This is a genomic window from Psychrobacter sp. Ps7, from assembly GCF_022129225.1.
In the GTDB taxonomy this organism is placed as follows: domain Bacteria; phylum Pseudomonadota; class Gammaproteobacteria; order Pseudomonadales; family Moraxellaceae; genus Psychrobacter; species Psychrobacter immobilis_A.
Window position 1 is genome coordinate 1 of sequence record NZ_JADQAH010000020.1, and the last position, 52,755, is coordinate 52,755.

At 38.3% G+C, this 52,755-nt stretch carries 39 protein-coding genes; 16 read left to right on the top strand and 23 right to left on the bottom strand.

Translation table 11 applies throughout. The features are described from left to right. Positions 1-459: 459 nt before the first annotated feature. The 3 genes from I3257_RS08250 to I3257_RS08260 form a co-directional block, all read right to left on the bottom strand. Positions 460-981, bottom strand: coding sequence for an endonuclease V (locus I3257_RS08250; RefSeq protein WP_238049381.1), 522 nt, complete (start codon positions 979-981; stop codon positions 460-462). A gap of 16 nt (positions 982-997) precedes the next feature. Continuing rightward, positions 998-1,933 (bottom strand): hypothetical protein, encoded by a 936-nt coding sequence (locus I3257_RS08255; protein ID WP_238049382.1) that lies wholly within the window; start codon positions 1,931-1,933, stop codon positions 998-1,000. Positions 1,934-2,305: 372 nt separating this feature from the next. Then, complete coding sequence (locus tag I3257_RS08260) at positions 2,306-2,944, bottom strand: hypothetical protein (protein WP_238049383.1); 639 nt, start codon at positions 2,942-2,944, stop codon at positions 2,306-2,308. A gap of 826 nt (positions 2,945-3,770) precedes the next feature. Here I3257_RS08260 and I3257_RS08265 point away from each other — a divergent pair. Then, positions 3,771-4,637: a leucine-rich repeat domain-containing protein gene (locus I3257_RS08265; RefSeq protein WP_238049384.1), complete on the top strand. Its 867-nt coding sequence runs from the start codon at positions 3,771-3,773 to the stop codon at positions 4,635-4,637. Positions 4,638-4,725: 88 nt separating this feature from the next. Here the strand turns inward: I3257_RS08265 and I3257_RS08270 are convergent, their stop codons facing one another. Genes I3257_RS08270 through zorA form a run of 4 tightly spaced genes read right to left on the bottom strand, consistent with a single transcriptional unit; the run spans position 4,726 to position 12,167 of the window. Next, entirely contained in the window at positions 4,726-7,953 is a 3,228-nt protein-coding gene (locus I3257_RS08270) for a DEAD/DEAH box helicase (RefSeq protein WP_238049385.1), read from the bottom strand. A gap of 18 nt (positions 7,954-7,971) precedes the next feature. After that, positions 7,972-9,345 carry an EH signature domain-containing protein gene (locus I3257_RS08275; RefSeq protein ID WP_238049386.1) on the bottom strand — a complete coding sequence of 458 codons (1,374 nt, stop codon included), beginning with the start codon at positions 9,343-9,345 and terminating at the stop codon, positions 7,972-7,974. A 5-nt stretch (positions 9,346-9,350) separates the two neighbouring features. Continuing rightward, the gene (gene zorB1, locus I3257_RS08280; RefSeq protein WP_238049387.1) at positions 9,351-10,082 is read right to left on the bottom strand and encodes a type I Zorya anti-phage system protein ZorB1; all 732 of its coding nucleotides are present in this window, start codon (positions 10,080-10,082) and stop codon (positions 9,351-9,353) included. Between the two features lie 18 nt (positions 10,083-10,100). After that, entirely contained in the window at positions 10,101-12,167 is a 2,067-nt protein-coding gene (gene zorA, locus I3257_RS08285) for an anti-phage ZorAB system protein ZorA (protein ID WP_238049388.1), read from the bottom strand. A 522-nt stretch (positions 12,168-12,689) separates the two neighbouring features. On the opposite strand from zorA, the gene I3257_RS08290 reads away from it, so the two are divergent. From I3257_RS08290 to I3257_RS08315, 6 genes are read left to right on the top strand one after another with little or no spacing between them, the layout of a single operon-like run. After that, positions 12,690-15,119, top strand: coding sequence for a type I restriction-modification system subunit M (locus I3257_RS08290; RefSeq protein ID WP_238049389.1), 2,430 nt, complete (start codon positions 12,690-12,692; stop codon positions 15,117-15,119). Then, on the top strand, positions 15,119-16,363 hold the full coding sequence (locus I3257_RS08295; RefSeq protein WP_238049390.1) for a restriction endonuclease subunit S: 1,245 nt from the start codon (positions 15,119-15,121) through the stop codon (positions 16,361-16,363). The genes I3257_RS08290 and I3257_RS08295 overlap by 1 nt, the downstream gene beginning before the upstream one ends. Positions 16,364-16,386: 23 nt before the next feature. Continuing rightward, positions 16,387-18,213 carry a DUF262 domain-containing protein gene (locus I3257_RS08300; RefSeq protein WP_238049391.1) on the top strand — a complete coding sequence of 609 codons (1,827 nt, stop codon included), beginning with the start codon at positions 16,387-16,389 and terminating at the stop codon, positions 18,211-18,213. Further along, positions 18,213-20,852, top strand: a complete 2,640-nt coding sequence (locus I3257_RS08305; protein WP_238049392.1) for a DUF262 domain-containing protein — start codon at positions 18,213-18,215, stop codon at positions 20,850-20,852. Before I3257_RS08300 ends, I3257_RS08305 begins: the two co-directional genes overlap by 1 nt. Further along, positions 20,845-24,015 carry an HsdR family type I site-specific deoxyribonuclease gene (locus I3257_RS08310; RefSeq protein ID WP_238049393.1) on the top strand — a complete coding sequence of 1,057 codons (3,171 nt, stop codon included), beginning with the start codon at positions 20,845-20,847 and terminating at the stop codon, positions 24,013-24,015. The genes I3257_RS08305 and I3257_RS08310 overlap by 8 nt, the downstream gene beginning before the upstream one ends. Further along, positions 24,012-24,749, top strand: a complete 738-nt coding sequence (locus I3257_RS08315; RefSeq protein WP_238049394.1) for a SprT family zinc-dependent metalloprotease — start codon at positions 24,012-24,014, stop codon at positions 24,747-24,749. The genes I3257_RS08310 and I3257_RS08315 overlap by 4 nt, the downstream gene beginning before the upstream one ends. A gap of 40 nt (positions 24,750-24,789) precedes the next feature. Here I3257_RS08315 and I3257_RS08320 read toward each other — a convergent pair whose 3' ends face one another. The 6 genes from I3257_RS08320 to I3257_RS08345 all read right to left on the bottom strand — a co-directional run bounded on the left by I3257_RS08320 (position 24,790) and on the right by I3257_RS08345 (position 30,499). Continuing rightward, the gene (locus I3257_RS08320) at positions 24,790-25,416 is read right to left on the bottom strand and encodes a hypothetical protein (protein ID WP_201606130.1); all 627 of its coding nucleotides are present in this window, start codon (positions 25,414-25,416) and stop codon (positions 24,790-24,792) included. Positions 25,417-25,607: 191 nt separating this feature from the next. After that, positions 25,608-26,048 (bottom strand): DUF1810 domain-containing protein, encoded by a 441-nt coding sequence (locus I3257_RS08325; protein ID WP_045454378.1) that lies wholly within the window; start codon positions 26,046-26,048, stop codon positions 25,608-25,610. 91 nt (positions 26,049-26,139) lie between these two features. Next, on the bottom strand, positions 26,140-27,144 hold the full coding sequence (locus I3257_RS08330) for a hypothetical protein (RefSeq protein WP_238049395.1): 1,005 nt from the start codon (positions 27,142-27,144) through the stop codon (positions 26,140-26,142). A gap of 30 nt (positions 27,145-27,174) precedes the next feature. Continuing rightward, positions 27,175-28,440, bottom strand: coding sequence for a PD-(D/E)XK nuclease family protein (locus I3257_RS08335; RefSeq protein WP_238049396.1), 1,266 nt, complete (start codon positions 28,438-28,440; stop codon positions 27,175-27,177). 51 nt (positions 28,441-28,491) lie between these two features. Further along, a complete protein-coding gene (locus tag I3257_RS08340; RefSeq protein WP_238049397.1) occupies positions 28,492-29,493 on the bottom strand; it encodes a WYL domain-containing protein in 1,002 nt (333 codons plus the stop codon). A gap of 148 nt (positions 29,494-29,641) precedes the next feature. Then, entirely contained in the window at positions 29,642-30,499 is an 858-nt protein-coding gene (locus tag I3257_RS08345) for a protein phosphatase 2C domain-containing protein (RefSeq protein ID WP_238049398.1), read from the bottom strand. 347 nt (positions 30,500-30,846) lie between these two features. Here I3257_RS08345 and I3257_RS08350 point away from each other — a divergent pair, with 347 nt between their 5' ends. The 3 genes from I3257_RS08350 to I3257_RS08360 all read left to right on the top strand — a co-directional run bounded on the left by I3257_RS08350 (position 30,847) and on the right by I3257_RS08360 (position 33,857). Beyond that, entirely contained in the window at positions 30,847-32,010 is a 1,164-nt protein-coding gene (locus I3257_RS08350) for an iron-containing alcohol dehydrogenase (RefSeq protein ID WP_238049399.1), read from the top strand. Between the two features lie 71 nt (positions 32,011-32,081). Then, positions 32,082-32,981 carry an SMP-30/gluconolactonase/LRE family protein gene (locus I3257_RS08355; RefSeq protein WP_238049400.1) on the top strand — a complete coding sequence of 300 codons (900 nt, stop codon included), beginning with the start codon at positions 32,082-32,084 and terminating at the stop codon, positions 32,979-32,981. 156 nt (positions 32,982-33,137) lie between these two features. Then, positions 33,138-33,857 (top strand): 3'-5' exonuclease, encoded by a 720-nt coding sequence (locus I3257_RS08360; RefSeq protein ID WP_238049401.1) that lies wholly within the window; start codon positions 33,138-33,140, stop codon positions 33,855-33,857. 87 nt (positions 33,858-33,944) lie between these two features. Here the strand turns inward: I3257_RS08360 and I3257_RS08365 are convergent, their stop codons facing one another. The 4 genes from I3257_RS08365 to I3257_RS08380 form a co-directional block, all read right to left on the bottom strand. Further along, on the bottom strand, positions 33,945-34,691 hold the full coding sequence (locus I3257_RS08365) for a hypothetical protein (RefSeq protein WP_238049402.1): 747 nt from the start codon (positions 34,689-34,691) through the stop codon (positions 33,945-33,947). 120 nt (positions 34,692-34,811) lie between these two features. Further along, a complete protein-coding gene (mcrC, locus tag I3257_RS08370) occupies positions 34,812-35,969 on the bottom strand; it encodes a 5-methylcytosine-specific restriction endonuclease system specificity protein McrC (protein WP_045455684.1) in 1,158 nt (385 codons plus the stop codon). Positions 35,970-35,973: 4 nt separating this feature from the next. After that, complete coding sequence (locus I3257_RS08375) at positions 35,974-38,412, bottom strand: AAA family ATPase (RefSeq protein ID WP_238049403.1); 2,439 nt, start codon at positions 38,410-38,412, stop codon at positions 35,974-35,976. A 293-nt stretch (positions 38,413-38,705) separates the two neighbouring features. Further along, complete coding sequence (locus I3257_RS08380; protein WP_238049404.1) at positions 38,706-41,522, bottom strand: hypothetical protein; 2,817 nt, start codon at positions 41,520-41,522, stop codon at positions 38,706-38,708. Between the two features lie 331 nt (positions 41,523-41,853). Here I3257_RS08380 and I3257_RS08385 point away from each other — a divergent pair, with 331 nt between their 5' ends. Together I3257_RS08385 and I3257_RS08390 are read left to right on the top strand one after the other, a co-directional pair. Beyond that, positions 41,854-42,294 carry a transposase family protein gene (locus I3257_RS08385; protein WP_238049405.1) on the top strand — a complete coding sequence of 147 codons (441 nt, stop codon included), beginning with the start codon at positions 41,854-41,856 and terminating at the stop codon, positions 42,292-42,294. Between the two features lie 8 nt (positions 42,295-42,302). Continuing rightward, on the top strand, positions 42,303-42,686 hold the full coding sequence (locus I3257_RS08390) for a transposase family protein (RefSeq protein WP_238049406.1): 384 nt from the start codon (positions 42,303-42,305) through the stop codon (positions 42,684-42,686). Here the strand turns inward: I3257_RS08390 and I3257_RS08395 are convergent. Together I3257_RS08395 and I3257_RS08400 are read right to left on the bottom strand one after the other, a co-directional pair. Continuing rightward, positions 42,681-43,184 carry a hypothetical protein gene (locus I3257_RS08395; protein ID WP_238049407.1) on the bottom strand — a complete coding sequence of 168 codons (504 nt, stop codon included), beginning with the start codon at positions 43,182-43,184 and terminating at the stop codon, positions 42,681-42,683. The two genes, I3257_RS08390 and I3257_RS08395, sit on opposite strands and share 6 nt — an antisense overlap. Positions 43,185-43,269: 85 nt before the next feature. Beyond that, complete coding sequence (locus I3257_RS08400) at positions 43,270-46,788, bottom strand: TM0106 family RecB-like putative nuclease (RefSeq protein ID WP_238049408.1); 3,519 nt, start codon at positions 46,786-46,788, stop codon at positions 43,270-43,272. Positions 46,789-47,425: 637 nt separating this feature from the next. On the opposite strand from I3257_RS08400, the gene I3257_RS08405 reads away from it, so the two are divergent. Further along, a complete protein-coding gene (locus I3257_RS08405; RefSeq protein WP_238049409.1) occupies positions 47,426-47,731 on the top strand; it encodes an alpha/beta hydrolase in 306 nt (101 codons plus the stop codon). A 70-nt stretch (positions 47,732-47,801) separates the two neighbouring features. Beyond that, complete coding sequence (locus tag I3257_RS08410; RefSeq protein ID WP_238049410.1) at positions 47,802-48,122, top strand: alpha/beta hydrolase; 321 nt, start codon at positions 47,802-47,804, stop codon at positions 48,120-48,122. Between the two features lie 167 nt (positions 48,123-48,289). Here the strand turns inward: I3257_RS08410 and I3257_RS08415 are convergent, their stop codons facing one another. The 4 genes from I3257_RS08415 to I3257_RS08430 all read right to left on the bottom strand — a co-directional run bounded on the left by I3257_RS08415 (position 48,290) and on the right by I3257_RS08430 (position 51,669). Then, positions 48,290-48,916 carry a class I SAM-dependent methyltransferase gene (locus tag I3257_RS08415; RefSeq protein ID WP_238049411.1) on the bottom strand — a complete coding sequence of 209 codons (627 nt, stop codon included), beginning with the start codon at positions 48,914-48,916 and terminating at the stop codon, positions 48,290-48,292. 19 nt (positions 48,917-48,935) lie between these two features. Then, on the bottom strand, positions 48,936-49,844 hold the full coding sequence (locus I3257_RS08420; RefSeq protein ID WP_238049412.1) for an HNH endonuclease: 909 nt from the start codon (positions 49,842-49,844) through the stop codon (positions 48,936-48,938). A gap of 535 nt (positions 49,845-50,379) precedes the next feature. Then, entirely contained in the window at positions 50,380-50,877 is a 498-nt protein-coding gene (gene ssb, locus I3257_RS08425; protein ID WP_238049413.1) for a single-stranded DNA-binding protein, read from the bottom strand. Positions 50,878-51,405: 528 nt separating this feature from the next. Then, positions 51,406-51,669, bottom strand: a complete 264-nt coding sequence (locus tag I3257_RS08430) for a hypothetical protein (RefSeq protein ID WP_238049414.1) — start codon at positions 51,667-51,669, stop codon at positions 51,406-51,408. A gap of 226 nt (positions 51,670-51,895) precedes the next feature. On the opposite strand from I3257_RS08430, the gene I3257_RS08435 reads away from it, so the two are divergent. Both I3257_RS08435 and I3257_RS08440 read left to right on the top strand, forming a co-directional pair. Then, positions 51,896-52,120 (top strand): hypothetical protein, encoded by a 225-nt coding sequence (locus I3257_RS08435; protein WP_238049415.1) that lies wholly within the window; start codon positions 51,896-51,898, stop codon positions 52,118-52,120. Between the two features lie 163 nt (positions 52,121-52,283). Next, positions 52,284-52,496, top strand: coding sequence for a hypothetical protein (locus tag I3257_RS08440; RefSeq protein ID WP_238049416.1), 213 nt, complete (start codon positions 52,284-52,286; stop codon positions 52,494-52,496). The last annotated feature ends 259 nt before the right edge of the window (positions 52,497-52,755 follow it).

The following is a 52,755-nucleotide window of genomic DNA, read 5'->3' on the forward strand; positions in this document are numbered from 1 at the left end:
CGATAGTCTATTGAATAAGTCATCGTTTATTTCATTAAATGCAATTGTTAATAGGATTGTATCGGTTTTATTTGGATTAGACTATATATTGAGCCTGAATACAATCAAACTAGAACTCACAAGGGTTTGGGGATGAAGTCACCTAGACAGGTTCATCATGAGTTTTATTGCAACGCCGCTTGATTAAAACTTCCCAAGTTTGGTTCTAGAGATTTAACAGCATACCCCACGCTGCCCCCTGCTATCAAATCTGTAGATACTAACTGAGGAGCTTTTAGTTACACAGCTTGACGGTAATAAAAAAACTTCATATGTCTTAGCGATTTATAGCCCAAATACTTCTGAATCCTACTTTTATCGATCTAAAACTATTTACCATAAGCCCCGTTATGGGAATAAGGGCTGCTATCTATTGAGGATTTGGCTGTAGCGCAAATTATTTCAATAGGTATAGATATCCTAATTGATGACACGGCCTAGTTTATCTACGTAAGTAACCATCTTGGGCATTCGATGGTCATCACCCATCCTACTTACCATCTCTTTAGCCTTCGTGATTTCTATACCAATACTAGTTACATATATTGGGTTCTTACTTATTCCTCGCCAAACGGCATAGTCTTCAGTAATGTCGTAAAAATGGTTTTTAGCAATACCGATGATAGGCTTTTTATTAGCGAGATTATCGTATAAATACTTACCCAATCCTGCTTTGGTAACACCGTCTAAAAATACATAGCCGTCTATGATAATTGCATCAAAGGGTTCATCAATCTGGTTAATTAAAGCCAGCAAGCAGGGCAATTCTCGTTTATAAAATTGTCCTGACTCATAAGGCGCAACATTGTTCACGTTGACAGTATGCTCACTTAATATCTCATTAGTCTCTATACCTTGAAAACGTATGCCAGCTACTTTAGCGCTGTCCAGCTTTTGTACCACGTCTGTTTGATAATGCACATCTAATATTAAAAATATCAATTTAGCCCTCATAGATCTATTTATAGATAACTAATTTAAAGTTATTACTACATTTTTTCAGCTGCTCAATTTTTTGGGGTAGCACCTCACTTTCTTCGAGACGTAGCTCCTTTAAACTATTAAAAACCTCTTTATCATTAAATATTTCTAAATTATAAAGTCCGTTTAATCCAGTGATGTACATAAACTCCACGTGTATAAAGCTATTGTTCTTTGCCCATTTATCGAACAAATCTTCTACAATATCTTCGCTTATCCTCAAACGTATGAATGTATCAAATTTAAAATGTTGATAATTTTCTATCAGTTCATATATCCCTGGCACAGGGATGGGGCAATCGAGGTAGTTTTTTGAGTGAATAATATCATCTATAGCTGTAAAACGTTTTATACGATTTAATTTTGGGATGTATGTGATATCTATGTCTTCAAGCTGATTGGTTTTTTTACAAGTTTTGCTATAACCAAAATTTATATCATCTCTACTGTTTCTATAGTAGAAGCCTGATTGATCATATTCGTATCGAAGTTCAAACATGGATGGCTCATGGAGTTTTGTTCTCCACATAATTTGATTTTCTGTTTCGCCATTTTCAATGGTATAGATCTCTCTATCGCATATACCTTCATTGAAGGTATATGACATACCTTGATATAATTTGCCTTGATAAAATTGCGGTATTGTTCCACAACCATACTCGTCTTCATCTTCATTACAAAACCCTGAAGAGTCTATTTGAATAGGTGAAGGTAACCCTATCTGACATGGTGAGACATACGGTTTACTAATCTCTCCGTTTTTAACTTCATAAGCTTCAAGTTGATGGTCTGGTTTATCAAAGAAGATAATGCCTGTGTATAGCTTATCGCGCTGATACCATTTACCCTTCTGATACCATTTACCGTTACTTTTATTTAACAATGTTGATTTCAATCGTTGCATATTACTCATGTTAATCTTCTCTGAAAGAGGAGTCATTAATCGTGCTAGTAGAAGCGATAATACTAGAAGGATTCATTTTAAGAAATATATAGCGAACCAATCAGGTGCTTTCAATGGTTCGGTACCCTAGTGAGGACTTGAATCTTCGGCTGTGGGCTAATGGTATCAACGTTTTAACTCGCTGAAATAGTCACAGTGTACTTCATGGTGTACTTACCATACATATTCTATTCGTGATCGGTGCGCTATACAGGCATCGAACTGATAGTGTTAAATACGACTTTAATGACTGTTAAACCGATAGGTAGGTCATTATCATTAAGCTGTCCGATTAAAGTTTCAAGATTATTATCAACATAGCTTACTATCAATGTTTACTTGCTAAAATACTGACAAGTAAATTTCTATAAAAAACTCAAATATATATTTTTCATCAAAGAATGTCATATATTGTTCAGAATGACCCCTTTGCCAATTGAGTATTTGCCAGCTACCATCAGCGCACTTATCCACGGTTAACAAGTTGTCTCGTGTTACAGTATTTCCCCATGACCAAGTCGATATGTTCCCAATTTCAATCTCTGGATAGATAATAGTTCTATTAAAGGTTTTTTCAATAAAGCGTATAGTTTTTATAAAATCCTCATAAGTGTTTAAAGACATTATCATGATCTGCATTGCTTGCTTTAATTCATCATAGTTTTTATACCAAGAAGATCTTATAGGATGCTGACTAGGGTTCACAATGGGGAAAGGCTTTTCTGTACCTCTATACTGGTCTAGAAAAATCTGAAGTAGGAAAAATCTAGAACCATAAGTTGATATAACTTCGGCTGCTCCATTGTTAATTTTTAGAATATATGATTTATCATCTTTAATTTGTATTGATATACCATCATCGATAGGACTATCTAACAGTCCAACCCTTAAAAAATCAATATCGTAATTATTGAAGAAAAATTTTTCTGTTATCATCGGGCTGTTTTGTAGCTCAACCTTAACGTCTTTATCTGATTTCACTCATATACCCCTGTTGTATAAAATAAATCCCAGACAATTACACTCATTTTTTTAGGAATGATAGTTTTTGGGTCAGTAGTTAAAGAATTAAATAGCTTAGGGTATAGCCCAAGGGAACCGCCTAAAAAGCCTCTTAAACCTATTAACAGACCACTTAAAATAGACTGCTCTAATGGAAACATTTATAACAGACTGCCCCAGTACTATCAAAGACTCAGCACGCTGACACAATACAATAGCCTTCATTCGCTTTATTCTGCCAGTTAGATAAGGTTTCCATGGCTATCTTAACTGCTTTGCAGTCGCTAAGATATTGCCATTGTTCTCTAGAATTTCTTCAGAATAGCTCAATCTCGCTTTTGACAAATAATAAGCCGCTTGCTATCATAAAAAAACATCGTGGGTTTACCGCTACTTCCAGCGCGATGAAAAACAAAGACTGGTAAAACGCACACCTCCTTTTCGCTCTGTAAGGTGACTGTGTCGTTTCAATTTGGCACAGACAGAGCAACAGGAGATTTCTTTATGACTACTTCTAGTCAATTACATCCAACCTTTATACTTCTCAATCATTTTCCTCATACTCAGCGACTGAGTCTTATGAGCGTTTTCTGCTATTCCGCTTTTTTAAGCAACCCCTCCAAACAGCGTCATAAACCTTTATCAGTCTCAGTCACTGGTAGTCTAAGCTTTGTTAAAAATATGGCTTCCCTTGGTTTTATTACTGTGCCTAACGACTCTTAAGTTTGGCACATAGCAATAAGACCAGATAAAAGATTTGAATGCATTCACCTCATTTAACCATCATTATTTAACAGGTAACCTTATGACAGCATATAGCGATAAAACCAACCAAGATGACAACACCATTCGCAAGCAAGATACGGGCGTTGAAGACTGGATGACAGAGATATGGGACTGGATTGATAACCATAATATAGCAGGCAGCTCTGACAGCAGCATCCCTCGTGAACCTGAAGCGTTACGCCAGTTAGAGCGACTGGATTTGGGATATGGAAAATCAACGAGTTATAACTATATTGATAATAAGTCAGTATTACAAAGCGAAAGTGAGTCCACTAAGCCATTACCTGGCGCTATCGGCCATTTAAAAAATCTAAAGTATCTTAGACTCAGAGGTTTTAATGAACTACCAGAAGAGATTGCTCAACTAGAGAACTTAGAGACACTGGTGTATATGAACTGCGCTTTCACTGAATTCCCAGAGGTACTTTGTCGAATAAACAACCTTAAAGCTCTTAAGATTTTTTCAAAAAGCTTAGAGAGGGTTCCTAATGAATTTGGTAATCTCTCATCGCTTACCCATTTTGATATGAGGGGATCTAAGGTTCAGGAGTTACCAGACTCTATTGGCAATCTAAGCAAGATTACTAGTATTGAGCTGTATGCCAATGAAGCATTAAAGGCTTTGCCTGAGAGTATCGGAAATCTAACAAACCTTGAAAAACTAGAGATACGTGCTTCTGATCTCAAAACCCTGCCAAGCTCGATAGGCAATCTACATCAATTAAAAAGTCTTGGGCTCTATCATAATGGCTTACAAAGTTTGCCCGAGAGTATTGCCAACCTAAGGGGATTGGAACAACTCGATGTTAAAGGAAATCCTCTCTTGGATGTATCAGAAACTGTCAGTCGATTTTTGGGTAGTGTTGGTAGTAAGGCGACTTGGTAAAAAGTAATGTGAAGCGCCTCAGTATGGTCATACACTCTCAGAATATTGAGTCTCCAACCATAATGAGGCAGTTAAACAACCACTATAATCAATAAATCGACTGAATCAGTTCTTGAGTAAGCTCCACGTTTGGTTTCAACATATCATCCGCAAGACTGCGCTTACTAGATAGTAGCTTATCCAGTTTAATCTCAAAAGTTTCAAAATCATCTGCTGAGATAGACGGATAATACACGTAAACTTCTTTATCTTGCCCAATACGGTAGGCTCTATCAGTCGCTTGGTCTTCCTTAGCTGGGTTCCAACTGCGTGTATAGTGGATAACATGGTTTGCTTTTTGGATATTCACACCAAAGCCAACTGCCACAGTGGATAAAATAATCACATTGAAACCATTCGTTTCTTGGAACTTATCAATAATGCCCTGCCGCGTTAAGCCTACTCTACTATTAGTATTTGAATCCCCATTCACTGTAGTAACGTTTAATCCAAACCGCTCAAGGAGAAGCCGCTTTAAAAACACTTGAATAGCCCTGAACTCAGTAAAAATGATAACCTTCTCATTTTTTTGTTTTATAGTCTCTAAAGTGTTTATTAACCATTCGGCTTTAGGCGAATCCTTGATAGTCGCTTTTTCTTGAAAATTCAGGGGGTGAGCACAAATCATTCGCATGTCATGTAGTGCTTTTAACATAACGCCTTTGTGGCCTTGCTCAGATAAACTTCTATAATCATTTGATACTTGTTTATAAAGTGTGCGTTGCAGCGTTGATATTTCAATATTTTTACAATCATTAATTTCGTGTTTTGCTGGCAACTCAGCGACATCATGCTTCATACGTCTTAATACTTGCGGCTCTATCAATTGACGAAGCTCATCTATTATCGCGTTGTCTTCATCGTCTTTCTTTTCAATAGGACGTCGATACTCTTTATTAAATTCACTAAGCGAACCCATCAGGTTTTCTTGAATGAAATCAAATAAGCACCATAGATCAACAAGTGAATTCTCTACAGGCGTGCCTGTACAAGCAATCTTAAAGTCTGCTTTTTGGGCTTTAGCAGCTTTAGTAACCATTGCAGTAGGCACTTTTATTTTTTGGGCTTCATCACATATCATGATACTCCAATCCACCCTCCCTAAAGAAAACTCAAGGTCTCGCATGGTTTCATAAGTAGTCAGCACGATATCTGCCCCACCTAACCAATTATCTTCAAGTAGGTTTGTTATTCCGTAATCGTTTCTTAATTGAGGAGATATTAGGTGTTTGGGTATTTTTCGCTGTTTTAAGTTATCGCCATATAAACTTAACACTTTTCCGAATTTTGCACTAAAAAACCTATTGATTTCACTCTCCCAGTTCTCTAATAAAGAAACTGGTGCTACTACTAATGCAGGTTTTTTATCTTCTGCAGTTTCTAGATATTCACCAATAAAACAAAGTAACTGCAAAGTTTTTCCTAATCCCATATCATCCGCTAATAAGCAGCCGCTAACCTGAGTTGGCGCATACTGATATAGATTTTGTAGCCAAGCGATACCATACTCTTGATGCTTTTTTAAACTAAATTCTTGGCTTCTAAAACTTGATGGCAATCTGGCCTGAGGGCGGCTGCTTTCATCAAAAGTCAGAGTCTCCGCTCGCTTCTTAGTAAAGTCAGCCTCATCGATATTATTGGCAATCAATAAAGTAGATTTTTTCTTTGTTTCATCAGCTTCTGGCTGCTCTTGCTCTATGTCGTTTTCCGCTGGGTCATCACTCTTTGAATCACGCAGATCATTAAGTAATTTTTTTGCATCATCTAATGGAATGGAGACGTTGCTGTCCGGATGTATAACAAAGCTCTCGCCTTCTGCCTCTGCATGCTGGATACGTTGCTCAAGTAGCTCAGTAGTGGCATCAGTATTATCAGAAGTAAATTGAGATAAGTCGGCTGACCCATCTATAAGATTCTGTGGTAACCATTCGGATTCACCACTATCTTTTTGAATGGCTTCAGAGCTCAATTTTTCGGCTTCACCAATACCAATTACTCGATCGCTGTAATTATTTAAATCTAGTACGTTTTTAGCTTGTAAATCATCTTCATGCTGCCGAATTTCTTCTAGATCACTTTTCAGTTCTTCCACTTGGTTATCTAAATAGTTTGTTCTATCTATACTGTAGCCTGCCCATAGGAACACTGGTGATGATCGCTCATAAGTAGCAATAAAGTGTTGAGCTTGCTCTAGATTTGAAAGCTCTAGAAAAATAGGGTCTTGTGCTCTACTTGAGTTTTCATGTAACGTTAGTTGAGCCGAACTAAAATGTGATGCTTCATCATAGGTTTTATCTATTAACAAACGGTAGCTATAGATTTCTGCCTCTTCTTTGGATTGCTCAAAGCCCTCTGGGGATATAACCTCTATGGCGTCCTCTCCTAACTGAGCAAAAGGATTATGCAAAAAAGTCTGTGCACGCTCGCCAGCTATCCGACGATTTGGCATCTTCTTAATTTCACTTAGTACACTCTTAACTTTCGGCTCGATGATAACGTGAGCCAGACCACCTTCTGGTAAGCTGATTGTATATTCATCTTGCACTTCATTATACTTATCAAAAGTTTGTAGCCAATTTAAGGGGGAGTCTTTAAAATCAGGCTGCACCTCTACCACTGACTCTTTACTAACTAAGTTTTTACGAAGGTTAAGTTGCAGCTCTTCTGGGGCAAGTACGATCGTTTTACGCAAGAACTCATCTAAGTTCGCCTCGCTTTTTTTTGCTAAACTGCGTATTTGTGCCCAATACTTTTGATTTAATGATTTATTTTTATCCGTAACACGGGAGAATTCTTTAATTTTCTCTAATAGCTTCCAATTGCTTTCATTCAATAAAAATTCTTTACCGGTAATACTAATAATTGCGCCTGTTCGCTTGACTGACTCTCTAAGCTTGACCTTATTTTTATCACACCAACCATCCAGAATAATTTGAAAATCAGAATCGCTTATACCATTTTCACTACGAATTATCGGGTATAAATCATTTGATAGTGGTAAGTTGAGTAAACTAATGACATCACTATGATCAGGATCTTTTTTAATCTGAAAAAGCTCTTCCCATGGCAATATATAATTATCATCTGACTGATAAGCGAGCTCTTCATCCGCCAAGCTCTCCCAATAAAAATCCGCATCTGTTTTGGCTGCTGATGTGTAGCTATGTTTTAAGCCAATGTCATCATATTGCAATGGCGCAGGCTCGACACTATTGACTATGGTTTCTGATATTGCGGTTTGCTTGTTTTTATTTCTTTTCCAAAATGCTAGTTTCATTAAAAATGCTCTATAGTTTTAATCTGGGAATATTCCTAATTCTTGTAGTCTACGATCGAAAGATTTCTCCCAAGCTCCTTGATGTGATAAGTAAAATTGAGCCTGAGAAGTTGACTTTAAGCTAGTAATCTCTACCTTACCTGTTTTTTCCTGAAAAGGAGGGTATGGAAGCTTTCGATAAAAGTAGGTCGCATTATTCATCTCAGAGAATTCTACTATATAGAACCCACCTATTTTTATCATAAAAGCGTTTGAAGCATTACTTTTACCGACAATCTTTTTAAATCTCCCCGCATTATTTTTCTTAAATTCTGCTTGTTGCGCTGTTGGATAACGCATTGCTTGATCGTTTAAGAATATTTCTGAGAGCGTTACTTGTTTAAGAAATCTCATCCAGTAATTAAACCTTCGGACATCAGCACTAATACCAAAAACGGTGAAGAAAGCCTCTAAATCTGCTCTGACAAACCACTGAACTACCATTTTTCTAGTATCTGGGTTTACATTCCGCCAACCTGCTGCTGAGTCATATTGCGGGTTACCCCATTGCGTTAAACAAACATACTTTAAAGCTTCGTGTACAAGTGTACGTCTTGAAGTAGAAGCATAACGTTCAAGTAGAGCCGTTAAAATAGCTGTGGTATAAATTGGATTTTTTTCGAGGAGGAGCAAGAAACGAGGTATCACTTTAAAGTAATCATCTTCTTTCATTGTCTTGACTGACTTGATAGATGAACTTACCAAGCTATCCCAGAACCAGCTATTAGGAGCGATACTTAAGCTTTCTAACTGACTACTCACTCTGCTGTCATCACTATTATGTAAAAAGTCATGAATAAATCTTTTGGAAGGATCTAGCGAAAGCACTTCAGGATGATCAGTTAACGTAGTAAGCCATTTTTTAGGCCTAAGAGTGGCTTGAAACAACGTAGAACGGTTGGTATTTAAGATATTTCTGAGCCCAATCCAGTTATTTGGCCGTTTATTTATCTCATCTTGTTCTACCGCAAAATAACTATAAAGCAGAGGGAAATAAACAGCTTTTAGTAAATCAGGCTCCATTTTGCTGAATTGTTCAATGAGCTCGCTACCTTTGAAAGTGAAAAGCATCTTGTCCTCATAACTTAGCAGCTTTTTACTGAGCGACCAAGCCAGGTTCTTCCAATCGCGCTTTGTTAGATAGTCGGTACCATGCTTCTCTAACTTTAAAATTGAGTTAACAATTTTTTCTTCGATAGGCTGAGCATTTTCCATATCATCAAACTTACGTTCAATGAGCTCTAATGTCTTAATTAATTTTTTTGGTCTGGCAAATTTATTGTGCATTTGGGCAGGTTCAGAGAACTTATCGACACTCTGATTTAACCTCTGCTTTAATATAGTGATACTCATCACATTCACCTTGCCAGCTGACAGGTTTCAATAGGGGCAGAAACGAAAATAGGCTGCGCCTCAGCACTTTCTTTTTCTTTTAAACCATAAAACTGCATTCTTAGTTCTACACGGCGCGAAGCTTCTTTACTGTCTTTTGCTGCATTAAACGATACACCTCCAGCTAGGAACAGCTGTTTTATTTGGTTTTTTTGCTCATCAGTTAAAGTGAGCTCTTGGTTAAATGTGGGATCCAATAAGCTACACATCACCCACTCCGAACGGCGTAGACTTAAATTCAAGTTATATAAATATGATCCATCAGTATCTGTAAAACCTTCAATTACAATCTGTTTAAACCATTTTTTGCCGTTTTCACTATTAGCTGCTTCCAAGACCACAGGTACTAAAGCACTTAGAGCTTTTATGCCCTCTGCATTCAATCGGTAATCATTGTGTCCAAAGCGACCTGCTTCACCAAAGTTAATACGGTTCTCTTTACAGTCTACGGTGATAAGCTGATTCTTTAAAGTGGGGTCGTCTTTAATACTCGTACAAATATCCAAGATCTCTGAACTACGTTCTTTTTCAGCTTGCGTTGCTTCGTTAATTTTCTTAGTGACTACCATTAAAGATACTGCCATCACTACTAAAAAGAGCGTCATTAGTGCTGTCATTAAGTCAGCAAATGAGATCCAAAAAGGCTTCTCACCCTCATCTTTCGAACGAGGTTTTTTAGCGTACCTATTACCAATCATTAGCGATACACTCCAAAATTAGCGTCTAGTTCTTTGGGTAAGATCTTCAAGGTCTTCAACCACATTACCTAAGCCTTCAACACCAGTTGCAAGGCGTTGAACGGCTTGATTAAGTGTGTTGTCAAAAGACACCAACGATTGATTGAGACTACTTTCAACGGAAGTACCAAAGCTATCAAAGCTCTTCACTAGAACATCACTAACTTCTGCTAAGTATTCTTGCATTTCCCTCTTCACTTGGCTTAAAGCTGTCGTCATATTCTGCATATCATTAAGCATTTGACTAGTCATTCCAGCTTCAGACTTTGATTGCTGAATGATATTTTCTAGTGCTTCAATGGCAGTATTAACGCTGTTTTGAGAATTCTTATAATCTCTTATCAACTCAATAAGGCTACTGCTTGCACTCGTCATGTTAGTTGAAGTCGTATTAACCTGTGCAATAAGCTCTGAGGTTTTACCAGTCACTGTGCTTAGCGAACTACCAGCCGTAGTAAACTGCTCAGCAGCCAAGCGCATTCTTTCTGCACCACTATTCATACCAGTGATACTATCTGTAGTTACTTGAGACAGTTTTTGGATGTTTTCTTTATGAGTTTGAACGGCTTCTTTGCTATGCGTAATGAGCTCTTTAATTTCACTACCTAAGTTATCAATCAATACAGAGGACTGTTCGTGTAGTTTTTGTTGATTATCTGATATCTGCCGATCTTGCTCGATACGTTGCTCTGCAACATTTGACAGTAGATCTGACATTGAAGTACCTAAACCTGAGACAAGATCTGAAACCTTACTATTCAACTGCTCAACAGCATATAACCCTTGATCACCGATCTTAGCTGAACCTGCTGATAGATTCTCTACCATTTCGTTCATTTGGGTAGACATCTCATTTTGCTTTTGATGGATATCCTCCATCATTTTAGCCATTTGTGTCTCTAACGTTTTGGTCGACACTTCACTATTAGTCTGCATATCTGTCATTAATTGAGAAAAGCCTGCCTGCATCTCGCGCATAGCAGTAACAGATTGGGTCATCATCTCACTCATGCCCGTCATTTGACCACCGAACGTCGTTTCTAACTTACTCATAAACGCAGTTAGCACATCAGTCATAAGATCTTGCACAGCCGAGCCTTGGTCACCACTGACTTGCTGCACGCTTGAAGCAATTTTATCTAAAGGGTCTTGGAGGCTATCTTTAATAGACTCGCCAATCTGTGTTGCCATCGACTGGCTTGTTTGCGCATAAGAATCACTTAGTTGTGAAGCAAAAGCAGCTTGATTTCTTTTATTCTCTTCGACCAAGTTAGTCATCATGGATTTTAAATCATTAACCAGACTATCTTTAAGCTGCCGAGCATTAGCTTCATTTGCTTGAGAAGACTTAAGTAATTTAGCCAGATACTCCTCACCACTTTCATCAGCAGTAAAAGTGTTATCAATGGCTGTATTTAAGCGTTGTAATTGCTCATAACATTTTCTTAACCAAGACTTTTCAAAAAATGTAATAACCATAGCTGCGAAAATAGCTAATGCAGAAGCCATAAAAGCTTCTGCAACCCCGTTTAGTAGTAAATCTAAACTGTCTTGAACCTTGTCAGGATTACCCGCAGGGTCGAATGCTAATAATCCAGACAGTAAGCCTATAAAGGTCGCAATAATACCGATACCGGTAATTATTCCGGGTAAGTGCTTGTAAAAATCCACCTTCAACGGAATATCTACTACGATGGATTCCGTGAAAAATATCTCACTGGGTACAGTTGCCCGTGAGTGTTCTATAACACTTTCACCGTCTATCACTTCATGAATATCATGAAGAGTTTGTTTATAATTTAACCAAGCCTGGCTCAATACAGTGTCATCGGTAAAACTTGCATCTAGTAAATCTTTATCAGTTTTTGCTTTTTTATCAAGCCCTTCTAAACTGTTAGCCAACTTTGACAATCTGATCTTTAGTAACTTGGCAGGCTTAGTATAGTTAAAATAAAAAGTAAAACCGATAATCACAACGAAGAAAAACATCGATGCGGGCAAAATGAAGAACTTTTGCGAAAATTGTGCTAAACCTAACAAATCCATCAATACCACCTATCCCAGCAAATAAAAGATTGAAAGCTTTGTTATTCAACCTATTGCATCCAAATCTAGCTAAATTAGAGTCAGCTCAATTTACTAATAAATATCTACGTGAAAAACCATCCATAACGACAGGCAAGACCCGTCATTACAAGCTGTAACTTACAAAAAGGGAATAGTAACATAAACAAATGACTAGAAAATGATTGGCAAATAATATTTAGGAAATAATAGATAATCTCGAGAATTAATAGCTACATGCATTTATATTTTTGATTGGAGAATAGCCTGAAAAACTCCGATAGCTTAAGCTACCACTGACCACTTACGACATTAGATGACGTTTGAATCTCTATTACTATTTTAATGCTCTTCTATCCTATCTACACTGACGCTAGACTAGAGCATATATCTATTAACCTTTTAAGTCAGTCTATATAACGAGAATAAGAGCTGTTGTGTGATACCATTCTTCGATAATTTTTTTACTCAATAAAACCTCCTCTGATCATAAGATTTATAACTATGGCACTTAAGAAAACCGAGATTTATTCTACCCTTTGGGCAAGTTGCAATGAGCTACGCGGTGGCATGGATGCCAGCCAATACAAAGACTACGTATTGACCATGCTATTTATGAAGTACGTGTCTGATAAATATAAAGACGATACCTTTGGCGATATCGTAGTACCAGAAGGCGGTAGCTTCGATGATATGGTCGCGCTGAAAGGTGACAAAGAAATTGGCGAAAAGGTTGATAAGATTATCGCTAAGCTGGCTGAAGCCAACGGTCTGCGCGGTGTCATTGATGTAGCTGACTTTAACGATGAAGAAAAACTCGGTACAGGCAAAGAGCATGTCGATCGCTTATCGAAGCTGATTGGTATCTTTGAGGGTTTGGACTTATCAGGCAACCGTGCTGATGGTGATGACCTGCTGGGCGATGCATACGAGTATCTGATGCGCCACTTTGCAACCGAATCTGGCAAATCAAAGGGGCAGTTTTATACGCCATCGGAAGTGTCACGTATTTTAGCGAAGATTATCGGTGTAGATGACAATACACCACAGGACGCGACCGTATACGACCCTGCGTGTGGCTCAGGCTCGCTGCTATTAAAGGTCAGTGATGAAGCGCCACGCGGCCTGACTATCTATGGTCAAGAGATGGACTTTGCCACTACTGCACTTGCGAAGATGAACATGATATTGCATGGGGCGACAGGTGCAGATATCTATAAAGGTAATACCCTCTCCTCTCCGCATTTTGTAGAAGGCAGTCAGCTTAAGACCTTTGATTTTATCGTGGCAAACCCGCCATTTAGTAATAAAAACTGGACCAGTGGCTTAAATCCAGAGTCCGATGAGTTTGACCGCTTTACTTGGGGTATTCCACCTGAGAAGAACGGTGATTACGCTTTCCTCCTGCACATCATCAAAAGCCTAAAAAGCACGGGCGTTGGCGCAGTGATCTTGCCACATGGCGTGCTGTTCCGAGGGAATGCCGAAGCGCATATCCGCCAGAACTTAATCAAGCAAGGCTACATTAAAGGCATCATCGGCTTGCCAGCCAACCTCTTCTACGGTACGGGCATTCCTGCTTGTGTCATCGTGATAGATAAAAATACTGCTAAGAGCCGAGCAAAAGGTGATGCGGGTCTATTTATGATAGATGCCAGCCGCGGCTACATGAAAGATGGCAATAAAAACCGCTTACGTAGTCAAGATATCCACAAAATCGTCGATGTTTTTAATTCTCAAATCAATCTAACAGGCTATAGCCGAATGGTTGAGCTGGATGAAATCATTGATAACGACTATAACTTAAATATTCCTCGCTATATCGATGCCAGTATCGATGAAGATCAGCACGATCTAACCGCCCATTTAAAAGGCGGTATTCCTGTTGCCGATATCAACTCTCTAGAGTCTTATTGGCAGGTATTACCTAACTTACGCCAGACGCTATTTTCTAATCTCAAGCATAGTAGTGACGGTTACTGTGACTGTCTTGTGGCATCGACTGAGGTCAAGGCGGCGGTATTGGCTCATCCTGAGTTTATTGCCTTTGCTGAGCAAAGCCTAACGCCATTCAATGACTGGTGGCAAGCTATCCAGCTGAGTGAAATCACCAAAGGCGATAGACCTAAAGCCCTTATTCACAAAATCAGTGAAGACTTGCTACAACGCTACGAAATAGTGCCCCTACTCGATAAATACGATATTTATCAAATCTTGATGGACTACTGGAGTGAAAGCCTTCAGGACGATGTCTATGCGATTAGCCAAGATGGCTGGAGTATCGGCAGTCAGCTACGCAAGCTGGTCGTGGCTAAAGGTGAAAAGCTTAAAGAAGAGCCTGATCTGGTTATCAATAAGGTCAAATATAAAGCGGAGCTTATCCCGCCAGCGCTCATCATCCACCGCTACTATAACGATGAGCAAACCCATATCGATGCGCTACAGGCTGAGCTAGATAATGTCTCAAGTACCATAGCAGATTATGTTGAAGAACATGGAGATGAAGAAGGCTTACTCGCCGATGCGGCTACGGACAAAGGCAGTTTTACTAAGTCGAGCGTCAGCGCACGTCTCAAACTTGCCACCGATAGCGATGAAAAAGACGCACTCCATCAGTTGCTTTCTTATTTCGATACTGAAGCCACTGCCAAAAAAGCACTAAAAGAGGCGCAAGAAGCGTTAGATCTGGCGGTATTTAAGCACTACCCGACTTTGGATGAAACGGCTATCAAGACGCTATTGATTGAGGATAAATGGCACGCCACGCTACAAGGGCGTATCGAAGATGAGATTGAGCGTATCACTGCCCAGCTTGCTAACCGTATCACGGAGCTGGATGAGCGTTATGCTGAGCCGCTATCGCAAATCGTAGACGAGGTGGAGACGTTAAGCCAAAAAGTACAAGCGCATCTGCAAGCGATGGGAGTGGCATAATGAGCGAGGTCAAAGTACCTGAGGGTTATAAACAGACTGAGGTGGAGGTTATTCCTGAGGATTGGAAAGTTACTACCATTGGTGATTTCGCACCACTACAGAGGGGTTTTGACTTACCCACTACTAAAGTAGAAGCTGGTGACTATCCAGTGGTTTACTCTAATGGCATAGTTAGAAATCATAAAGACTTTCAAGTTAAGGGTGCAGGAATCGTTACTGGACGATCAGGAACAATTGGAAAAGTACACTATATTGAAAGCGACTTTTGGCCTCACAATACCACTTTATGGGTAACTAGCTTCGGTGATGCTCACGTTAAATTCGTATATTACTTATTTAAATACATTGGGTTTGAACGATTCAAAAGTGGTTCAGGTGTGCCGACTTTAAATAGAAATGATGCGCATAGCTTTAAAATTACTGTTCCAACCAAAGTTGATGAACAAACCGCCATCGCCACTGCCCTATCTGATGTCGATAATTTAATCGGCTCACTAGAAAAGCTCATTGCGAAAAAAGAAGCCATTAAAACAGGAACGATGCAGCAGCTACTCACAGGCAAAACTCGCCTGCCAGAGTTTGCCACTCGTGAGGATGGTAGTGCTAAAGGGTTTAAACAGACTGAATTGGGGCGGATTCCTGAGGATTGGGAGGTATCACCTATGAGAGCACTAACTACCCTTATGACTAATGGCTTTGTAGGAACTGCGAAATCTCATTATACCGATGCTTCTGATGGAGTTTTATATATTCAAGGTTATAACGTTAAAGAAAATAGTTTCAATTTCCATGGAATTAAGCGAGTAACACAAAGTTTTCATATCAAAAACTCAAAATCTTGCTTACAAACAGGTGATGTTTTAATGGTTCAAACTGGGGATGTTGGCATGACTACCATAGTGCCTCCTGAGCTTGAAAACTCAAACTGTCATGCTTTAATTATAAATAGGTTTAAAAAAAGCATAAACCCAAAGTATTTCTCTTACTATTTTAATTCATCAAAAGGTCGTTCAAGATTAAAAGAAATTGAAGTTGGCACTACCATGAAACACATTAATGTAGGTAACCTGCTTGATTTCCAAGTACCTTACCCATGTCTTGAAGAACAAACCGCCATCGCTACTATCCTCTCTGATATGGATACCGAGATTCAGGCATTGCAGCAGCGCTTAGAGAAAACCCGTGATATTAAACAAGGCATGATGCAGCAGCTGTTGACAGGCAAAGTGCGGTTGACGCATTAAATTATAACAATAAGGATAGCTCGATGTCAGATAATAAATTAATGCTAAAGCCCATTAGTAGCTTGTTGCAAGAGAGTTTCTATATACCTGCTTACCAACGTGGTTATCGCTGGAAAGAAAAACAAGTTCAAGACTTATTAGAAGATATTAGAGAGTTTTATCTGAACTCGCTTGACTCTAAAAAGAATACTTTTTACTGCTTGCAACCTGTTGTCGTCAAAAAGCGTGGAGATGACTCTTGGGAAATCGTCGATGGACAACAACGACTAACCACTATTTACATCATTTTAACCTACTTATTGGAAGTCGATAGTGGTGACAATCTATCACGATATCGCATCAGCTATGAAACAAGGAGCGACTCGGCTGAATTCTTAGAGCGTATTGATCCAAGCATACACGAAAGTAATATCGACTTTTTCCATATTTATAAAGCTAAAGAAGCCATCAAGTCATGGTTTGATGAGCAAGAGGACTCAGATAAATATAACTCTATAAAAACGCCTTTACTCAATTTAGATAATAAGAGCGTAAAAGTAATTTGGTATGAACTCAGCGACCATGAGGTACCCACCCAAGTATTTTCAAGACTTAACGTCGGAAAAATACCGCTGGTAAGTGCAGAACTTATTAAGGCATTGTTCTTAAAATCAAGCAATTTCACTTTAGAATCAAAGTCGAAGGACGCCCAAAGTCTATTGCAGCTTACGCTTTCTCAAGAATGGGATGCCATTGAGAAAAGCCTTCAAAACGATGCTTTTTGGTATTTTTTGAGCAATGAAACCCTTGAATCAAACCGCATTGATTTATTACTCACTCTTAGAGCATCAGATCATAGTGAAATAGAAAATAACAAAGATGAGTTAAACACTTTTTTGCAATTTAATGAGCTGCTAAAAGAAGATAACTTTGACATGGTTCAAGAATGGCAAAACATCAAGCGTTTAATGATGACATTAGAAGAGTGGTTTAATAACCGCGAATTATTCCACTTAATCGGCTATTTAATAACTGAGGGCAAAACGGTTCCTGAAATTATGCGACTTAGTAAAGATAGCCGAGATAAGCAACATTTAAGACATAAACTTATAGGTCAAGTTTTTAACCTTACTTTTGATGCTAAGTTCGATGCCTTGTCATCATCTGATGAAATTGAATTGAAAGTCCGTGATCACTTATCAGAGCTTGATTATGAGTCTAAGAACTTGAGTAAGATTCGCCGTATCTTTCTACTTTTTAATATTGTCAGCTTATTGAGCAATCCCAAATCAAACTCTCGCTTTCAATTTGATAGATATAAAAGTGAGAATTGGGATGTTGAGCATATACGTTCAGTAGCCTCAAATATACCTGAAGGCATTAGTAATCAAAAGAAGTGGCTAATAGATGTTAAAGACTATTTAGACAACTCAAAAGTTGATACAAGCTCTTTCAAGCTTAATAACGCTGAACAAAATGAAAAGCAACGTATCAATAGTGAAATTAACCAAATCCTTCAGGCACAAACCTTTCAACAAGATAAGTTTGAGAATGTTTATAAGAGTATCATAGAGATCTACGATCCTAGCAATGGCGAAGCAGTAGATAACTCAATCGGCAATCTAACTTTGCTTGATAGATACACCAATCGCAGCTATAAAAATGCCATCTTCCCAATTAAACGCAAGCATATTATTGAGCTTGATAAAAAGGCTATATATGTGCCTTTGTGCACCAAAAATGTCTTTTTGAAGTATTACAGTCAAAATTTAGATAGCATGCTTTACTGGCGCTCAGAAGACAGCCAAAACCATCAAGATGCTATCGTAGAAACCATAACAGAATACTTTTTTAAAAATGGAGCTCAATAATGAACATGGGAGAAAGAGTAACCTTTAATGAGCTATTAGATATAGTAAATTTTATTGAAATTCCAATTATCCAACGTGATTATGCCCAAGGGCGCAAAGATCAGTCAGAGGTTAGAAACGCTTTTTTAGACTCCCTTTTTTCAGCTCTTATCAGAGACAAAACTTATGATGATCAACCGTCTCTAAATTTAGATTTTGTATATGGCGACATTGACAATACTGACACACTTTCAGTACTAGATGGCCAGCAGCGTCTTACAACTTTATTTTTATTACATTGGTTTTTGGCAGTAAAATACAACCATTTAACAGAGTTTAAAGCACGTTTTACCTTAAAAGGCAATTCACGCTTTACCTATAAGACCCGCCCTAGTTCATCAGAATTTTTTAATGCTTTACTATCTAACGGTACTATCCAGCAGCGATACCATGCATTAACTAAATTTAATATAGATCAAACAACCGGATCTAGATCTAGCAAAATCAATGATTATACTATTGACCAACTCATTGCTGACAGCACTTGGTTTTTTTCAGCTTGGAAACAGGATCCTACTGTGCAAGCTTGCCTTAACATGTTAAAGGCGATTGAAGAAAGATTTGCACTCTGTAATGAAGATTTGTACCTGCGGATTGTGGATAGCGATAACCCTTGTATCACTTTCCAATTTTTGCCCTTGAGCAAGTTTGGACTGTCTGATGAGTTGTATATCAAAATGAACGCGCGAGGCAAGCCCCTCACCCCATTTGAAAACTTCAAAGCTAATCTACAACAAACTATAAAGTCGTTTTCTAAAGAACTGTCTAATTATGATTTAGCCGCTAGAGGTGGTGTAGTCAATGGTTATGAGTACTTTATCCATAAGATCGACACCGACTGGGCAGATCTGTTTTGGACGTATCGGACTGTTGGTGATAAGCATGATTCCTATGATGATGAGCTTATGAACTTCATTCGCTTAATTATTCTATACCAATATATTATCGATACTAAGAACAATGATAGTAAAAGTGAGGATAGTCTCAATACTTTTTTTGGACAAAAAGCCAAGTTGCAGCACTTAACAATAGCCCAGTACACTAAACTAAATTGTTTTACACCTAATTTTGTAACTAATCTCATTGGTCTTTTAGATCTGCTTGATCTAGATGACTATCACAACCATCATCTCAAGACTTACTTACCTGACGCATATAATAAGACACATTATTCAGAAGTGTCTATGTTCGAAAAGGTACTAGCAGATAATACTAGGTATCCTGAAAAGCTACGATTCTATGCTTTTTATCGTTTTCTTTCAAAAAAGCTCAAATCAGCTAACAGCATTGATGCTAATGACATTCAATCTGAGCTCGTTGAATGGGTACGTGTCATTTATAACTTAACTGAAAATACTATCTTTAATACTTCAAAAGATTTTTTAGAAGCTCTGCTATCCATTGAAAAGCTAAGTAAGTTTGACTCTCCTATTTTGGATACACTGACTAATAGACCTGGGCTCGTCTTGAATAAAATTTCAGAAGATCAGCTTGTTGAGGAGAAGATTAAAGCACATCTGATATTAAAGTCAGATCAATGGAAACAAGTGATTCTAGAAGCTGAGAAACAAACCTTTTTCGATAATGGTAAGAAACGTCCATTTTTTGACGGCCAAATCGGCTTCCTACTGAACTTTTCAGGTATTTTAGAGTATTACAGAGAGCATGGTGATTGTAAGTGGGAAATGGATCAAGACAGCATATATTTTGCTAAGTTTGAGAAATACGCCCAGTCAGCGGGAGCCGTTTTTGACCTACTCCAACACAACTCCTCAGACATTAATTATATATGGGAACGCGCTGTATTAAGCAAAGGGGAATACTTTACTCAAAGAGGACAAGATCGTTATAACTTATTAAGCAGTCGCTCTACTAAACATAACATTGATCGTGATCATAGTTGGAAAAGACTACTACGCATTGGCTCTGCTTATATGAAGCGAGAAGAGACAAGTACCAAAATCGAAGAAAGACAGTCATATATAAAAGCTGTACTAGACGATAAGGATTTCGACGTTTACGATGTCAAACGTTCACTACAGAAAATCTGTGACAAAGCACTGGCTAGCAATAGTTTAGTTAAATGGCGTGAACATTTCATACTACATCCTGAGCTCTTCAAATATTGTAAGCAAGGGTTCATTCTTAAGAATGAGGATGAGTTTGTTTTATTTAAAGAAGCCCAACGCAACCATAAGCAATATGAACTTTATACCCGTGTTATTGAAATTAAACTAAAGCAAGACAAATCCTTAATAAGGCCTTTTAAGCATCTCAATTATCAGGAAGTTATGTCTAGCGCCATACCTGCCAGTCTAAAGATAGAAGGTTGGCATTATGCAGGTATTGATTATTACTTCGAAATCATTAAGTATTCAAAAAAATTCGTAGTCCAGTTTAAAAACGGCTCATCAAACGATTACCCTCAAAAAGTTACTGATGTGCTTGAAGTTAATGGACTTCAACGTAAACATATCACAGATGAGGAAACAGGCGATGAAGCAGTGCACTACGAGATTACCTCATTAACATCGGTAGATGATGTAATCAGTCAGCTTATTCAAAATTGTAGCTCATTGAGGAGTATTGAGAATGAGTAACGTCGCCGACATAGAAAGACTCACGCAAAACCGTGTCGTACGATTCTTTACCGACACACTCGGCTACCGTTATCTAGGCGACTTCAAAGACCGACCTAATAACAAAAACATTGAGTCCGAGATTTTAGCGGCGTGGCTAAGCTCACGTAATGTCAGCCGTACACTGCGAAATAGAGCCATTAACGCTCTAGAAAAAGCAGCAGCACTGGGCAGTGGCGTTAAACTATACGATGCCAATAAAAAGGTCTATGAACTACTGCGCTATGGCATTAAAGAAAAAGAAGGTACTGGTGATCATAAAGAGACCGTCTGGTTGATTGATTGGGACCACATAGAGGTCAATGACTTTGCCATTGCCGAAGAAGTCTCCATCAATGGCGAAAATAAAAAACGTCCTGACATCGTCCTTTATGTCAACGGCATTGCACTGGGCGTTATTGAACTTAAACGCTCTAGCATCAACGTCACCGAAGGCATCCACCAGAACCTAGACAACCAAAAGAAAGAATTTATTCGCAGCTTCTTTAGCACTATTCAATTGGTTATGGCAGGAAATGACACCCAAGGCTTACGCTATGGCACGATCGAAACGCCTGAGAAGTATTACCTAGAATGGAAAGAAGCCAACCCCAATCATACGCCACAGTCTGATACTAGCGTACCGACGCATCTTACTTTAGCAAACGCTAACTTCACCGATCAACCCTTAGACTTCCATCTGTATCATATGTGCAATAAGCACCGATTCTTAGACATCATTAATAACTTTATTGTCTTTGATTCGGGTGTCAAAAAGACTTGCCGACACAATCAGTATTTCGGGATACAGGCGGCAAAAAAACACATTGCACAGCGCAAGGATGGGATTGTTTGGCATACCCAAGGCTCAGGCAAAAGCTTGACCATGGTTTGGCTGGCTAAATGGATACGGGAGAATGTTACCAATAGCCGTGTACTCATTATTACTGACCGTACCGAGCTTGATGAACAGATTGAAAAAGTCTTTTTTGGTGTCGATGAATCAATATATCGCACCAAGAGCGGTGCTGATCTTATTACCCAGCTAAATCAGCCTAACCCTTGGTTGCTCTGCTCCCTAGTTCATAAATTTGGGCGCGGCGGTGATGATGATAGCCATGATAGTAAAGACACAGACGAATTCATAAAGGACATTCAAGCCAGCCTACCGTCAGACTTTAGCCCTAAGGGCGATTTATTTGTCTTTGTTGATGAGTGTCACCGCACTCAGTCTGGCAAGCTGCACGGCGCTATGAAGGCATTATTGCCAGAAGCGATGTTTGTCGGTTTTACCGGGACGCCACTACTCAAAAAAGATAAGAAGAAATCTATCGAAGTGTTTGGTCCTTTTATTCATACCTATAAATTTGATGAAGCAGTTGCTGACGGTGTGGTATTGGACCTCCTGTATGAAGCACGTGATATCGATCAACAGCTTACCTCCTCTAAGAAAGTCGATGAATGGTTCGATGCTCATACTCGTGGCTTAACCAATATTGCCAAAAGCCAGCTTAAGCAAAAATGGGGAACCATGCAGCGGGTTCTGTCTAGCCAGTCGCGCATAGAGTGCATCGTCAATGACATCTTGCTCGATATGCAGAAAAAGCCAAGGCTTATGGATGGTCATGGCAATGCCATGCTTGTGTGCAATAGTATTTATCAAGCCTGTAAATCTTATGAGGCCTTTGAGAACTCTTTCTTGAAAGGGAAAGTGGCAATTGTGACCAGTTACTTACCGACTGCAGATAGCATCAAAGGTGAAGAAACTGGCGAAGGCATGACAGAGAAGCTTTTTAAATATCGAATCTATCGCAGAATGATTGCTGATTATTATGATATCAGCGAACAAGAAGCAGGCTCTAAAGCAGAGGACTTTGAGAAAGCTGTTAAAAAACGCTTCATTGAAGAACCAGGTCAAATGCGACTGTTGGTAGTTGTAGATAAACTGCTGACAGGATTTGATGCACCTTCTGCTACTTATCTATATATTGATAAAAAGATGGCTGATCATAATCTGTTTCAGGCCATTTGCCGTGTTAATAGACTCGATGGTGCAGAAAAAGACTATGGCTATATCATTGATTATCAGGATCTATTTCAGTCTTTAAACAGTACTATCTCTGACTATACGCAAGGCGCGTTTTCGGAATACGAAGATGAAGATATTGATGGGCTGTTAAAGAACCGCTTAAGTGCGGCGAGACAAAACCTAGATGATGCCTTAGAGATGGCCAGAGGACTGTGTGAACCTGTTAAATACCCTAGAAATACACAAGATTACGGCGCTTACTTTTGTCCTAGCGAAGGCACGACTGAGGCTGAAAAAATAGAACAAGAACAGCTTAGACTCACCCTGTACAAAAGCGTCTCCAAGCTGATACGTGCTTATGGCAATATTGCCAATGAAATGGCGGAAGCGGGATATAACGATCAGGAGATCAAACGCATCAAAGATGATGTAAAGCACTTTGAGTCGGTTCGTAATAACATCAAGCTTATGAGTGGCGACCATATCGATATGAAAAGCTACGAGCCGACCATGCGTAGGATGTTAGACACTTATATTCATGCCACACCTAGTGAGACGGTTATCGACTTTGAAGATTTAGGACTTATTGAGTTAATTGTCAATCAAGGGCCTGAAGCTTTAATCAAAGCCATACCTGACGATATAGCGAACAACCCTGAGAACGTCGCAGAGACCATCGAAAACAACGTGCGCAAAACGATTGTCGATGAAAACCCCGTCAACCCTAAATACTATGAGCATATGTCTGCCCTACTCGATGAGCTCATTGAGCTACGCCGACAAAAAGCCATTGCTTACGCTGAGTACTTACAAAAAATACGCCAGCTAGCCTCTAAAGTAATTAACCCGACTGGCAGTGCAGGTGGTGACGCATACCCTGAGACCATTAACACCCCTGCTAAACGCGCACTATATGATAATTTGGATCAGAATGAAGACTTGGCAGATAAAGTTGATGCAGCTATTCGCCTCCATAAACAGGCTGATTGGCAAGGTCATCTAATTAAAGAGCGCAAGATTACAAATGCGGTGCATCAGGTCATCAAAGAATATGAAGTTGATACTGACTTAGAAGAGCTGATTAGTTTGGTGAAAGCACAACAGGAATATCAGTGATTATTAAGTCAGCCTTTATTAAAATTGGTGAGCTAGATATACATCTAACTCGCAAGCATATTAAAAACCTACATATTAGTGTCATGCCGCCAGCTGGTCAGGTCAAAGTATCTGCACCTGATGCTATGACTGAGACTGCCATTCGGATGGCTGTTATCCACCGTATACCTTGGATTCGACGTCAGCAGACTGCTTTTGCCAAGCAAGAGCGCCAATCAGCCAGAGAGATGGTAAATGGAGAGACTCATTATCTATGGGGCAGACGTTACCGACTTCAAGTGATTGAGAGCGATACCCTCAAATCTCAGACGATCAAACTAAAGAGCGGTAAGCTTGTCCTAACCGTAAACACTGATGCCTCAGAGGAAGTAAAACTTAAGGTATTGACTGAATACTATCGTGGCCGACTAAAAGCTAGAGCACCCGATCTTATCGATAAGTGGTCAAAGAAAACTGACGTCACTATAAATAGCTGGCAGATCCAAAAAATGAAAACAAAATGGGGCAGCTGTAATGTAGAAGAAGGAAATATACGGCTTAATTTAGATTTAGCTAAAAAGCCTCTGCCCTGTTTGGAATATATCATTTTGCATGAACTGCTACATTTCAAAGAAAGGCAGCACAACGATAGATTTAAAGCTCTACTCGACATTTACATGCCAGACTGGCGATCTAGACGAGATTTACTCAACCAAATGCCATTAAACCAGGAAAACTGGAAACATCAAAAATAGTGCTTCAACTAAAGACGAACACTTAGCTCAGGACCTCTACCTACTCTTCAGCATATAACGCCTTTAAACGAAAACAGTGTGGCTCATCAGTCATACTTGAACGGTAATAGATAGACGCATCATCATTAGATAACAACGATTCAACAGCTTCTGATATATAAGCAAAAGCTTCCAATGGTAAACTTTGGACGCTCTCCATTCCAATAAACAATGCTTTAGTATTGCGTGCTGTCGAAAGTTGATCCACAAGATTATGCGTTGTTACTTTTATTAAATCTGTTTCAGATTCACCTTTGGCACTTACTTGGATGAATTGAAATAAACTGCCACACTCAAACAGACTTTTGATATCTACCACATCTATACCAATAAAAGTACTTGCAGATTTTACATCAAGCATTCTAATGACCTCGTTTACTTCATCTGGCTGACATTTAACAACGCCTTCCATAATATCTAAGCGCTCAAAATCATAATCACCTATTTGCAAGCCTACTAAAAACCAAGCCCCTGACTTCTCTTTTAACCCTACTAGCGCCTCCTCATCCCAATCACCACTGATGATAAAGCAACCAATAGCAGACTTCGGGTAATAGTCCATGGTTTGTCGATATAGAACAGCACTAGGTGTGTCATCTATATATGAGTCATCTATATGGTATTTCATAGTTATATTCACTGATAATTAACGGTTTTTTAAGGTAGTCAAAAATATCAAGTTCTGACGAGAGTTAACGACTATAAAGCGCTTGCACAGTCTCAAAGGCATTCATCATCTAGCATCATTCTTTTATTAAGGTTTGAACTACACTCATGCTCATACATCCTTTTTGAAATCTCATTCAGTCCTATTTGGCGCTATTGTTGATCACTCAGTTGCTTTAGCATTTTTATAGTGTTTATATCGTAACTGCATTCAAAATACTGATCCAAAAGCTCGTTAAAAACACATTTTTTATTAGAGGACGCCAAAGTAAACAACGTAAGCGAAGAGTGTAATTTCAGCGTATCGATTGATCCGAATATTTCTAAAGCGCTTTTATTAGGATGCAACAATAGTAATTCAGCACACTCTCTCAACCGTGCTCCAAGCACATCGTGCTGCAAATACTCTTTTGCCTGTTCTAGACTCTCTATCGCAAAGCGCCGAGCCATTGTACTGCGCCCCAAGCCTTTCACCTGTGGAAAAATAAACCACATCCAATGTGTACGCTTACGCCCTTCAGTTAACTCTTTAATAACCGATGGATAAACAGTATTTTGCGCTTGGATAAAATCGTTGAATAAAGCTGTACTCATACCTCTCACCTTCTATATTCTTTGCTTTTTAAGTGATTACCTGGCAACGATGCTGACGAACTCATTCAAGCTATATTTATACTTAATACAACTACAAAACCATATATATCATACCCATCCAACAGTACTTAGGCTTATCGACAACTTCTGTACTATAGAAAATATGTTCATCCTCTACACCCTTATTATCAATAGTATCTGATATAACTTTGAACTCATCAAACGTAAAATGGCGGTTACTTTCAGTTTTAAACATCATATCTTTTATAGTAATATCTTTAGGAATCTGATCAATAATCTGACTGAATACTTGGTCTGATTTAGACATTTCTAATGTGCTAGCTTGTATAAACTTAGCAGGTTTCGAAAAACTTAGCGCCTTTTTAATATCTGTAGGGTCGTTACCCATAAATTCGTTGAAAGTAGTTTCAAACAAATTCATGACGTTTTGCACTTCATCAAGCTGGCAAATAATAATGCCATCCACCACATCAAATTGCTTAATAGTTTTTTCAGTCGTTTGCAAACCGAGTAAGAACTCTGGCGCTGTTTTGAACCTCAGATCAATTAGTGATTTTTCATCCCAATTATCACTAATAAGAAAAAACCCATAACGAGATAAGTCATATTTGCTCATTTGTGGCGCGTACAACTTTGTAAAAGCAATATTTTTAATCCACAACTCATTATTGCGATACCTTTCAATAATGCCTATCGGTAACTGATCAACTAAATGAGCAGGGATATCTAACCCACGTAGCTGGGTTAGGTTAGCCAAGCTATCAGGAAGCTGTTCTATTGTTTCACTAATGACAATAAGCTCCTCTAACTGGCTGAACTGCCCTACTGACTCTGGTAAATGCTCAAGCGCTTCACAATTTAGCGTAAGATTGGTTAAGCTATATAAGTAGCCAATACTTTCAGGTAAATTGGTTAATTGGCTACAATCTATACTCAAGTCTGTTAACGCCAATAAATTAGCGTGATTACGCGGCAACACTTCATCAGGAATCTTAAATTTGTCAGCCCATGCCCAAAGCTCTGTCATCCATGGCTTTATATCGTTGTTTCCGACTTTACTATTCAGTTCTGACATATAATAAGCTTCCTTATTTAGTTAAAAAAACTATTTACTTAGTAATTTATTATCGTTTAAAACTTTATAGTACCCATCGAGCTCTTTAATGATTTTATGTGCCATCTTACCGTTATGAATTTGTTCCCATGGTTCAGTTTTGGACCACCAATCATGTGGTTCAAAATTATACCAAGCGCACCAATAACCGCCCTTTGATTTATCTTCTTCTGCCTTTATATTTTCACTAGCAATGCCATTGCTAGCCTTACACTCAGCCAGAATTTTCTCATAATATTCATGGTCTTGGCTTACATCCTCATTAGCTATAAAAATACCTAGGTAAGGGCAATTAAAAACCGTTCCCCCAAAACCTAAACAAAATTCCAGAACACTTTCTTTGATATTAAATATAATTTGCTCTTCTCGGTTAACACCCTTTAGGTCGGTTTTAATCATTGAATAAGGTTTGCTTTTTTCTTCAATAATTGTGATTAGATCACGCTGTAACTTCTCAACGAGTTGCTTTTTCATTTCATGAGTACTTAAAGCTATTTTGATAGAGCTAGCAACACTCTCTTCGCTAAACGACATAACCTCTAATATCGACTTTGACTCATTCATATCTTCTATCCCCATAAATTGCTTTTGAATAAAACTGATTAATTGTGCGAGAAACTCACTAACACTATAATTTTGGCATTCTATTTGGCACGCTTTGAGCCAAACAATTAGACCGCTAAAACGAAGATGGCTATATCGATTCTTCTTTTTCAACGCTTCTAATTTGCTCGTATCAATACTGTATTTGCTTGGACCTTCATCAGACTCATTTAAGTAGACAAGATGCCAAGCCTTGTGGCTTCTTTTTTCAAGCTCCTCAGCATAATCCTTCAACTGTTCAAACTGGTCTGCCGCATAAGGTTTGTTTTCAATACAAATACCGTAACTGTCATCACCCACCTGACATTGTAGATAAATATCCATACGGCGTTGGGTATTGCTTTTTACAGTGATCTCTTCAAGAAAAACATCTGTCTTCTCAAGATTATTAAGAAAAACCTGCCTTTCTGAAGTTTCATACATATCCGGCAAACAATGCTCAACAAATAGTCTTAAAAAGGTTTCTTGCTGGGCATGAGTGCCTTTTGGATCAAGCAAAGCCGCTAAGATACTACTAAGTCCTAATTCATCGGTATTGATATAATCAAAAGTATTAAAATCTGGTGAAAGCTGCCGACTGTAGAGTGCTTGCGCAGTCTCTAAAGCATGGATTTTTTGGCTGACTGCATTTATTAAGGTATTGACTTCACTCACAATTATATTTCCTTATAATTTATTAATAGTTGTTGAATACTTGTTATCTTACTAATCCTCATACAGCTCTAACGCACTTTGTAAACGTTCATGAATAACGGCTCTCAATGCTAGCGGTTCTACTACCACGGCCAGCTGCGACATACTTACCAACCAATCTTGCAGACGCTTAGTATTGGCAACAGTAGCGCTGACTCGATTCCAAGTATCATCAATCATAGTAATCTGCTGATCTTGTGATAATGGACGCTCATAAAGATGCTGACAGGCATATTTTTGCACTCTTAAAACTAGTTTTATCTGAACACTATCAGTAGGTTCTAACTTACCTAATTTATTCAAATGCTTTAATGAAAAAGCATTTCTCCCTACCCAGTCAGGTACTTGCTTATCTATGACTACTGCCTCAGTGATACGATTGACTGCAAAGTTGCGATGCGCTTTTAGCAATACGTCATCATCGATATGATCATCAGTAGGATTAAAGCCTGTGAGGTAGATCATATTGTCAATAAAGATAAGTCCTTTGGGATAGATGACTCTCTCAGCGGAACTGCCATGCCATTTATTTTGATAACTTATTTTAAGTTGCAGTCTATTTAGCAGAGCTTGGTGAATACTTGTAATCACATCATCATTAAGTTTCGGTGCTTGAACTATACTCGGTAAGGTAATCAGATAATCTTGCCATTGTCCTAGCTTACTTTGATTGAAACCATCCTTATTGTGCCGACCTAATTGGGTGAGCTTATCTGTGATATTTTGCTTAAAAGATACTGGTAAATAGTTTGCAGTATATTTATCAAGCATCTCCCAAAAGAACACTGTTTGCTCATTGATAATATCGATGCTAAAGCTAGGCTCAATATAAAACCGTGCTGTCTGTCCACTAATATTCTGACCCCATGCTGGCACTCGAATTAAAGCGTCACTATAAAAAACATCGTTAAAAATTTGGTTTAAAGCAATCAGATCGTTCTCTAAGTTCTTACGCTCGTTAGCGAGATTATCTGGATTATCACCGTACCCAACCATAAGCTCTGTTAATGACATAGCATTAGCTTCACTCCGAGGCAAACATTGATATAAAGCGAATAGACGTGTCGACTTTGTATAGCTTGCGATTGGGTGCGTGGGCATATAGGTTTCTCAGTTAAATCGTTCAATGTTAAGTTTATAGCTTCATTATTAAAACAATCATTCAATCAAAGCGAAGCAAAATCGCTGTCCCATTATCATAAGCATCGCCCTCTGAATCATAAACTTGGTTTTTAAGAGTGATTAGCCAATGCTGTAAATCTGTCTCCGCACTGACAGTTTGCCACTCATGACTCGGTACTAAGTCATGAATACCATCCGTACAAACCAAGAGACAGTCGCCACTATTAACATCAATCTTTCGAGAGATGCTCTCTGGTGATTCACTGCTTGTATAGCTGTCATCAGTGGTTAAAGCAAAGCATTCAGTAATGCTATATAAACTCCCCGCCATCCCTTCTCGGTTAAAGTCTGCAAAATCTGCTTGGCGACCTTGCTCCTGTGCCTTCTGGTCGATGAGTTCATTTAGCAGATTATGATCTCGAGTCAGGCACTGCCATTGTGTCGCACCTTTAGGCAGCCAATAAACACGACTGTCACCCACATGCGTTATCGTTGCCTTTATTATTCCATCACTATTTAACTCTCCAACCACCAGAGCGAGGGTTGCAGCTGCACCATGACGCTTATATGAATGCTTGGTTTGATTAACCAGCTGATGAATAGCATCGGCCGTTGGCTTTGTATTATGACTCCACAACCGACTAATCGCTTTTACCACCGCCTTTGAGCAATTTTGTGAGTGGCTGGAACTTGCCACACCGTCAGATGCTGCTAAACAAAATGGTGATGCAAACGATGTCACTGCCATCATCCCTAAGTCTTCTTGATACCAGTTGTCCAAAAAGAAAAAAGCATCTTGCTGTAAGTTATTACTGGCATTACCCTGAAAGATAATTGCACAGGCTTGGGCGATAGAGGAAGTATCGTTTAAAGGACAATTATTAAGAGAAGCAGTCATGATGGCAAGTCTATATTTTTATCATAAAAGCTATTATAACGAGCAACCTAGAAGAAAATATTCTAGGTTAGAATATAAAGTCATTTAATTTGAAATGTAAGGTGAGGTAAGAATCAAATAATATTTAAACTTTTTTTAATTAAAAAATGGCTTGATTAAAAGTGACACTCCTATAGAAGAGGTAACTTAATAAATATAGACTAGAGTATGATTAATTTATGAATAATACTTAGTACGAGTAAGTACCAGGAAACCTATAACGGTCTTATAGATATGGAGAAACACCTCTGTTATATTAGATTCATGAGGGTTTTAAATATTCGCTCATCTATACAAGGAAGCATAGAATGACAGGGATTGAGTTTTATACCAATGGTCATATCATCAGTGAAGCTGACAGCATGCGTCAAAAGCTCGGTGCATTAGCTAAGCAGTATCGTGCGACGTCCGCTATTATCGTTACAGATGCTGGAATCACTCAGCTAGGCTATGTCGATATTGCTCAGCAATCATTACAAGAAGCTGGTGTTAATGTTGTTGTATTCGATAGTGTCGTAGCTGATCCACCTGTTGCAATCGTCAATGACGCTATTAAAATTGCCAGAGACAACAGCTGTGACTTGGTCATCGGTTTAGGCGGTGGCAGCTCTATCGATACTGCAAAAATCGTCGCCTTACATCCAAACGAATTTGAATCGGTAAACGATATTTTGGATAAAGATGTTAGTGGCTTTAACAAACTACCTTTGTTTGCGATACCGACCACCGCTGGTACTGGTGCAGAAGCCACCTTTGTCTCAGTCATCACAGCAAAAGATGGTAGCAAAAAAGCCATATACACTCCCAAAATCCTGCCTGATGTCGCCATTCTAGATGCGACACTTACTCTTAAGCTACCTCGACATATCACTGCTGCAACCGCTTTAGATGCCATGGTTCACTGTGTTGAAGCGTACACGAGTCGTACTAAAAAGAATCCTATTTCAGATGCGTTGGCTGTTAAAGGCTTACAGATGCTCTGGAATAACTTTGAGAAAGTATTAAACCAAGGCGACGATATCAACGCTCGCTCTAACATGCTACTAGGCTCAACTTTGGCTGGTATAGCCTTCGTGAATTCTTCGGTAGCTGCAGTACACGGACTTTCCTACCCGCTTAGTATCAACTTTCATATCCCGCATGGACATGCCAATGCGCTTGTTATGTGCGGTGTCTTCACCTTTAACTTATCAGCAGCAGCCCCTCTTTATGCAGAGCTAGCTCATGCTGTTATGCCCTCTCAGACCTTGGGTATGACAGACTTAGAGGCAGCAAGCTTGTTTATCAAACAGTTAAAAATATTTTTAGAGACGAGTGGCCTTAAATATCGCTTAAACGAATTAGATATCACAGACCAAGACATCCCTGCCTTAGCAGACATCGTTATAAATACTTATGCTAGGCTAATCGCGACTAACCCTAAAGATATGACGTTAAATGAGGTAACAGCAATATATGAGGAGATACTCTAAAAAAGAAACTCGCATTATTTAAAACAGTGTTATTTATCAAGGAAGATATCCACTACTGAAGGGAAATAGTTATGTCAGAATACAAATTAGACGTGGTCGTCGATGGCTTTCATTACTTAGAAGGACCTCGCTGGTATAAAGACGCCTTATGGTTTGTCGATTTTTATACCAAAGGCGTTTACCGTGTGAATGATCAAGGCGTCGCAGAAAAAATTGTCCATATTGAACAACAACCCTCTGGTTTGGGCTGGCTACCTGACGGTCGTATGCTAGTGGTTTCAATGAAAGATCGCAAAGTCTTACGCCTAGAAGACGATGGCGAGTTAGTCGTTCATGCTGATATCTGGGAGCACTGTGATGGACATGCTAATGACATGGTCGTTGCACCTAATGGTGATGCTTATGTCGGTAACTTTGGCTTTGATTTGATGGGTGGTGCCGACCATAAACATGCGGCTCTTATATTGGTGAAGCCTGATGGCCACTCACAGATTGTGGCAGAAGGCTTAGCTTTTCCAAACGGTATGGTCGTTTCTGCTGACCAAAAGACGTTAATCGTCAATGAGCTATTTGGTAATAAAATTTCAAAATTCGATATCAAAGAAGATGGGACTTTAGGAGAGAAGCGTGACTTTGCGAACTTCGGAGAACTAGGAGATGAGCCAAATTTAGGGGTGCGCATAGAAAACGCCACTATCTTACCTGATGGTCTTGCCTTAGATAGCGAGGGCGCTGTTTGGATTGCAGATACTTTGAACCAGCGTGCTGTTCGTATTCAAGAAGGCGGGGAAATTTTAGAAGTCGTTGATACCGCACCTGATGGTATTTTTGCAGTGGCACTTGGCGGACAAGATGGCAAAACCTTGTTCATGTGTGCAGCACCTGATTGGGATGAAGCATCACGTACCGCTGAGACCAGAGGTCGTATGCTATCTACTCAGGTTAAAGTTGGTCATGCTGGTACGCCATAGCTAACTTTTTAGCAGGCAAATAAAGTTAATACGTAAAAGGATTAACCATAGAAAAGTCAGGCATTTAAAATAGCCTGACTTTTCATTAATAGATCATTAGAGTTTGACTGATATAATGTCGCCATTTATAACGAATTCAAAAAAGTAAGGCTAGTTATGACCACATACATACTTGACACTGAAACAACCGGACTTGTTGATCCGCACATGACCGAGGCCGCCTACTCTATTGTTGATATCATTAATGGCAAGGTGACTGTATTACAGGCACCAAGAGCGAAGCGTTTTAACCCACTTAAAGAAATCAGCTTGGGCTCTATGGCGATATCACATATCTGTGATGAGGATGTTGCAGATGAACCACCTCATACAGACTTCAAATTACCTAGCAGTGTTGAGTATTTGATTGGTCACAATATTGATTTTGATATGGCCGTTCTTAAAAATGCGGGCGTAACTCATACGCCTAAATTAATATGTACCAATGCGATGGCTAACTTCCTGCTTCCTACGCTTGAAAGCCATAAGCTAGTATCCCTCCTCTACCACTTTCACCGTGATATAGCCCGTGCTCAAGCAAGAGATGCTCATGCTGCCATTGCTGATATTTACTTCACTGAGCTGGTGCTTGGTAGTCTGATTGACTTGGCGAATAGCCAAGGCCATGAGATAAGTGATGTGGAGAGCTTATATGAATTTAGCGAAATAGCGCGTGTACCCACGCACTTAAGTTTTGGTAAGCACAAGGGTGAGGCTATTGCAGATTTAGCGACTCACTCGGATGGTGCTGGATATTTGAAGTGGCTATTGAAACAAGATACCGTTGATCCTTATTTGGCCGAGGCTTGTAAGAATGCATTAGAGCAGTCTGCTTAAATACGTGTAGCTTTAAACTAGCGCTTTTATTATTCGCCCATTTCACCAGCTTATAACGTCAGTATAATAAAAGCGCAAACCATAGTATTATTTTACCTGTTTTATCCCTTCGTGCAATTGACGCCGACGCTCTTGTGATGCGTTATAGCGATGAGCTTTCGCCCGCTCAATCTCTTCATGAGTTTGGATTAGTTCAGACGGCATAATAAGTACTTCATCCATATCTATTTTATCGACATGCATAGCATTACCTGTGAGAATTGAACGTAATACTTTATCAGCATCACTCTCCTGAAGACTGTCAATCACAGCAGCGCATCTATCAACGTCTGCTAACTGTAGCTTGATGAACATCTGAGCGTCGTAATAAGACTTAGAATATCCCTTACTGACAGCCAGGCACCATAACGCCACTAATACCTCAGGGCTAGCAACAGGTACATCAACCATACCAAATATCTCTTTAGATATAGGCTGATTCAAGGCGAAACCTTTGGGGGTGCTTTGGAATGAAAGTTCGAGAGGATATTTTTTAGTCTCACCACTATCATCTTTGATAGCAATGATAAATTGTTGGTAGGCATTCCATATAAAATCAATGTTATTTTCTTTTAGAACGCTTTCAAGTTTACCGCAGTCACTTTCAGAGATTATGAAATTAATATTAGTAGTCGCACGAGGCGGTGCGTACTCTGAATATGCCACTGTACCAATAATCACATACTCAATTTTTTCTTCTGACAAAAAACAGATGATCTGTTTAAATAAATTTTGGAATTTATTCATTCGGCCGTCTGATTCAAACAACCTTAAAATCTCCATTGACTCACTCATATCTACCTGCCAAGTTTTATATCAGTTATTGTCAATTTATACTCACCTTCAATCAACCTAGCCTCAAATTTACTTGATCCAAAAGGCAACAGCTCAAAATACTGTAAATTTTTAAGATTATTAAAATTTTTCAGCTATGGCGAGATCAAAATTTAATTTTTTCTCAACACCGATAACTTGCAAAAGCTGCTCTCGAATCTCGATCGCAGTCGCTGCTAGATCAATAGTAGCAAATTGAATTTTATGATTTTGCATGACGATGTACTCATTAACGTTTTTACCTACGGAAGGATGAAGTAGTAGGCCTGAAGCATTTTCATTGAGTGGGTCCCCACTACCCTCTTGCGATCTTAAGTAGGCGTACATCTGATATAGATAACCACTGCGTAAGGTTTCATCTCTAAACCAACCGTTGATTACGACAGCATTGAACTTAGTATCAATGACTAAGCGATGTCCTAATTCCATATCATCTATTAAGATATCCGTTCTCATGTTAGGAAGTATCTTATCAATGCCTAAGCTCTTATCCTCTATCTGCCATTTCAGGGTCTTGCCAGCGCTTATTCGATAATTTTGCTTTGGCAACACCGTGTCATAAAATCCAGCAACTCCTTTTTCAAAAAGCTTACGAAGCCAGGGTAAGTTATCTCTCTCTGGCGAGTTTAATTGCTTTGTACCTTCAAACTCGGTCGGAAGCGCAAGATTAAAAGCTAAATGAGCTGCTGTAATCATAGGTTTATCTTCAACGTCATGCCTTCCAAAGCGATCTACTGAAACCTCACTCCGACTAGGACGTACCTGACTGACTCCCATGCGCCTTAAGCGCACATCCAATGATCGGCACCTATGAGCTAAATCATTATTTTTTACAATCTTAGAGATACTCTCTAAGGCAGCACGGACATATCTATTACGCGCGGTATCAATAGTTAATTCATCAAAATGACAAGCGACTTTACCACGATCAAGCAATCTATTTCTCTCAGTACTAAGCAGATCTATTCTACCCCGGACACGATTAAGCACAGCATCACGAGACTGATAACTGTAACTTAAGTTTCGCTGAATACGATGCTCAACTCGTCGACACAGTATTTCTGCAATTAAATCTGGAATGTCATCAGGGTTATTTTCAACTGAGATCTTAGCCGCTTCAAACTCTCTATACATATCCGAGGCATAGAGCATAAGCAGCCAAAGATTGCGTACCGGTATTTCACCTACAAACTTGATTTCATCATAAGATTCAGACAGATGATCTACTTCAATAGACATAGACTTACAGACCTTCGATCAGGCGTTTCTGTGCTTTTTGAGATTTCTCAAGATCATCGAACCAGTACTCATCAAGTAAAGGACCGATCTCCGTCTGTACCACCTCACTAAACCATTCTTTAGCATTCGTTATAGTCATCCCAACGGCTGGCGTGACATAGCTATGGCCTACTTGAAACTGAGCACCAAGACTGGTATCTGCAGAAATCTCCTCATTAAGAGCCCTAATACGACTGTCAATTCCAGTTAGAACATTTGAATCGATGCCATTTTTGGATTGAACCCAATCATGCCATGGCTTGCCCAATGTTGGTTCAAGATCAATAAAGGCAAAACGACGACGTAGTGCAAGATCAACCAAGGCCAGCGAGCGGTCAGCAATATTCATTGTACCTATGACATATAAATTACTGGGAATATAAACACGTTCACCATCGAACTTTCTATAAGACAGCTCTAACGCTTCATCTGGCGTTCTTTTATCAGTTTCAAGTAGTGTGAGCATCTCACCGAACACTTGAGCAGGGTTACCTCGGTTAATCTCTTCGATGACAATAACGTACTTTGATTCAGGATCATCAATAGCGGCTTTGATCATTTCCATAAAAGGGCCGTCTACCAATGTCAGCTTGCCCTCACCTGAGGGACGCCAACCTCTAATAAAATCTTCATAAGACAAATTAGGATGAAACTGCACGGCTCGTATTTTACTATCGTCACGCTGACCCATTAAAGCAAAGGCTAATCTTTTGGCCAACCAAGTTTTACCAGTACCGGGAGGCCCTTGTAGTATTAGATTTTTCTTATCCCGAAGACGTTTGAGTATCAACTCAATCTTAGCTTTAGGCAAAAAACACCCATCAGATGTAATGTTATCAATAGAATAAGTTTCTAACATCATTTGAGTATCCGTCTTAAAGGGTAATTGTGTGTCAAGATTACTAACTGTATCTTTGTCGAGCCAGCGATATGTCCCTTTACTAAGCAGCTCTAACTCTCCATCACTAGCTAGCTCTTTCAATAAGAATTTAACCGTTCCTTTGACATCACTTCTCTTTGGAAACCTTTCTTTAAGAGCATCGGTAAATCTATCCAAAAACTCATTATCTGTAAATTCAAGAGAGTCCTTGTCATGACAAAGCTGTTTCAATTGTGAAAAAATAATCTCTTTCCAAGTTCTATTGGATAGTTTTTCTGACTCATTTGGTTTGAATTGGTATGCTGCAAGCGAGAGTTCAGGAAAAGAGTGTACAGGATAAGTTTCTTCTAAAAACCTGGTTTCAAGACTCTCTAACAACTCTAAATAATCATGAGCATCACAGCGTGCTTTTGGACCGTTTTTATTAATTTCTATATTGAGCTTTTTATTGATGTATTCTTGAGACTGTCCATCAAGGGTTAAGAAGCTCCACGGTCTAATCCAATATAGACCCATAGTCAAATTCCAGCCTATACTGTAACAGTTAGTAGCGCTGTCATAAGAGGAAACGAATTGAGACTTAGCCTCTTCACTCTCACCTTCATCTTCTAAATCGGCAAATGCGATAGCACGGGCAAAGACTTCCCATAAAATATCTATATCATCTGCATGGCGCTTGTAGTGATAACCAAAAAACCAGGTTCTTTGATTGTTAACTATAGGGATGCCATTAAAAGATTCAGGAACAGGCTCTGTTATATCAAGTAGTTCGGCCAATGCTTTAGCGATAATTTTACGATTATCGTCAGTGATTCCACGATTAAAAAGAGCCATGACTGTAAAAGGACATATATCTTTTAATAATCCTCCTTCGACCCCTTCTTCGTATTGGTCGTTAAGAATAGACATGACATCACTTGTTGCAGATATTTTATGAATACCAGTAACAAGCTCATCACGACGATATCGAAAAGCAAGAAGCTTAGAGGCCATTTCTTCATAGAAAGTTGTCCACTCAAAAGCGGAATGCTCTGAAGGTGAATCGCCAAATCTTTCAAGCCAATAAGGATTGTTGCGGAACATATCTATGTCTTGAGCTTTACCGTCAAATGCAAAATCAATCAAATTAACTCTTAACGCAGTCTCAGGAATGACTCTCCAGACGGTATTTCTACTAGTGAAAAAATACCATTCCTTAGGAGTAAAGCTGTTGTCCCAATCTACTTTTAAAGTGTTACCATCACCTACATTCTCTATAACGGTACCAATAGCTTTAATTAACATCACAGAAACCGTGTGTCCTCGATTATCAAAAGGTAGTTCGTTTTTTCTAGTGTACGTTGATTTGATAGCAATTCTATCGCCAGCTTCAATAAACTTTACTGAATCAATCGGGTTAGCCTCAGGATTAATCTCCCAGATACCTGCTTCAACAAATCGAGAGGTTTGGTCTACTCCATCATATGCAGCACCAACAAACCAATAAGAATTTACATCTATTGCTTCAAAATTTTTAGTCATCATAAAATCCTGTTAATGTTATATTTTCTGATTATAGTATTTGATAACTACTTAGGCTATAGAGCGTAAAACCTGAATTGATGAGTAATAATTTTTGGCTAATACTTAAAAATAATACTCATCGTTGCTTGATATTTTGAGAACTTAATACGTTGAAAAAACACTTTATTGGTGATAAATAATATTTTTAAAAAATTAATGCTATTTAAAAATGCGCTTAGCAAAACTGAGGATTTCACTAAGCGCACTATAAATACTTTGATAGGACTTCGTTCTAAAAAATATTCAATACCCTACTATCCAATGACTTCCCAAGAATATTCAGATCCTGAGCCAGAAGTACTACTATTGCCGTTTTCAAGCTCAGTATCATTGTATTCAATTTTCTTAATAATACGTCCGCTTTCATCTTCATGGTAATAGATAGTCAGGTTATTTGGATCAAAATTTTCAATATCCTCAAGTTGAGTCTCAAAAGTACAACCTTTTTGGAACAATCTGCCAATCATGACAACTGTCTTTAAATCTAAACTATCAAAAACATCTTCCTGACTAGAAACGCAAACCAACTTAATACCCTGCGATTCAAGCGATTCAGTATCACAGTTCGAACTCCAGATTGTATCTTCAGAACCGTTCACCAACTCAATTTGAGTATCTTCTATTAAATAAGCGCCATTGACATGCCATAGATTATCGACTTCATATAATCCACCCCCGCCAAAGTTATGTTCCTCTGGAACTTGGCAGTTATCATCACCCCACTCAGCATCATTACTATAGTCTTCAAGATCGATATCATTATCTTCGAAGTATTGATAGGTTGTAGCCTCTACAGTACCAGCAAAGGTCTCGACGCCATAGCCATTGACCTGAAGAAATATTGAAGTATTATTATCATTAGAGACACTTGAAGTTGAAGAATCGAACTCATCAAGACCATGAACTGGATCATCTAAATTTTGAAGAAAATCAATGAGAGAGCTAGATATCTCTACTAAGGGATTGTCGTATAACGAAAATCTTTCTAACGTCGTAAGATTACAAATACTTTCAGGTAGATTTTTAATATTGTTTGAACTTAAGTTCAACTCTTTCAAATATTTAAGATCTCCAATACTTTCAGGAATCTTATTAATATTATTACATTCAACATTCAAACTTATTAAGTTTGATAATTGACCAATACTATCAGGAAGCTCGCTAAGTTCATTGCTACTAATATGTAAACTTATCAGACTTGATAGTTTTCCAATACTTTCAGGTAGAATTGATAATTTATTTCCAGATAAATCAAGATTTTCAAGTTTCTTGATGAGTCCAATATTATCAGATATTTTATTGATTTGATTATTAAACATTTTTATTGATGTTAAGTTCGATAGTTGACTGATACTATCAGGAATACTTACTAGCTCAAAATTACAACAAATATTTAAAGTTATTAAATTTGATAATCGACCTATATCATCAGGAATGCATGCCAACTCATCATTACTCCAAATATCTAGTATTGTTAAATTTGATAACTCCCCTAAGCTGTTGGGCAGTATATTGAAACTACAGTCTGTCAAAGTAAGACTATTTAAATTTTTGAGCCTTCCTATACTTTCAGGTATATTAACAAGGTTTTTATTAGATGAGATTTCCAGTGTTTTTAAATTAGATAACCTACTAAAATCCGCAGGAATTTCTTTTAATTTACTATTAATTATAATGAGAGACTCTAAATTCTTTAGATCTCCAATACTAGACGGAAGATCAGTAAGTTTTTTATCATGCGTAATTTCTAAATTTTTTAATCCATTTAGTTGAGTTATACTTTCAGGTAATTTTTTTATCGCATTGCCTTTTAAGCAAATACTTTGCAACTGCTTAAGATTACCAATACTATCTGGTAGTTTACTAAGTTTACTATTGTGAATAAGATTAAGACTTTCAAGATTTGATAAATCACCTATTCTATCAGGCATTTTTTTTAACTCGCTACTACTTAAGTTAAAAGTACGTAAGCTTTTAAGGTCTCCAATACTTTCATCCAATACTTCAAAACCCGAACCTGTCAAAGTTAAATTTTCAATATTTGATAGATTCCCTATATTTTTAGGGAGAGAGTATTTTTTTTGTGATTTTACTTCTAAAGTAGTTAAATTTGACAAATTAAAAATAGCATCTAATGACTCACTAGATTGATATAAAGATAGATGAAGATTTTTTAATTTAGATAAATCTGCAAAACTACTTGGAATTTCTTTCAGTTCAAAATTAAGATTAATAACCAGTTCTTCTAAACTTAATAATTTACCAAAATTATTAGGTAAATCAGTTAAATTTTTATTATTATTAATTTGTAAATATTTTAATTTTGAAAGTTGGCAAATGCTATCTGGTAAGCTTTTAACACCAGTAAAACCTAAAATAAAACTCTCTAGATTTTTAAGACTTTTAAAATCTTCAGGAAGGACTGTTAATTTATCAACGCCAAAGATCTTTAGTTTTTTTAAATTTGGTAACTGAATAATATTATCTGATAATTCTCTAACATTGTCACCTCCTAAACTTAGATTTTCTAATTTTTTAAGATCTCCCATACTTTTGGGATAATAAGTTAATTTATTATTTCCATAAATATTTAAAACTATCAAGTTTGATAACTGACCGATATCATCTGGTAGTTTTTTAATATTATTTCCCTCTAAAATAAACTCCTCTAAGTTTTTAAGATTAATAATACTTTTAGGAATATCTGTTAGTTTTTTATTGTAATCAATAACTAATTTTTTAAGTTTTGATAGCTGACCAATACTCTTGGGTAACTTTTTAATACTAGTATAATATATAATCAAAGTTTCTAAATTTTCAAGAGATCCAATGCTATCTGGCAGTTTTACTATATTAGTTTTTTCCAAAGTAAAGTCCTCTAAATTCTTAAGGTTTCCAATACTCTCAGGAATTTCCTTTAATTTAAAGTCATCAATAATATGTAACTTCTTTAAGTCAAGTAATTCTTTTGCTTGCCTAGGTATGATCTCTTCATCAATATGAGCTTCGTCTGCCCAATCCCAAATCTCTTGCATCCATTCTTTGTTATCGGAGTTAGTTACATTTTCCATTATAAATCCCTTTATTAAGTTAAATAAAATTAGTTTTTATTGATCTATTAAGATCAGCTTTAGAGTAATTATCCAAAATTTAAATATCCTTAAACTGACAAACTCTCTCATTTAGCTAATGAAACTATATTAATAGAGCCAGTCTATGATTGTATGTTTTTAAATCTCGAATGGCTATCTTTATATATTTAACTGGCGGGACATTTTTTATTGTAGTAATAATACTCTAAGAGCATTGAGGCTAACCAAAAATCCCTATATAAAATAGACCTCTTGCAAAAGTAGCAGAGGATTTTACAATAACTCATACATTCACAACTGGCTAAGAACCATGCCAAACATAGATAAGCTTCTTAAACAAAGTGATGCTGGTTTTAAACGTTACACAGGCATTCATAAAGCGACCTTCCATGAAATGCTGGATGCTATGCAGCAATGTGAAGCACAAAAGACTAAATCAGGTAGACCAAGCGTGCTTAGTCTTGAGGCGCAAATATTACTGGCCCTTACTTATTGGCGTGAATACCGGACGCTGTACCATATCAGTATGGACTTCGGTATTCATGAGTCTTCTGCTAGCCGTATTATTCGTAAAGTAGAATATGTTCTTATCAATTCAGGCAAGTTTGAATTACCTAAAAAGCTGCCTAGTAGAGTCGATGACGACATCAATTGGTCAGTCGTGATTGTCGATGCAACCGAAACCCCTATTGAGCGTCCAAAAAAAACCAAAGAGACTACTATAGCGGCAAGAAGAAACAACACACCTTAAAAGCGCAAGTGATCGTCCACTGGAAAACAGGTTTGATATTAGATGTTCAAACGTCCAAAGGCTCTATTCACGATTTTAAGCTGTATAAAGACACTTGTCCTGACTGGTTACCTTGTGACGCTAAACTATTAGCCGATAGTGGCTATCAGGGCATTGCAAAGTTACATGAACAGAGCTTCACCCCCTTTAAAAAGCCACGTGAGGGTCAATTGTTAGAGCTCTGCAAACAAGCTAATCAGTATCTCGCTAAGTTTCGCATTATGGTTGAACACAAAATAGGCTTAATCAAACGGTTCAAAATCGTGGCTCATAAATATCGCAACCGTCGTCAGCGCTACGATCTTAGAATGAAGCTATTCGCCAGTATTGTTAATTTCGAGCTTGGTTTATGACTTTTGCAAGAGGTCTAATACATATAGAACTACAAGTACTACCACAGCAATCAATAACCATCTTAAAATTGTGAAAGCAATCTGAATAGCAGAGATGCAAACTGCAAAGGGTAATAATATCAATGTTACTAACTTTCCAAATATACTCTTTTGACTCCATCCCTTCCTGTATACGTAATTCGTTAAACTTTCGATATATCCATCAATAAATCCAAAATCTGATGTATTACTATTTCCTCTATTACTATATCTGCTAGATTCCCTATCATTCGTTGCATCAGACTGAATAGTCCCTTGAGAGGCAGTAGAAATTGGAGTGCCTAAGATATTACCCTGATCATCGTAAGTATAAATAAGAGTACCGTTTTGAATGCTTACTGTAGAAGCAGTAAACCCTACTAACCTACCTCCTCTAGTAAAAATTGAGACTGGCAAATCTTGCCCTGTTTCATCATACAGGTAAACACTACTTCCTCTTTGAACAGCGTTAGCTATCATAAGCATGACTCCTGTATTTTTATCGTAAAATTTAAAATTCAAGTTAATCGTATTTCTTGAATTGCTCTCCATCTTAGCTTATGAATTAGACGATCCTGTCGTTCATGAGGCTCATTGCATTAAATAAACTCACTTTTTTTAACTGCTCAACATTATTGACGGACATATTACCAAGATTAGAATTTGCCACTACGACAGCCAAGGTTTGTGCTCTAGAGATCGCGACATTAATGCGATTTTTGTCCAGCAAGAAATCAATGCCGCGAGGTGATTCACTAGCATCACTACTGCACATACTTAAAAATATAATAGGCGCTTCTTGCCCTTGAAACTTATCAACGCTACCAATCTTGGCTTGTTTGCCCAAGGCGATTTTTAACTTACTAACCTGATGATTATAGGGAGCGACAAACAACATATCGTCCCAAGTTATGATTCGAGTTTCTGGCTCTCCAGTATCTTTAGTCGCACCAGTATGCAATAGACGCCCCAATAGCGATTCAGCTAATTGCTTAATCACTATCACCTCCTCATCAGAAGCCTGAGTATTACCTTCATGCTCTACAGGGATAAAGATGATTCCTGCCTCAGAGTTTAAATGCGCTTCTAGAGTTTGCTGATCAGTATTTTGAGTAGCTGCATCTACTGTTTGAAGAATTCGCTTATCATTGTCAAAGTGTGACTTGAGTTTACCTTCATAAATTAGCTGGCTGATAACAGTATTTACTTTGCTATGCATACGATAAGTCGTATCTAAAAACACACCTCTATCTGCAGGTATTGTCGGTGTTTTATGGAGTAGATAATCTAATATAGATAACCCACTTTGAGCAGGATGGGTGCCTTGTGAAGGTTGACCTAACTGCATCTGATCACCCATTAATACTAAATTTTTAGCACTGCGACTCATAGCTACCAAGTTTGCCGTTGAAACTTGCCCTGCCTCATCAATGAATAAATAGTCGAGCTGCTCAGTCATATCCTCCCGCGCAAACCCCCACGCAGTCGTCCCAATAACGCAGGATGACTCTATATGACCGATTAACTTACTATTGCTTGAGATAGTCACATCATAATCTGCAAGCTCATCATCAGTATCTTGTGTACAGATAAAAGCTGCTTTTATATTTTGGAGTTTGCAATATTTAGCAGTACTGAGTAATAAGTTATTGATCGCTTTATGACTGTTACTGGAGATACCTATTCTTGCTCCTGATTTAAGCAGATGGGCGATGACATGTTTACCAGTGAAAGTCTTGCCAGCGCCAGGAGGGCCCTGTATAGGTAAGTAGCTATTATCTAGATTAACAATCGCTGTGATGATTTGCTCTAAGCGTGCATTAGGTTCATCACTATCGACAATATCACCGCCTGTATGATTTGATATTCTCGGCTTTGAACCCGTTAAAAAGTCTATAACGGCAGATTGTTGTTGTCTAAATAACCCTTGCTCATACTCAGCAACCGTTCTAAAAAGGGCATCTGAGATTATACTTGTATCAATATATTCGTTTGGTATCAGTGATACTATGTTCGATGGTTCGTCTTTAGTTTTAACTACGATTATACCCTTATCTAAATCACTCTCCTCAGCAACAAAGCTAACCGTAGCATTTTTGCCATTTAATTTTTCAACTCCAAGCAAATAGAAGCTTTTCGCAGCGCCTTTAAATTCTTGCTCGACATCGAAACTATACTCATAACTTAAGTTTCTAGCTTTGGGTTGAGACTTAAAGGGGGCTCTATCCGTGCGCTCGCAAAGAGCAAGACAGTCTAAGTCGTCAAAAAGCTCTATCTCGTCTGAACCAAGGCGGTCAAAAAGCTTCCAAAACAATGGTTTAGACTCTCTTCGATGAAATTCTAACATCCATGCTAGATTCTCAGTGAGTTGTGCTTGTTTAGGGTTATCTAGTAACTCTGTTTCAGCTTGGTCTAATAGACGGTCACGCAATGCGGTAACCATGGTCACTTCTTCGGAGACTGCTGGCTCAATGACTTCAGTTTTACCAAGATACTCAATACGATGTATTGCTTGCTGCTCCCTTAACCATACTGTTAGCTCCTGCGTAGAATCGCAATCATCAATATTATAATCACGAATATCATTTAGAATCTTCGAGGTTTGCCAAGTATCTCCTTCTAGACCTTGCTCAAATAACTGTCGCCAGTGATCATAAACAACGATAGAATCACCGCCATTGCCTACCTCAGTGTTACGCTTGCTTCGATATAGACGCTCTACATTTTTGATAGAATATTTAGGCGCGCCTAATCGTAAACCGCCCTTCACCACTTTATACAAGTCTACAAACACTTCATTTCTTAAAAGTTGATCAACCTCATATTCACAAATGCCATAGCGACCCATAAGCTTTCGGCACGCGGCAATTTCATAATTGGCGTAGTGGTAGATATGCATACTTGGGTCTTGTTGCCATCTATCATATACCCAGTGAATAAACGCCTCAAAACACTGTTTTTCTTGTTCAGGATTGTGAGCCCAGAAATCTTTAAATTGACGATCACCCTGCTCATCAAAATAACTATTACCCCATAAATACTCTAAACCACCCTCATCAAGTGGAAACCCTTCAATATCGAAGAATACATCTAGTGCAGAGTGTGGCGGTAATACTGCTAGTCCTTTTTTCTCATCCTCTGTGTGAGGTAGTATTTCAAACTCTGGTATAGCGTTACCATTAGGCTCATCTGAATTTTTAGTTTTTAAATGGGTTTTGATTTGTATAGCAGCTTGATCTTTAATTTTAGCGAGAGATGTGGAATGAATACCATGCACTGATAACAAAGGCAGCTCTGCAAGCTGCTGCATAGTGTGAATACCTACTTTATTGAGTTTTTTAATTTGTGCTTTGGTAATGTTCGCCACTTGAAACAGATGATCTTTATCGAGCAAAATTTGTTCGGCATGGTTACTCCAATTACCCCAACTTTTCGAGTCAGCAGGATCTGGTTTTTGATCGGGATGAAAGCGAGAGTGCTCGACCAAAAAAGTATTTTTAAGAGATAGATAATAGTAATAAAAATCATGAGTGTTTAGTATTTGCTTCTCACCATTGCCAAGAGCAACGGTAATATTTTGAGGCAAGCAGCCTTGAATGGCCTCAAGCATTTGAGCGTAGCAACATAATTGGATTATAAATGTTGGCTTGACGTGACTAGCAAGCTTAGTGTCCCACACCTCATAATGCCAATCTCCGAGATTGCTTAAAGGTTGATCTGACTTGTGCTCCACTTTCACCAGAAAATCAGCATAGCCAGCGAAGTGCTCAAGCTCTAATCGTGCTTGAACAATGACTTCAGCACCTTGCTTCATAGCGTTGAGCGTTTTGGTATATCTTTCCTCTTTGGTAATGCCTTCAATTTTGACTAGTATCTTGCCTTCAGCTATGAACTGCGTCTCTAGCTTATCTTCATGCTCATAACCTTTTTGTTGCAACATCACCATAAGCTCGTCACTAGGATCTGGCTTAGGTGCTAACTCTGGATACTCTTGAGCGAGTCTATCCATCCATGATGCAAAAGGGCTCTCCATGTATTTGGTTAGATCTGATGGAGAGTAATACATACCTTCTTTTTTATACATTATTTGCCTTATATTTATGGCTCTATTAAAATCTTCTCTTAAATAGTCTTTTTTTCGTAGAATAAAAATTAATAATTATCTATCTAGGTATTAGCAGAATTTATTTTTCAATTCATATTAATATCTTACTTATCATTAATTATGTAAAACTAAATCCAAGAATAATAATTTTAATACCAACTGAGCAGTAACAATATTATTTACTTATCTTACATTCATCAACATATAAAGTAACTAAATTTTGTTCGACATAAATTGACTGGAAAAACAATGCTCGATGCTATAAACCTATCATCTCTTTAAGTAAATTAGTGCTACTATAAATAAGTTCACATGACTATATCTATTTGAATTCAAAGTTTTTACTACAAGGATGAGAACCATGCCAAATATTAACGTTAATGGAACTATGCTTGTTTATAGGGTGGTGTTCTAAAAAGTATGCTGGCGATAAAAGTCAATAAAAGTCAATAAAAGATCTATGCTAAGTTATCTGATTCTATAGGGCTTTCAAGGCTTCAAAAATTGTTCAAATTTTAATCAGCATACTTTTTGACACACCACCGTTTATAGTGATCAAGGTCCGAAAGACGCACCAGTATTAGTGATGTGTCACTCCCTATTTTTTGATCAAACAATGTTCGCTCATCAAACAGAATACTTCTCTAAGACTATTAGAATTGTGAGCTATGATCTTCGAGACCAAGGACAAAGCTCTCGATCAGATTTAAAAAGTGTTGATATGGATACGCATACCGATGATGCGATAGCATTGATTGAGGCACTCAACCTAGCACCTTGCTTCTTTGCAGATAACTCTATGGGAGGCTTTATTGCTTTGCGTTTAGCTTCTCGACGACCAGATTTACTAAAAGGTTGTATTGTACTTGGCTCTAGCGGAGAGCTTGAATATAAGCTCTCTGATTTCTCCCCCCCTAATTGATGGTGTAAACGCACAAGGCACCGAACCATTTATCGACACACTCATATATATTATGTTTGGTGATAACTATTTGGCAGACGCCTCACGTGCAAGCGAGCGCGAGTACTGGCGTAATCATATGCTGAAACTAGGGCCAGATATTGCGCGCAGTGCTCATGGTGTTATACATCGTACAGGTGTCTTAGATGAGCTTAAGGACTGTAAGGTACCTATGCTAATATTGGCAGGTGAGCAAGACCACGCTTACGAAGTGCCACTTTCCCATAACATCGCTCAAACTGTAGCGGATAGTCAGATGTTTGTGATTCCAAAGGCGGGCCATTCGGTGGCACTTGAGCAACCAAAGATCGTCAATGAATATATTTCTGATTTCATTTCAGAACATTCATAGCCTTATTGTTTTTTAGGTTTTTGATTGAGTGGTTATGCATCTATAAAATAATGATAAAAAGTAACTTATATTTCTTACTATATTCTGATTATCAACTCATTGATCATTCAGTTTTTACCGTTTGATGATCAGTAGCTTGATGGTTTGACTATCTAATTCTTTTCAAATTAATCTGTTTTCTTAATGGTGATATTAAACCAATTATTCTCAATACTAGATCTTTTATCGGCCGACAACCAGATCTTATACTCAATTACTTGCGGTATTTTAGCAACAATAGCTTTCCAACGTGATTCATTCATATCACAAAAGAAGCGCTCCTCATCTACTCGCTCCCCTTTTCCATATTTAAATGAAACATACATTACCCCATCATCAGTAAAGGTATCTAACAACGAGTTAATAATGAAAGGTAGCTCGAGAAAAGGTACGTGTAGCAATGAGGCGCAAGCCCAAATGCCAGTGAACTTATTTTCCCAAGCCTGCTTTTCAATACTGCTAAAATCTAAGTGGACCCAAGTAATTCTGCTCGACATATGATGTTGCTCAGCCCACTGAATTAACTCGGCGCTGGCATCTATCGCTGTTACTTCATAACCTTGTTTAGCAAAGTAATTTGAATCCCTACCTGAGCCACAGCCCACGTCTAAAATACATTGCGTGTCTCTTTGAGGGAGCTGATTAATAAATAGCTCGTATAAATCATGCATATCTATGCTTAACGTTTGACAAGCAAACTCAACGGCATTTTCATCATAATAGTTAAGGGTGCTTTTGAATGATTGTTTGGTCATAAGGTGACATATCTATTTATCAGGCTATAAGCTGTGGTAGCAAGCTAGGGTTAATAGTACGGAGCTTTATACTTGGTTCTGGTGACCAGACCAAATCCTCATGTTCCACCGCTATTTGATAAGCCCACTGGCTAATCGTCTCTGAGCGTTGCTGGTTGGTTATAAAACCTATGGTTTTTGCTTGCTGTTCAATCGTATAACCGTGTTGTTGATTGCGCTCTAACCACTTTTCATAGAACAGCTCTTCAGCAAGATAGTCAAGTTTGCTGTTGTTACAGCGATGATCAGTAAGTACGAAGTTGTGAGTGGTATCAATGGGGTATTTCGACCAAGGAATGAAATGATCGACCTCGATATTATTTTTTAAAGCTTTATGACAATAGAAGCACTGCCCTTGTTGGCTATCAATTAATATGGACTCCAAGACCTTTAAGCTTTGTCTTGATTGATGAAATAGAAATTGTTGTAGGTCAATATCATCGCTAAAGTAAGGTTGATTGTGACGGTTTTTACGCACAAACTCAGTCCAGTATTGCTGACAGAGTTTATGAATTATCTGACTGAAACGGGTAAAACAATATGCGATTCCAGGCATCAATACTATCGCGTTTGCTTTAGGATTATAAACATATAAAAATTCACGACTGACCTTATCTTGTGCACTTTGTAAATACTTTGCCGGGTTGTTTTTAATGGTCTGAGCAACCTCTTTAATCGTTGACTGCCACTTTCTAATATCACGCGTCCGAGCTACACGTATGCTGGTAGTTTTAGTCTTTTGTTGCAACTTCAGTATGCTAGTAATAACCTTAGCTTGACCCCCTGCATTACTCTGTTTCAATACGGAGTCATCATCTTGATGTGAAAATGGTAGTGTTTGTGTCCAATAAAGCTGAACAAACTGCTCAGCTAACTCTTCATATGACATACTGCGCTCGCTATTATCACTAATAGCTGATTCTATAGAAAGGTTTGTCATCGCCATTAATAAAGCGAATTTATAGGTAGACGTGTAAGAGCTAGACTCAAGCAACCATTGAATACGTCTTAGAAAGTTAAGCTGAAAGTCGGCAGAGGGCACAATGAGAATCCTTTAAAATATATCAGCATAATCTAATTTTGCAAAGCCTTCATAGGCACGGCGACTACCAGTTTATAGAATCTTACAAAGCTATTAATCTTACTCAAAATTAAATTGAACGGTAACCATCCCGAGTATATCGGAAACACTTTTATTTGAGTCAGGCAGCTTAATTATATTTATTAGGTGTCTTAAGTTTGGGAAGGTTACCATGGCAAACTCCTCATCAATTCATTAGTTTACCAAGTTTGTCTCTATGATTTCTTTAGCATAGCTGAGTCGCATTGGAGTGCCTAAACTCAGATACTTCTTTTTTGAGCCATCACTTCACCAATTAGTTGATACAAGTTGTTCAAAGGATTTGATGGTTATTCTCAAAATTTTAAAACTGACCGTCAAAGTGGGGAGCGAAGGGAATATCGTCATCTACTGGCCCAGGTGGAAGCCCCTGATTAACATTGTTGTTATTTATTTTATTATTGGGTGATTGCTGGTCGTTCTGAGGCTTTTGACGGTCTGGATGACTGATTTTTCTGTTGTTATCGTCATTACTATCTAGCATCTGCATCTGGTCAGCGCGAATTTCAGTCGCATAACGGTCGCTACCGTCAGGGGCTTGGTACTTACGAGTGCGTAAGCTACCCTCAATATAGACTTTGCTACCTTTACGCAGATACTGAGCGGCGATTTCACCTAAACGATTGAATAGTGAAACACGATGCCATTCGGTCGCTTCTCTTTTTTCGCCACTCTGTTTATCAGTCCATTGCTCAGAGGTCGCTACTGATATATTGGTAACACTACCGCCGTTATTAAATTGACGTGCCTCGGGATCTGCACCGAGGTTTCCGATGATGATGACTTTATTAACTCCGCGCATAATATTTCTCTCTTAGTTTGGTAGTTATTTAAATAATACATTGTAGTAGTTGAGCGACATCTCCACACGCTTCTTTACTTGCTCTATCAAGGACTCATAAGATTCAATCTTTACTGACCTAATGCGTTTGTGTTTATGAAACCTGGCGTTATCTATTACAATTACACACGGTGTGTTTAAGTTTTGAATAAGTGCGTCTTTGCACCAGTCATACATCACCTCCCAACTCAAATTCTTATATACATACTCAAGAACAAACAGACTTTTTTATATAAAGCGCCTATGACATTTCTACGCTCTTTTAATTGCCAGTTGTAGCAATCGGTACAGGATTTACTAACAGGTGCATAGCCATGACGAACAATTTTAGCCACAAAGTCTTTTTCACCCATGTAAGCAATGCGATAGCCTTGTAAAAATGGTAAGCATTGCAAATGCTATAAGGTTCTATATTCTGAAACTGATAGAGATATATTGTACATAAAATGAGACTTTAGAAATGCAATTTTCGCTTGAGGCAATATTTTTTCACTTAAAGAATTCTTTCGTCATCTCATCCATATATTGACGCCACTCTTCTACAGTCTCAAACCCTTGTTCTTTAGCTGATTTTTTTTCATACTCCTCATGTTTTTTCCTAGCTTCCTCTAATCTCTTCTCACCCTCTTCTATTTTTATATCTAATACCTTATCGAGTTTTCCCATAGCTATACTCACTTCCTGAGAACCCTTACTAACTAGTTTAAAACCCACTTTGATAGATTTAAATAAAGCTGCAATTATTTCTAACATTGTTGTATACCTCTATTGAATGATTGATACCTCATCTTACACTATGTGTTTCATATTTCGGGTGGTGTATCAAAAAGTATGCTGACGATAAAAATCAATAATAAATCTATACTAATTTCTCTGGTTCTAAAGGGCTTTCAAGGCATCAAGAATTATTCATATTTTAACCAGCATACTAAACCGCCCCGATATTGTCGGAGGCTCAACATTCTGTGAGAATACGATAATGAAAACACGAAACTACACTCCTGAGATTAAAGAACGCGCCGTTCGCATGCTGATTGAAGCGTTGGGCGATTATCCCTCCACATGGTCAGCTATCCAAGTCATAGCGTCAAAGATTGGCTATGCGCCTGAAACTCTGCGATCATGGCATAAAAAGCATATAGACCAAACCATTCCGGCATCGGTACAAGCTCAAAGCCAAGAGCAGCGTATTAAAGAGCTTTAATGAGAGCATAAATATCTCAAACAAGCCAAAGAGATATAACTAAGGCTGCTGCTTTTTTCGCCCAAGCGGAGACGAGCCGCCCACCCAAGTAATGGTCGATTTTATTGATGTTAACAAGCAGGAATATAGGATTGAGCCATTCTATAGAGTATGACCGATTGCCATGTCAACTTACTATCGTGTTAAAGACTTAGAAAGCCGTCCTGAAAAGCGCTCATTGCGCGGTCAGCATGACGACTATTATATCAGCGACATTAAACGTATTTGGCTAGACAGCAAGTATGGTCATGGTGTACGTAAGGTTTTGGCATCAGATGAAAGTGGGAGGCACTCATGTAGCGCGCTGTATGGTAGAATGTTTAATGAGGCAGTATGACCTGCAAGGCGTTTGGCGTGGTAACGGCAAAATAACGACTAAATCTCGTGATGTCCAAAAGTGCGCTAAAGACTTGGTCAATCGCAACTTTAATGCTCGTCGTCCTAACGAGTTATAGGTTGCTGACTTTACCTATATCAAGACAACCAGCGGCTGGATATATGATGTGTTTGCTTGCGCTATTGTCGGCTAGAAAGCCTCTAATGAGCTATGCTGAAGAAACCGTACAACTAAACTTGGTAAACTAAGCGTATTAATC

Coding starts and splice junctions, on each gene's coding strand:
- I3257_RS08440 (WP_238049416.1), top strand. CDS start 52,284: ATGTCAACTTACTATCGTGTTAAAGACTTAGAAAGCCGTCCTGAAAAG.
- I3257_RS08365 (WP_238049402.1), bottom strand. CDS start 34,691: ATGAGTGAGTCAATGGAGATTTTAAGGTTGTTTGAATCAGACGGCCGA.
- I3257_RS08435 (WP_238049415.1), top strand. CDS start 51,896: ATGAAAACACGAAACTACACTCCTGAGATTAAAGAACGCGCCGTTCGC.
- ssb (WP_238049413.1), bottom strand. CDS start 50,877: ATGCGCGGAGTTAATAAAGTCATCATCATCGGAAACCTCGGTGCAGAT.
- I3257_RS08255 (WP_238049382.1), bottom strand. CDS start 1,933: ATGAGTAATATGCAACGATTGAAATCAACATTGTTAAATAAAAGTAAC.
- I3257_RS08290 (WP_238049389.1), top strand. CDS start 12,690: ATGGCACTTAAGAAAACCGAGATTTATTCTACCCTTTGGGCAAGTTGC.
- I3257_RS08325 (WP_045454378.1), bottom strand. CDS start 26,048: ATGAGTACAGCTTTATTCAACGATTTTATCCAAGCGCAAAATACTGTT.
- I3257_RS08305 (WP_238049392.1), top strand. CDS start 18,213: ATGAACATGGGAGAAAGAGTAACCTTTAATGAGCTATTAGATATAGTA.
- I3257_RS08420 (WP_238049412.1), bottom strand. CDS start 49,844: ATGTCATATGAAGAGTTAGCTGAGCAGTTTGTTCAGCTTTATTGGACA.
- I3257_RS08415 (WP_238049411.1), bottom strand. CDS start 48,916: ATGACCAAACAATCATTCAAAAGCACCCTTAACTATTATGATGAAAAT.
- I3257_RS08380 (WP_238049404.1), bottom strand. CDS start 41,522: ATGGAAAATGTAACTAACTCCGATAACAAAGAATGGATGCAAGAGATT.
- I3257_RS08355 (WP_238049400.1), top strand. CDS start 32,082: ATGTCAGAATACAAATTAGACGTGGTCGTCGATGGCTTTCATTACTTA.
- I3257_RS08275 (WP_238049386.1), bottom strand. CDS start 9,345: ATGAGTATCACTATATTAAAGCAGAGGTTAAATCAGAGTGTCGATAAG.
- I3257_RS08395 (WP_238049407.1), bottom strand. CDS start 43,184: ATGATAGCTAACGCTGTTCAAAGAGGAAGTAGTGTTTACCTGTATGAT.
- I3257_RS08400 (WP_238049408.1), bottom strand. CDS start 46,788: ATGTATAAAAAAGAAGGTATGTATTACTCTCCATCAGATCTAACCAAA.
- I3257_RS08405 (WP_238049409.1), top strand. CDS start 47,426: ATGTTCGCTCATCAAACAGAATACTTCTCTAAGACTATTAGAATTGTG.
- I3257_RS08360 (WP_238049401.1), top strand. CDS start 33,138: ATGACCACATACATACTTGACACTGAAACAACCGGACTTGTTGATCCG.
- I3257_RS08265 (WP_238049384.1), top strand. CDS start 3,771: ATGACAGCATATAGCGATAAAACCAACCAAGATGACAACACCATTCGC.
- I3257_RS08340 (WP_238049397.1), bottom strand. CDS start 29,493: ATGTCATTAACAGAGCTTATGGTTGGGTACGGTGATAATCCAGATAAT.
- I3257_RS08320 (WP_201606130.1), bottom strand. CDS start 25,416: ATGAAATACCATATAGATGACTCATATATAGATGACACACCTAGTGCT.
- I3257_RS08350 (WP_238049399.1), top strand. CDS start 30,847: ATGACAGGGATTGAGTTTTATACCAATGGTCATATCATCAGTGAAGCT.
- I3257_RS08330 (WP_238049395.1), bottom strand. CDS start 27,144: ATGTCAGAACTGAATAGTAAAGTCGGAAACAACGATATAAAGCCATGG.
- I3257_RS08270 (WP_238049385.1), bottom strand. CDS start 7,953: ATGAAACTAGCATTTTGGAAAAGAAATAAAAACAAGCAAACCGCAATA.
- mcrC (WP_045455684.1), bottom strand. CDS start 35,969: ATGTCTATTGAAGTAGATCATCTGTCTGAATCTTATGATGAAATCAAG.
- I3257_RS08345 (WP_238049398.1), bottom strand. CDS start 30,499: ATGACTGCTTCTCTTAATAATTGTCCTTTAAACGATACTTCCTCTATC.
- I3257_RS08295 (WP_238049390.1), top strand. CDS start 15,119: ATGAGCGAGGTCAAAGTACCTGAGGGTTATAAACAGACTGAGGTGGAG.
- I3257_RS08310 (WP_238049393.1), top strand. CDS start 20,845: ATGAGTAACGTCGCCGACATAGAAAGACTCACGCAAAACCGTGTCGTA.
- I3257_RS08375 (WP_238049403.1), bottom strand. CDS start 38,412: ATGATGACTAAAAATTTTGAAGCAATAGATGTAAATTCTTATTGGTTT.
- zorA (WP_238049388.1), bottom strand. CDS start 12,167: ATGGATTTGTTAGGTTTAGCACAATTTTCGCAAAAGTTCTTCATTTTG.
- I3257_RS08385 (WP_238049405.1), top strand. CDS start 41,854: ATGCCAAACATAGATAAGCTTCTTAAACAAAGTGATGCTGGTTTTAAA.
- I3257_RS08430 (WP_238049414.1), bottom strand. CDS start 51,669: ATGTTAGAAATAATTGCAGCTTTATTTAAATCTATCAAAGTGGGTTTT.
- I3257_RS08300 (WP_238049391.1), top strand. CDS start 16,387: ATGTCAGATAATAAATTAATGCTAAAGCCCATTAGTAGCTTGTTGCAA.
- zorB1 (WP_238049387.1), bottom strand. CDS start 10,082: ATGATTGGTAATAGGTACGCTAAAAAACCTCGTTCGAAAGATGAGGGT.